Annotated in this window: 56 protein-coding genes and 1 tRNA gene (2 of these 57 running past the window's edge); 33 read left to right on the top strand and 24 right to left on the bottom strand. The window is 66.4% G+C overall.

What is annotated here, in order from left to right:
* Positions 1-562: the 3' portion of a TrmH family RNA methyltransferase gene (locus WFK36_RS17965; protein ID WP_336793328.1), read on the top strand. 353 nt of this gene lie to the left of the window's left edge; 562 of the gene's 915 nt are visible here — the last part of the coding sequence; its start codon lies off the left edge, out of view; it ends in the stop codon at positions 560-562.
* A gap of 1 nt (position 563) precedes the next feature.
* On the opposite strand, the gene WFK36_RS17960 is transcribed toward WFK36_RS17965, so the two are convergent.
* The 3 genes from WFK36_RS17960 to serC all read right to left on the bottom strand — a co-directional run bounded on the left by WFK36_RS17960 (position 564) and on the right by serC (position 3,567).
* On the bottom strand, positions 564-1,367 hold the full coding sequence (locus tag WFK36_RS17960) for a DUF6928 family protein (RefSeq protein ID WP_336793327.1): 804 nt from the start codon (positions 1,365-1,367) through the stop codon (positions 564-566).
* A 5-nt stretch (positions 1,368-1,372) separates the two neighbouring features.
* Positions 1,373-2,239 carry a septation protein SepH gene (gene sepH, locus WFK36_RS17955; RefSeq protein WP_008381210.1) on the bottom strand — a complete coding sequence of 289 codons (867 nt, stop codon included), beginning with the start codon at positions 2,237-2,239 and terminating at the stop codon, positions 1,373-1,375.
* A gap of 191 nt (positions 2,240-2,430) precedes the next feature.
* Entirely contained in the window at positions 2,431-3,567 is a 1,137-nt protein-coding gene (gene serC / locus WFK36_RS17950) for a phosphoserine transaminase (RefSeq protein ID WP_336793325.1), read from the bottom strand.
* A 106-nt stretch (positions 3,568-3,673) separates the two neighbouring features.
* On the opposite strand from serC, the gene WFK36_RS17945 reads away from it, so the two are divergent.
* The gene (locus tag WFK36_RS17945) at positions 3,674-4,594 is read left to right on the top strand and encodes an ABC transporter ATP-binding protein (protein WP_336793324.1); all 921 of its coding nucleotides are present in this window, start codon (positions 3,674-3,676) and stop codon (positions 4,592-4,594) included.
* A complete protein-coding gene (locus WFK36_RS17940) occupies positions 4,591-6,171 on the top strand; it encodes an ABC transporter permease (RefSeq protein ID WP_336793323.1) in 1,581 nt (526 codons plus the stop codon). The genes WFK36_RS17945 and WFK36_RS17940 overlap by 4 nt, the downstream gene beginning before the upstream one ends.
* A gap of 9 nt (positions 6,172-6,180) precedes the next feature.
* Here the strand turns inward: WFK36_RS17940 and yczE are convergent, their stop codons facing one another.
* A complete protein-coding gene (yczE, locus tag WFK36_RS17935) occupies positions 6,181-6,825 on the bottom strand; it encodes a membrane protein YczE (RefSeq protein WP_336793322.1) in 645 nt (214 codons plus the stop codon).
* Between the two features lie 61 nt (positions 6,826-6,886).
* Here yczE and yczR point away from each other — a divergent pair, with 61 nt between their 5' ends.
* From yczR to WFK36_RS17910, 5 genes are read left to right on the top strand one after another with little or no spacing between them, the layout of a single operon-like run.
* Complete coding sequence (yczR, locus tag WFK36_RS17930; RefSeq protein ID WP_336793321.1) at positions 6,887-8,347, top strand: MocR-like transcription factor YczR; 1,461 nt, start codon at positions 6,887-6,889, stop codon at positions 8,345-8,347.
* Between the two features lie 22 nt (positions 8,348-8,369).
* Positions 8,370-8,918: a hypothetical protein gene (locus tag WFK36_RS17925; protein WP_336793320.1), complete on the top strand. Its 549-nt coding sequence runs from the start codon at positions 8,370-8,372 to the stop codon at positions 8,916-8,918.
* A 46-nt stretch (positions 8,919-8,964) separates the two neighbouring features.
* Positions 8,965-9,633, top strand: a complete 669-nt coding sequence (pdxH, locus tag WFK36_RS17920) for a pyridoxamine 5'-phosphate oxidase (RefSeq protein ID WP_336793492.1) — start codon at positions 8,965-8,967, stop codon at positions 9,631-9,633.
* Positions 9,633-10,922, top strand: a complete 1,290-nt coding sequence (locus WFK36_RS17915; protein ID WP_336793319.1) for an MFS transporter — start codon at positions 9,633-9,635, stop codon at positions 10,920-10,922. Before pdxH ends, WFK36_RS17915 begins: the two co-directional genes overlap by 1 nt.
* 36 nt (positions 10,923-10,958) lie before the next feature.
* Positions 10,959-11,567: a YdeI/OmpD-associated family protein gene (locus tag WFK36_RS17910; RefSeq protein ID WP_336793317.1), complete on the top strand. Its 609-nt coding sequence runs from the start codon at positions 10,959-10,961 to the stop codon at positions 11,565-11,567.
* Between the two features lie 62 nt (positions 11,568-11,629).
* On the opposite strand, the gene WFK36_RS17905 is transcribed toward WFK36_RS17910, so the two are convergent.
* The gene (locus WFK36_RS17905) at positions 11,630-12,253 is read right to left on the bottom strand and encodes a Pr6Pr family membrane protein (RefSeq protein WP_336793316.1); all 624 of its coding nucleotides are present in this window, start codon (positions 12,251-12,253) and stop codon (positions 11,630-11,632) included.
* 240 nt (positions 12,254-12,493) lie between these two features.
* On the opposite strand from WFK36_RS17905, the gene WFK36_RS17900 reads away from it, so the two are divergent.
* Positions 12,494-12,781, top strand: a complete 288-nt coding sequence (locus WFK36_RS17900) for a hypothetical protein (RefSeq protein WP_336793315.1) — start codon at positions 12,494-12,496, stop codon at positions 12,779-12,781.
* A 49-nt stretch (positions 12,782-12,830) separates the two neighbouring features.
* Here the strand turns inward: WFK36_RS17900 and WFK36_RS17895 are convergent, their stop codons facing one another.
* The 3 genes from WFK36_RS17895 to WFK36_RS17885 are packed head-to-tail and all read right to left on the bottom strand — an operon-like array spanning position 12,831 to position 15,436.
* Positions 12,831-13,829 carry an oxygenase MpaB family protein gene (locus WFK36_RS17895; protein WP_336793313.1) on the bottom strand — a complete coding sequence of 333 codons (999 nt, stop codon included), beginning with the start codon at positions 13,827-13,829 and terminating at the stop codon, positions 12,831-12,833.
* A gap of 42 nt (positions 13,830-13,871) precedes the next feature.
* On the bottom strand, positions 13,872-14,750 hold the full coding sequence (locus tag WFK36_RS17890) for a 5-oxoprolinase subunit C family protein (protein WP_336793311.1): 879 nt from the start codon (positions 14,748-14,750) through the stop codon (positions 13,872-13,874).
* On the bottom strand, positions 14,747-15,436 hold the full coding sequence (locus tag WFK36_RS17885) for a 5-oxoprolinase subunit B family protein (protein WP_336793310.1): 690 nt from the start codon (positions 15,434-15,436) through the stop codon (positions 14,747-14,749). Before WFK36_RS17885 ends, WFK36_RS17890 begins: the two co-directional genes overlap by 4 nt.
* 191 nt (positions 15,437-15,627) lie before the next feature.
* On the opposite strand from WFK36_RS17885, the gene WFK36_RS17880 reads away from it, so the two are divergent.
* The 3 genes from WFK36_RS17880 (at position 15,628) to WFK36_RS17870 (ending at position 18,183) form a co-directional block, all read left to right on the top strand.
* Complete coding sequence (locus WFK36_RS17880) at positions 15,628-16,938, top strand: citrate synthase (protein WP_336793309.1); 1,311 nt, start codon at positions 15,628-15,630, stop codon at positions 16,936-16,938.
* Positions 16,939-16,941: 3 nt separating this feature from the next.
* Entirely contained in the window at positions 16,942-17,307 is a 366-nt protein-coding gene (locus tag WFK36_RS17875) for an FKBP-type peptidyl-prolyl cis-trans isomerase (RefSeq protein WP_008379127.1), read from the top strand.
* Positions 17,308-17,451: 144 nt separating this feature from the next.
* Positions 17,452-18,183: an enoyl-CoA hydratase gene (locus WFK36_RS17870; protein ID WP_336793307.1), complete on the top strand. Its 732-nt coding sequence runs from the start codon at positions 17,452-17,454 to the stop codon at positions 18,181-18,183.
* A 66-nt stretch (positions 18,184-18,249) separates the two neighbouring features.
* Here WFK36_RS17870 and WFK36_RS17865 read toward each other — a convergent pair whose 3' ends face one another.
* On the bottom strand, positions 18,250-19,572 hold the full coding sequence (locus tag WFK36_RS17865) for a D-arabinono-1,4-lactone oxidase (protein ID WP_336793306.1): 1,323 nt from the start codon (positions 19,570-19,572) through the stop codon (positions 18,250-18,252).
* On the bottom strand, positions 19,569-20,813 hold the full coding sequence (locus tag WFK36_RS17860) for an alanine racemase (protein WP_336793305.1): 1,245 nt from the start codon (positions 20,811-20,813) through the stop codon (positions 19,569-19,571). Before WFK36_RS17860 ends, WFK36_RS17865 begins: the two co-directional genes overlap by 4 nt.
* A gap of 124 nt (positions 20,814-20,937) precedes the next feature.
* Here WFK36_RS17860 and WFK36_RS17855 point away from each other — a divergent pair, with 124 nt between their 5' ends.
* Genes WFK36_RS17855 through WFK36_RS17845 form a run of 3 tightly spaced genes read left to right on the top strand, consistent with a single transcriptional unit; the run spans position 20,938 to position 24,735 of the window.
* On the top strand, positions 20,938-22,035 hold the full coding sequence (locus WFK36_RS17855; RefSeq protein WP_223291321.1) for an MBL fold metallo-hydrolase: 1,098 nt from the start codon (positions 20,938-20,940) through the stop codon (positions 22,033-22,035).
* Entirely contained in the window at positions 22,032-24,533 is a 2,502-nt protein-coding gene (locus tag WFK36_RS17850) for an HAD-IC family P-type ATPase (protein WP_336793304.1), read from the top strand. The genes WFK36_RS17855 and WFK36_RS17850 overlap by 4 nt, the downstream gene beginning before the upstream one ends.
* 19 nt (positions 24,534-24,552) lie before the next feature.
* Positions 24,553-24,735 (top strand): antitoxin, encoded by a 183-nt coding sequence (locus WFK36_RS17845; RefSeq protein WP_008379120.1) that lies wholly within the window; start codon positions 24,553-24,555, stop codon positions 24,733-24,735.
* Position 24,736: 1 nt separating this feature from the next.
* Here the strand turns inward: WFK36_RS17845 and WFK36_RS17840 are convergent, their stop codons facing one another.
* Entirely contained in the window at positions 24,737-25,330 is a 594-nt protein-coding gene (locus WFK36_RS17840; RefSeq protein ID WP_336793303.1) for a DNA-3-methyladenine glycosylase, read from the bottom strand.
* Here WFK36_RS17840 and WFK36_RS17835 point away from each other — a divergent pair.
* Entirely contained in the window at positions 25,308-25,745 is a 438-nt protein-coding gene (locus tag WFK36_RS17835; RefSeq protein ID WP_336793302.1) for a type II toxin-antitoxin system Rv0910 family toxin, read from the top strand. The genes WFK36_RS17840 and WFK36_RS17835 overlap by 23 nt on opposite strands.
* Before the next feature lie 117 nt (positions 25,746-25,862).
* Positions 25,863-26,816: a hypothetical protein gene (locus WFK36_RS17830; RefSeq protein WP_336793301.1), complete on the top strand. Its 954-nt coding sequence runs from the start codon at positions 25,863-25,865 to the stop codon at positions 26,814-26,816.
* A 36-nt stretch (positions 26,817-26,852) separates the two neighbouring features.
* On the opposite strand, the gene WFK36_RS17825 is transcribed toward WFK36_RS17830, so the two are convergent.
* Positions 26,853-30,065 (bottom strand): hypothetical protein, encoded by a 3,213-nt coding sequence (locus tag WFK36_RS17825; RefSeq protein WP_336793300.1) that lies wholly within the window; start codon positions 30,063-30,065, stop codon positions 26,853-26,855.
* On the bottom strand, positions 30,058-31,404 hold the full coding sequence (locus WFK36_RS17820; RefSeq protein ID WP_336793298.1) for an SWIM zinc finger family protein: 1,347 nt from the start codon (positions 31,402-31,404) through the stop codon (positions 30,058-30,060). The genes WFK36_RS17825 and WFK36_RS17820 overlap by 8 nt, the downstream gene beginning before the upstream one ends.
* A gap of 114 nt (positions 31,405-31,518) precedes the next feature.
* Here WFK36_RS17820 and WFK36_RS17815 point away from each other — a divergent pair, with 114 nt between their 5' ends.
* Positions 31,519-32,991 (top strand): NAD-dependent succinate-semialdehyde dehydrogenase, encoded by a 1,473-nt coding sequence (locus WFK36_RS17815; protein ID WP_336793297.1) that lies wholly within the window; start codon positions 31,519-31,521, stop codon positions 32,989-32,991.
* A 31-nt stretch (positions 32,992-33,022) separates the two neighbouring features.
* On the opposite strand, the gene WFK36_RS17810 is transcribed toward WFK36_RS17815, so the two are convergent.
* From WFK36_RS17810 to WFK36_RS17800, 3 genes are all read right to left on the bottom strand, one after another.
* A complete protein-coding gene (locus WFK36_RS17810) occupies positions 33,023-33,712 on the bottom strand; it encodes a hypothetical protein (RefSeq protein ID WP_336793296.1) in 690 nt (229 codons plus the stop codon).
* Entirely contained in the window at positions 33,709-34,725 is a 1,017-nt protein-coding gene (locus WFK36_RS17805) for a COG1361 family protein (protein WP_336793295.1), read from the bottom strand. Before WFK36_RS17805 ends, WFK36_RS17810 begins: the two co-directional genes overlap by 4 nt.
* 76 nt (positions 34,726-34,801) lie before the next feature.
* A complete protein-coding gene (locus WFK36_RS17800; protein ID WP_336793293.1) occupies positions 34,802-35,329 on the bottom strand; it encodes a hypothetical protein in 528 nt (175 codons plus the stop codon).
* Positions 35,330-35,922: 593 nt separating this feature from the next.
* Between WFK36_RS17800 and WFK36_RS17795 the strand changes: the two genes are divergently transcribed.
* Together WFK36_RS17795 and WFK36_RS17790 are read left to right on the top strand one after the other, a co-directional pair.
* Entirely contained in the window at positions 35,923-36,423 is a 501-nt protein-coding gene (locus WFK36_RS17795) for a hypothetical protein (RefSeq protein ID WP_336793292.1), read from the top strand.
* Between the two features lie 138 nt (positions 36,424-36,561).
* Positions 36,562-37,311: a TIGR02391 family protein gene (locus WFK36_RS17790; protein WP_336793291.1), complete on the top strand. Its 750-nt coding sequence runs from the start codon at positions 36,562-36,564 to the stop codon at positions 37,309-37,311.
* Here WFK36_RS17790 and WFK36_RS17785 read toward each other — a convergent pair.
* Positions 37,258-38,490, bottom strand: coding sequence for a helix-turn-helix domain-containing protein (locus tag WFK36_RS17785; RefSeq protein ID WP_336793290.1), 1,233 nt, complete (start codon positions 38,488-38,490; stop codon positions 37,258-37,260). The genes WFK36_RS17790 and WFK36_RS17785 overlap by 54 nt on opposite strands.
* A complete protein-coding gene (locus WFK36_RS17780) occupies positions 38,487-38,813 on the bottom strand; it encodes a hypothetical protein (protein ID WP_336793289.1) in 327 nt (108 codons plus the stop codon). Before WFK36_RS17780 ends, WFK36_RS17785 begins: the two co-directional genes overlap by 4 nt.
* 227 nt (positions 38,814-39,040) lie before the next feature.
* Here WFK36_RS17780 and WFK36_RS17775 point away from each other — a divergent pair, with 227 nt between their 5' ends.
* From WFK36_RS17775 to WFK36_RS17760, 4 genes are all read left to right on the top strand, one after another.
* Positions 39,041-39,724, top strand: a complete 684-nt coding sequence (locus WFK36_RS17775) for an MspA family porin (protein ID WP_336793288.1) — start codon at positions 39,041-39,043, stop codon at positions 39,722-39,724.
* 1,004 nt (positions 39,725-40,728) lie between these two features.
* Positions 40,729-41,205 carry an Rv0361 family membrane protein gene (locus tag WFK36_RS17770; RefSeq protein ID WP_336793286.1) on the top strand — a complete coding sequence of 159 codons (477 nt, stop codon included), beginning with the start codon at positions 40,729-40,731 and terminating at the stop codon, positions 41,203-41,205.
* Positions 41,202-41,588 carry a hypothetical protein gene (locus WFK36_RS17765; RefSeq protein WP_336793284.1) on the top strand — a complete coding sequence of 129 codons (387 nt, stop codon included), beginning with the start codon at positions 41,202-41,204 and terminating at the stop codon, positions 41,586-41,588. Before WFK36_RS17770 ends, WFK36_RS17765 begins: the two co-directional genes overlap by 4 nt.
* 154 nt (positions 41,589-41,742) lie before the next feature.
* The gene (locus WFK36_RS17760) at positions 41,743-42,024 is read left to right on the top strand and encodes a transposase (RefSeq protein ID WP_336793282.1); all 282 of its coding nucleotides are present in this window, start codon (positions 41,743-41,745) and stop codon (positions 42,022-42,024) included.
* 187 nt (positions 42,025-42,211) lie between these two features.
* Here the strand turns inward: WFK36_RS17760 and WFK36_RS17755 are convergent, their stop codons facing one another.
* Together WFK36_RS17755 and WFK36_RS17750 are read right to left on the bottom strand one after the other, a co-directional pair.
* Positions 42,212-42,646, bottom strand: coding sequence for a hypothetical protein (locus WFK36_RS17755; RefSeq protein WP_336793280.1), 435 nt, complete (start codon positions 42,644-42,646; stop codon positions 42,212-42,214).
* 317 nt (positions 42,647-42,963) lie between these two features.
* Entirely contained in the window at positions 42,964-43,401 is a 438-nt protein-coding gene (locus tag WFK36_RS17750; RefSeq protein ID WP_336793278.1) for a hypothetical protein, read from the bottom strand.
* A gap of 191 nt (positions 43,402-43,592) precedes the next feature.
* On the opposite strand from WFK36_RS17750, the gene WFK36_RS17745 reads away from it, so the two are divergent.
* From WFK36_RS17745 to cobF, 7 genes are all read left to right on the top strand, one after another.
* Entirely contained in the window at positions 43,593-44,903 is a 1,311-nt protein-coding gene (locus tag WFK36_RS17745) for a hypothetical protein (RefSeq protein WP_336793277.1), read from the top strand.
* 203 nt (positions 44,904-45,106) lie between these two features.
* A tRNA-Arg gene (locus WFK36_RS17740) sits at positions 45,107-45,179 on the top strand.
* Between the two features lie 253 nt (positions 45,180-45,432).
* On the top strand, positions 45,433-46,206 hold the full coding sequence (locus WFK36_RS17735; protein ID WP_336793275.1) for an MTB12 C-terminal domain-containing protein: 774 nt from the start codon (positions 45,433-45,435) through the stop codon (positions 46,204-46,206).
* A gap of 37 nt (positions 46,207-46,243) precedes the next feature.
* Positions 46,244-47,215 (top strand): ABC transporter substrate-binding protein, encoded by a 972-nt coding sequence (locus WFK36_RS17730; RefSeq protein WP_336793273.1) that lies wholly within the window; start codon positions 46,244-46,246, stop codon positions 47,213-47,215.
* 32 nt (positions 47,216-47,247) lie between these two features.
* Positions 47,248-48,255, top strand: coding sequence for a FecCD family ABC transporter permease (locus tag WFK36_RS17725; protein ID WP_336793271.1), 1,008 nt, complete (start codon positions 47,248-47,250; stop codon positions 48,253-48,255).
* Positions 48,252-49,340 carry a FecCD family ABC transporter permease gene (locus WFK36_RS17720; protein ID WP_336793269.1) on the top strand — a complete coding sequence of 363 codons (1,089 nt, stop codon included), beginning with the start codon at positions 48,252-48,254 and terminating at the stop codon, positions 49,338-49,340. Before WFK36_RS17725 ends, WFK36_RS17720 begins: the two co-directional genes overlap by 4 nt.
* 33 nt (positions 49,341-49,373) lie before the next feature.
* A complete protein-coding gene (gene cobF / locus WFK36_RS17715; RefSeq protein WP_336793267.1) occupies positions 49,374-50,132 on the top strand; it encodes a precorrin-6A synthase (deacetylating) in 759 nt (252 codons plus the stop codon).
* Positions 50,133-50,134: 2 nt separating this feature from the next.
* On the opposite strand, the gene WFK36_RS17710 is transcribed toward cobF, so the two are convergent.
* Together WFK36_RS17710 and WFK36_RS17705 are read right to left on the bottom strand one after the other, a co-directional pair.
* On the bottom strand, positions 50,135-51,037 hold the full coding sequence (locus WFK36_RS17710; RefSeq protein WP_336793266.1) for a DUF4189 domain-containing protein: 903 nt from the start codon (positions 51,035-51,037) through the stop codon (positions 50,135-50,137).
* 91 nt (positions 51,038-51,128) lie between these two features.
* The gene (locus WFK36_RS17705; RefSeq protein ID WP_336793264.1) at positions 51,129-51,869 is read right to left on the bottom strand and encodes a 3'(2'),5'-bisphosphate nucleotidase CysQ; all 741 of its coding nucleotides are present in this window, start codon (positions 51,867-51,869) and stop codon (positions 51,129-51,131) included.
* Positions 51,870-51,908: 39 nt separating this feature from the next.
* Between WFK36_RS17705 and WFK36_RS17700 the strand changes: the two genes are divergently transcribed.
* Positions 51,909-52,781, top strand: a complete 873-nt coding sequence (locus tag WFK36_RS17700) for an Fpg/Nei family DNA glycosylase (protein WP_336793490.1) — start codon at positions 51,909-51,911, stop codon at positions 52,779-52,781.
* Positions 52,782-52,796: 15 nt separating this feature from the next.
* Here the strand turns inward: WFK36_RS17700 and WFK36_RS17695 are convergent, their stop codons facing one another.
* A complete protein-coding gene (locus tag WFK36_RS17695) occupies positions 52,797-53,981 on the bottom strand; it encodes a DUF4185 domain-containing protein (protein WP_008379098.1) in 1,185 nt (394 codons plus the stop codon).
* An 89-nt stretch (positions 53,982-54,070) separates the two neighbouring features.
* Positions 54,071-55,339: a DUF4185 domain-containing protein gene (locus tag WFK36_RS17690; protein ID WP_336793261.1), complete on the bottom strand. Its 1,269-nt coding sequence runs from the start codon at positions 55,337-55,339 to the stop codon at positions 54,071-54,073.
* A 120-nt stretch (positions 55,340-55,459) separates the two neighbouring features.
* On the opposite strand from WFK36_RS17690, the gene WFK36_RS17685 reads away from it, so the two are divergent.
* Positions 55,460-56,174, top strand: partial view of an SDR family oxidoreductase gene (locus WFK36_RS17685; protein WP_336793260.1) — the 5' portion only. The gene runs 29 nt beyond the window's last position; the window shows 715 of its 744 coding nt (coding positions 1-715); the start codon lies at positions 55,460-55,462; its stop codon lies beyond the right edge, outside the window.

Below are 56,174 nucleotides of genomic sequence, written 5' to 3'. Positions count from 1 at the left end.
GCTCGCGGCGGCACGCAGGCCGGAGGCGCTCTCGGTGTCCGAGGTGATCGAATCGGCGCGCACGATAGCCGTCCTCGAAGGCGTCAACGATCACGAGAACATCGGCAGCATCTTCCGGAACGCCGCGGGACTGGAGGTGGACGCCGTGATCTTCGGTGCGGGATGCGCGGATCCGCTGTACCGACGCTGCGTGCGTGTCTCGATGGGTCACGCGCTGCTGGTGCCGTTCGCGAAGTCGGACAACTGGCCGGGCGACCTGGAACTCCTGCGCGAGAACGGCTTCCGCACCATCGCGCTGACGCCGGGGGAGGGGAGCGTGCCGCTTCGTGACGCCGTGACCGGCCCGAGCGATCCCTCGAGCGTCTCGAGCGACTCCTCCTGCTCCTCGAGCGACGTCGAGAGGAAACTCGCCTTCCTCGTGGGCGCAGAGGGTCCAGGTCTGAAGGAGCACACGATGCGTTCGTGCGATGTGCGAGCCCATATCCCGATGAGTCGGGGAACCGATTCGCTGAACGTCGCGACGGCGGCCGCAGTCGCCTTCTACGAGGCTCTCAGCCAGTAGCTCACAGCCGACCGCGGAAGCCGAAGTACCGGGAGATCGGACCGGGTGTGGGTGAGGCCGGCGCGGTGTCGTCCACTCGCTTGATCGGCATCGTCACCTCCACGTCAGCCGGACTCTCGACGACGGCGGGCTCACGCGCGGGGGTTTGCGAGGCAGGCGACCAGTCGGCCCCGGACGGCCGGATGGTGTACGCGTAGACCGAGATCCGATCGAGCGCGGTGTCGTCGACACCGGACGGCGGTGTGAACCGGAATCCGAGCCACCGCCGGTTCGCCTCCTCGGCGAGCTCTGCGGGATGGAACGGCAGATCCAGCGGGTCGGGTTCGGCGTCGGGGAGGTACTGGAGGGGTCGATCACCCGCCCAGAACTCGCTCTCGAACGGGTAGGGCAGGCCCTGATCGTCGTGGATGGTCGCCGGGGACGCCGCGAACGAGCGGACCAGGCGACCGTTCTCCCACCGGGCGAACGTCCCGGAGGACGTCTCCGGGTTGAGCGACAGAAGCAGGACGGTGCGGTTCGGGGCGAGTCCGGCGACGAACTCGGTCAGTTCAGCCGGCGACGTCGTCGACAGCGATCGTCCGGCCAACACGGCCAGGTCACCGAAGTGGCCGGCGAACACCTCGTCGTCGCCTGCGGTCGCCAACGCGGACAGGTCCGTCAACGCCACCGCGGAGGGCGAACTGTCGACGAATGCGCGTCGAATGAACTCATCGGTCCGATCGGGGTCGGCGACAACGCCGCGCCGCAACTGTTCTGCGGGATCGGGACATGCGACCAACCACAAGGTGGTGGTGTGAACGAACACCTGCTCTACTCTCCGGGATGACTGCGGACGCCGAGGAGGACATCCTCCCACGCCGGCACTGTCGGAGTCGCGCGCTTGGAGCTGCGGTGCTTCGGAAGCGACTCTCCCGCAACCGAATGCGGCACGGAATCGTCGAACTCGAGTTCCAGCGGTGCGGCCGACTCGGCGCGATCGGCGCGGCTCTGTCGTTCGATGAGCCGGTCTGCGTCGACGGTCACCTCTTCGTGCCCGTCGGGCATCACCTCGCGCTGCGGGCGCGGAGCGGGAGCCGGTACCGCGGCCATCACAGATCGTCGTGCTGCACGGGCCAATTCGGGTTCGGTGAGTTCGACGGCGAGGTCGTCCAACGGTTCGGTGACACCGCCGTGTGAGCCGGGAGTGAATCGCCAGTGAGCGAACTCGACGTCCCCGGTTCCCGGCCAGCCCACCTGGACCACCCAGCGGCCGTCGTCGGGTCGCCATGCGTCCCACTCGGCATCCGACGACGCACTGCCGCGCAGGGCGAGACATTCCGCGACGAGCTCGCCGAGCGTCGACGAACTGGTGCCGTCGATCCCCGACGGGTGCGAGGCCCGGGCGAGTTCGGCGGCGCGCATGCGCTCGAGAAGGACCGGGTGCGCGAATCGATGGATCTTGTCTTCGGCCACCCCGGTGGCGGTGGAGAGTTCGGCGACAGTCGCACCGGCCCGGATGCGGGCCTGGATCTCGCGTGGACTCACTTCGACAGCCGGAACGGTCGGCGTCGCCGATGCAGGCAGGACCGCTGCACGGAGAGTGTCGTCGACGGCCAGGGTGAACTCTTCTCCCGATTCGGGATCGACGCAGATCACCGAACCGTCGGGTTCGACGCGATCTGCTTTGAGCTTCCGCACGCGACCCTCCTCCGGTCCCCTCGTACACGGATGTTCTCCCCAGCGTAAGTCACCGTGCTGATAGAAGACTGATGGACACGCGGCGAACATCTCGACTGCGCTCGATGAACGAGGGCGCGGCGCTCGGTGAACGAGGGCATACGTCGGATCTGCGGCGTGTCCATCAGTCGGACTACGGGTGGAGCCTGGGATCAGAGGCGCTCGACGATGTAGTCGATGGCCTGGGTCAGCTTCTGCACGTCCGACGGGTCGATGGCCGGGAACATGCCGATGCGCAGCTGGTTGCGGCCCAGCTTGCGGTACGGCTCGGTGTCGACGACGCCGTTGGCGCGGAGGGTCTTCGCAACGGCCGCGGCGTCGACCGAGTCGGCGAAGTCGATGGTGCCGACGACCTGGCTGCGGTGCGCTGCATCGGCGAACGGCGATGCGTACTCACTGGCCTCTGCCCACGAGTAGAGGATGTTGCTCGACTCCGCGGTGCGGCCGGTGCAGAAGTCCAGGCCGCCGTTCGAGTTCATCCACTCGATCTGGTTCTTGAACAGCAGCAGCGAGCCGAGAGCCGGGGTGTTGTACGTCTGGTTCTTCGAGCTGTTGTCGACCGCAGTCGGAAGCGACAGGAACTCAGGGCACCAGCGACCCGACGCGTTGATCTCCTCGACGCGGGCGAGCGCGGCCGGGCTCATGATCGCGACCCAGAGGCCGCCGTCCGACGCGAAGGACTTCTGAGGCGCGAAGTAGTAGACGTCAGTCGCGCTGATGTCGACGGGCAGACCGCCCGCACCCGACGTCGCGTCGATCGCGATGAGTGCGTCGCCTGCAGCCTCGGGGCGCAGGACGGGAACTGCGACGCCGGTCGAGGTCTCGTTCTGTGCCCAGCCGATGAGGTCCACGCCTTCGACGTCGGCCGCGGTGATGGCGGCAGGGTCGGGAGCGGTGCCCGGATCGGTGGAGATCACCTTGGGGTCGGCGAGGAACGGCGCCTTCTTGGTGACCGTGGCGAACTTCGACGAGAACTCGCCGTAGGTGAGGTTCAGGGCGCGCTCGCGGACGAGGCCGAATGCGGCGGCGTCCCAGAACGCGGTGGTGCCGCCGTTGGACAGGACCACCTCGTAGCCCTCGGGGAGGGAGAAGAGGTCGGACAGGCCTTCGCGGATCGCGCCGACGACGTTCTTGACGGGCGCCTGGCGGTGGCTGGTGCCGAACACCGATGCGCCGGTGTCGACCAGCGACTGCAACTGCTCGGGACGGACCTTCGACGGACCGCAGCCGAAACGGCCGTCGGCGGGCAGAAGGTCGGCGGGGATGGTGATCGCAGCGTTCTCGGTCATACCGAGGAGTGTAAAGCGTGTGCAAGCCGTCGGCCGATTCGGAACGATTCGCATCGTAAGCGCGCACTATGAAGAGAACAGATAGTTCGCCGGCGGGAGGCGCGGGATGGACAGACTCGGATCGGACTCGGTGATCGACGCGCGCGGTCTGCGCAAGAGATTCGGATCGTTCACCGCTCTCGACGGCCTCGATCTGACGGTGCGGGCCGGCGAGGTCGCAGGCTTTCTGGGGCCGAACGGTGCGGGCAAATCGACGACGATCAGAGTGCTGCTCGGCCTGCTCCGGAGGGACAGCGGCGACGTCACGGTGTTCGGCGCGGATCCCTTCACCGACGCTGTCGACATCCACAGACGTCTCGCCTACGTCCCGGGTGACGTGACGTTGTGGCCGCATATGACGGGCGGCGAGTGCATCGACATGCTGCTGGCGATGCGCGGAATCCGCGGATCGCAGACACCGGGCCGCGCCGAACTCATCGACCGTTTCGAACTGGACCCGACGAAGAAGTCGGACGCCTACTCGAAAGGCAACAGGCAGAAGGTGGCGTTGATCGCCGCCCTCTGCACCGATACCGAACTGCTGGTACTCGACGAGCCGACGTCAGGTCTGGATCCGTTGATGACCCGGGAGTTCGAGCGGGCCGTCGCCGACCGCGCGGCACATGGCACGGCGGTCCTCATGTCGTCGCACCTGCTCTCGGAGGTGGAGGAGATGTGCTCGACGGTCACCATCGTGCGCGACGGCCGGACAGTTCTCGCTGGTGAACTGTCGCGACTGCGGAACCTGCGCCGGTCGCGGGTGTCGGCGACTATTCCGGGAGGATCGGCAGCGCTCTCCGACGTAGACGGCGTCGACGATATGACCGTCGTGGGTGATCACATCGAGTTCAGCGTCGATCCGTCACTCCTGTCTGCGGTGCTCGCCCGACTCGGGACGCTCGACGTGCGCGGACTGACAGTCGCCCCGCCCAGTCTCGAGGACCTGTTCCTGCAGGCCTTCGACGTGACGCCCGGGGCGACGCCGTGAGAGGACTGCCGCTGCTCCTGCGCGCAGGAATCCGCCGTGACCGGGTGATCGCGCCGGTCGCCGTGGTGTTGTTCCTGCTCATCAATGTCTCGACTGCGGTGTCGATTCGTTCTATGTACTCCTCCCCGGAGCAGATCGCGGTTCTGCGCGCGGGTGCGGGGACGAACACCGCGTTCGTGTTCCTTCTCGGCCCGCTACCCGCTGACACGTCGCAGGCCGCCCTTACCTCGTGGCGCGCCGGTCTGTTCATGATCGCTGCGCTCGGCGTGTTCGCGGCGATGACAGTCGTCCGACAGACGCGCCGGGAAGAGGAGGCGGGGCGGACTGAACTCGTGCTGGCCGGGGGTGTCGGCAGGCTTGTCCCGCTCATCACAGGCTGCCTCGTCGCCGCGGCGACGGTACTCGCGACGTCGGTCGGGATGGCCGCGGTGATCGGGGCGTCCGGCGGCGATGCCGCATCCACTGCCATCGTCTTCGCGCAGTACGTGTGCACCGGGTTGGCGGCGATCGGGGTGGCCGCGATCTGCGCGGAAGTGGCGGCAGGCGCCCGCAGTGCGAACATCGCGGCGTCGTCGATCGTGGCCGGCGGTTATCTCCTCCGCGGGATCGGCGACGCGGCTCCGGACCTCGCGTGGCTGCGGTGGACCAATCCGATCGGTTGGGCCGAGCGAATGACGCCCTTCGACGGCAATTCGCTGCTCCCGGTCGCCGCCAGCCTCGCGGTCGCGGCCGGCGGTGTCGCCGCAGCCTGCGGGGTCCGTTCGCGGCGTGACCTGGGCGCCGGACTGTTCGTGCGTAGACCGGGCCCCGCGAACGGGCCCGCTCGCTGGTCGGCGACGGGGATCGTGTGGCGACTCGTTCGGACTCACACAATGTCGTGGGCGGTCGGTACCGCCGTGTACGCGTTCGTCGTCGGCTACCTGTCGTCGCAGGTCGCCGACTTCGCTGCGGGGAACTCCTACGTGGAGAAGATCATCGCCGCTACTGGCGCGGCCGGCATCACCGATGGATTCGTCGTCGCCATGACTGGCTTCCTCGCGGTGGCGGCGGCCGGTGGCGGGGTTGCGATCGTCGTGTCGATGAGAGGCGAGGAGCGTGCGGGACGTGCCGAAGCGATGCTCGCGGCACCGGTCGCACGACTGCGGCTGTACGGCACGTACGCAGGGTGGACCGCGGTGACGACGCTCGCTGTCCTGGGATCTGCGGCCGCCGGTGTCGCAGCCGGATCGTGGGCGTCCAGCGGCGACGCAGCACACGTCGCGGGGCTCGCTTTCACCACGGCTGCGGCGTCGGCCCCCGCAGTGCTCCTGGTGGTGGCCGTCGTCGCCGCGCTGTACGGGATGCGGTCGACACTCGCCGTCGTCGGCTGGCCGATCGTGCTCGGGTCTTTCGCTCTCGGTCCGCTCGGCGATATGTTCGGCGTGCCGTCGTGGCTGCGCCAGCTGTCTCCTTTCACGCACGTCCCTGCCGTCCCCGTGACCGCGTCGGCCTGGCTTCCCCTACTTCTTCTGACGTTCTTCGCGCTCGTCATCGCGACGGCGGGCGCTTTGGCCTACCGCCGCCGCGACATCGGCTGACTGTGCGCTCTATGCGTTCACCGCGGGCCGCTGATCGGCGGGCTCGGAGTGGCCCGAGACGGCGTCTCCGACCTTCAACAGGCGGGCGAAGAGCTGGATCAGCGGCCCGACGCCGAGTGCGTACAGGACGGTGCCCACACCGAGTGTGCCGCCCAGCGCGAAGCCGACGGCCACGACCGCCACTTCCAGTCCGGTTCGGACGAGGCGGACCGACCAGCCGGTGCGATTCACGAGACCGGTCATCATGCCGTCCCTCGGACCGGGCCCGAATCGCGCCCCGATGTACATCACCGTCGCGAACGCGTTGAGGACGATGCCGCCGAGCATCATCGGGATCGCGACGACGAGTGCCGGGCTGTCAGGAAGATGTGGTGCGACGAGGTCGAAGACGAGGCCGAGCACGAGAACGTTCGAGACGGTGCCGAGTCCAGGGCGTTGGCGCAGCGGAATCCACATCAGCAGGACGACGGCGCCCACGATGATCGACACCGTGCCGATCGAGAGGTGCACGTGTTCGGCGATGCCCTGATGCAGCACGTCCCAGGGGATGTTGCCCAAGCCCGCGCGCAGGATCATCGCCATCGACGCGCCGTAGAGGGCGAGTCCTGCATAGAGGAGGACGAGGCGGCGAGTCCACGAGAGTGTGTTGGTCATGTCCACCATCCTCCGGCGTACTGGACTGGTAATCCATAGCCAGTTGGGGGACACTGGCCCTATGATCACGGCCACTGGCTCCATCAGCGCGCACACCCTCGCCAAGCGACTCGGAGCGTGGCGGCCGGACGGTCCGCGGCCCGCCTACCTCGCGCTGGCCGACGCGGTGCGAGTCCTCCTCCTCGACGGACGTGTCGCCGTGGGGACGGCAGTGCCGAGCGAGCGGACGTTGGCGCAAGCGCTCGACGTCTCTCGGACGACAGTCGCCGGCGCGTACTCGACGCTGCGCGAGTCCGGTCATCTCAACTCTCGTCAAGGGGCGCGGAGTGTGTTGAGCCTGCCGGTGGCGGTGCCGGCAGAGCCGTTCGAGATCGGCGCCGAGGCCGACATGTGCAAGCTCAACATCGCGGCGCCTGCGGCTCCCGATCAGGTCGTCCACGAAGGCTATCGGCACGCGCTCGAGTGCGCGCCCACGTATCTGACAGGCACCGGGTTGTATCCGAACGGACTGCGCGCGCTCACCGAGACGATCGCCCGGCGCTACTGCGAACGTGGACTGCCGACGACTCCAGAGCAGATCCTCGTGACCTCAGGCGCCCAGCACGCGTTGCGCCTGGTCCTGGACATCCACGTGTCGCCGGGAGATCGAGTGGTGGTGGAACAGCCGACCCACCACGGGACCATCCTGGCGCTGGCCAGACACCGAGCACGACCGGTCGCACTTCCGTTGGACTCGGAGTCGGGGTGGGACCTCGACCACCTCGAATCGATCGTCCGACTGCAGCGGCCGAGTCTGATCTTCATGATTCCCGACTTCCACAATCCGACAGGTCTCCTGCTCGATGTCGAGGGACGTCGTCGGCTCGCCGAGATCGCGGCGCGACACCGCGTGCCGTTGGTGATCGACGAGACGATGGTCGAGATCGGACTCGACGAGGATGCCCCACCGCCGGTCGCCGCGTTCGCGCCGCGCGGCGCGCAGGTCATCACCCTCGGGTCGGCCAGCAAGACTGTGTGGGCCGGACTGCGCGTCGGTTGGATCCGCACTGAGACGCCACCGGATCCGTACGTCCTGGCCCGATACGAGCTCGACCTCGGCGGGGCGGTGATGGAACAGTTCGCGGCGCAGTACGCGCTCGATCACCTCGACGACTTCCTTCCCGCGCGCCTCGACGGACTGCGCCTCGCCCGTGCCGCGGCACTCGCATCGATCGACGAGTACCTTCCGGGCGCGACGACGGTCCGCGGCGTCGGAGGACTCACGCTGTGGGTTCACCTGCCCAGGCCCGTCGCGACGGTCACCGCCGCGGCGGCGGCCGGACTCGGAGTCCGGCTGACGCCTGGGAGCTCCTTCGGTCCCGACGGAGGTCTCGAGAGTCACATCCGCATTCCGTACACGCTGCCCATCGACCATCTCGTGACCGGGATCCGAACAGTCGGGCTGGCGTACCGTCGGTCGGTAGGCTTCGACGCTGTCGCGGCTTCGGCGGACGTCGACTTGGCGGGTCGGCTCGTCGTGTAAATCGGTTGCTCCACCGCGTCGGATGGGTGACGATCAACGACTCATGGAGATCACGTTCACCAAACTCGCCGGACGCTACGACATCGCGGTTCACCGCGATGTCGGGCACGCACTCGCCCCGCGCAACGGACCGGGGTTTCACGACGCGGTGCCGCACGACGTCGCGCACCTGATCGTCGAGACCGAATGGGGAATCCGCGGAGGCGTGTACGGGCGGCTGGCCGCGGCCGACGGCGACGACGGGATGTTCTGGGCAGCCGACCCCGCCGTGAAGCGGAAGGCCACGAAGAATCGTCGTACTCCGACGGAGTCGGAGTCGGCCGACATGGCGAAGTCGGAGCGGCTGGCGTCGCTGACCGTCGCCCTGTGGGAAGTCGCGCGCGGACGTCGGCGCCCCGATCCTGCGTGGCCGGGCACGGAGGCCGCGTCCGGTGAGAGCCCCGAGCTCCTGCAGAAGGTCTACGACCGATACGACGACTTCTCCCGCACCTGGTCGTCACTGCCGGCCGGGAGATCGGTGACCATGCCGTGGCCCTTCCCCGAAGGCGTCGGCACGAGGGCCCGTCGCTGAGGCGAATAGCATCGCAGGCGTGAACGACGAAGTGGATCTGCCGAGCATGCGCGTCGGATACGGCGCCGTCGACCCGACGGGGAAGGACGGCGTCGCAGCGAATCTCGATCCGTCCTGGCTGGTGGGCGATCCGCCGTGGCGCTCCCTGTTCGACGCGTGGCTGGCGGACGCGATCACCGCGGGTGTGGTCGAACCGAACGCGATGATCGTCGGAACAGTCGACGCCGGCGGCCGCCCGGCCACCCGCACGGTTCTGTGCAAGGGCGTCTCCGACGCCGGGATCGTGTTCTTCACCGGCTACGACTCCGACAAGGGCCGGGCCATCGCCGCTCATCCGTACGCCTCGGCGACGTTCCCGTGGATCGCGATGGAACGGCAGATCCACGTCCGCGGACGCGTGGTGAAGGTGGATCCGGCGGAGACGCAGGCGTACTGGAACTCTCGCCCGCGTGGGTCCCAGCTGTCGGCGACGACGTCTGACCAGTCGCGTCCGATCGCCTCCCGCGACGCGCTCGAAGCGGCCGCGGCCGCGGTGTCCGACGAATTCGGCGGACCGTTGTCGTCGACGCCCGTCCCTGTGCCCGAGCAGTGGGGCGGTTACCGGATCGAGCCCGACGTCGTCGAATTCTGGCAGGGCCGTGCAGATCGCCTTCACAACCGGGCTCGCGCGATTCGCGACGGCGACGGTTGGCGCGTGGAACGCCTGCAGCCCTGATGGGGAGGCTTCTCGCCGACACGACGCCCCTGGCGAACACACACTTCCGGCGGCTGTGGTGGGCCAACATCATCACGGTCATCGGCGCGCAGCTGACCGTCGTCGCAGTTCCAGCGCAGATCTATGCGATGACGGGAAGTTCGGCGTATGTCGGGCTGACCGGCGTGTTCGGCCTGGTACCGCTCGTCGTGTTCGGCCTGTGGGGCGGTGCGCTCGCCGACGTCTTCGACCGTCGGCGGATCCTTCTCGTTACCACGGTCGGCCTGATCGCGACCAGCATCCTGTTCTGGGTGCAGTCGGCGGCGGGATGGGGCAACGTGTGGATTCTGCTCGGGGTGTTCGCACTCCAGCAGGCGTTCTTCGCGGTCAATCAGCCGACGCGGTCGGCAGTTCTGCCGCGCATCCTGCCGACCGAGGAACTGCCCGCCGCGAACTCCCTCAACATGACGGTGATGCAGGCGGGCGCGATCGCCGGTCCGCTCGTCGGCGGCGCGCTGATCCCCGTTCTCGGCTTCTCGCTGCTGTATCTGGTCGACGCGATCTGTCTGCTCGCCACACTCTGGGCCGTGATCGGTCTGCCGTCTTTGGTCCCGGAACTCTCCGGCGACCAGCGGCCAAAGACACCCGGCCTCAAATCGGTGATCGACGGACTCGGATACCTCCGCGGACATCCTGTGCTGCTGATGTCGTTCGTCGTCGACTTGATCGCGATGATCTTCGGCATGCCGCGGGCGCTGTTCCCGCAGATGGCGCACGAGAGCTTCGGCGGACCGTCGGACGGTGGCATCGCCTTCGCCTTGTTGTTCATCGCGATCCCGTTGGGCGCCGTTGTCGGAGGCGTCCTGTCCGGGTGGGTGTCCCGGGTGCAGCGACAAGGTCGGGCAGTTGTCGTCTGCATCATCGTGTGGGGTCTGTCAGTCGCGGTGTCCGGCGGTCTCCTTTTCTTCGCCCACGGGTCGGCTCTGCCGATCCTCCCGCTCGTCGTCGTCGCGTTGATGGTCGGCGGAGCCGCCGACATGGCGTCGGCCGCCTTCCGTCAGACGATGCTGCAGTCCGCCGCCACCGACGACGTCCGCGGACGTCTGCAGGGTGTGTTCATCGTGATCGTCGCGGGCGGACCGCGCATCGCCGACGTCGCGCACGGCGCGACCGCTGCCGTAGCCGGGACCGCGGTGACGATCGCCGGCGGCGGCATCGCAGTGGTCATCGGAACCGTTCTCGCCGCGCTCGCCGTCCCCGCCTTCTGGCGCTACCGCGCGTCCCTCCGGTCGGGTTCAGATGTGGCGTAGGCGCAGTGCTTCTTAGGCGCTGTGCACAATGAGCGCATGGACTCCGCAGACATCACGGACTCGTCTGACGACCTATTCTTCCGCGACGCCGAGGCTTTCAGCGAGTGGCTCGAGTCGAATCACGACACGTCGTCGCAAGCGTGGGTGCTGTTCCACAAGAAGGGTTCCGGGCTGGCGAGCCAGACATGGTCCGAAGCCGTCGACGTCGCACTGTGCTTCGGGTGGATCGACGGCCTCCGTAAACGCGTCGACGGCGACAGCTACCGGGTGCGCTTCACGCCGCGGAAGAAGGGCAGCGTGTGGAGCGCAGTCAACGTCCGGAAGGTCGAGGAACTGACGCGGACGGGCAGGATGAGGCCCAAGGGGGTGGAACTGTACAACAGTCGAAAGGACTCCGACGGCTACTCGTCTGAGACGCGACGGGTTCCTCTCGACGCTGAGTACGAACAGCAGTTCAAGGACAATCCCGCTGCGTGGGAGAGGTTCGCGACGTTAGCGCCCTCGTACAGGCGAGACGCCGTCTGGTGGGTGATGAGCGCGAAGAAGGTCGAAACGAGGCTGAAACGTCTGGATGTTCTGATCGCCTCATCGGCGCAGGGTGAGCGCGTCCCCGTCTTCAGAGCGAAGGGCGCCGCGACCTCCTGACCGCCGGGGTCTGGCTGGCATCGGTCACGTTCGCCGACGATCGGTCGATAGATCGACCGATCTCAGAGAGCCTGCGCTGTAGTCCGTTTCGCGATCCGGTCTCCGGCGCGGTCGACGAGAAAGGCGAACAGCGCCATCGCCGCGAACACTCCAATGAGGATCGCCGACATCGCGGCGTACCCGTGCTCGCGCGGGTCGATGAACGGGTACGGGTACCAGTCGACGATCGGTCCTCGGACCAGTGTGTACCCGCCGTATATGAGCGGCGCGATCAGCCACTGCGCCCACCTCGACCTGCCGCCGGGGGTGCCGGGGACCAGCAGCCAATCGAGGGTGAGCACGATCGGGAGCACCAGGTGCATCACCCGATTGATCCACATGACGTTCAGTTGCACGTCGATCCCAGAGAGCAGCGCTGCGTAGACGACGCCGGTGATGACCATGCACGTGGTCGCCAGACCTCTGATCCACGTGAAACACCGTGATTCCGGCGCTGAGGCGACAGCGCAAGTCACCAAGGTCCCGACCGCCAGCACATTGCTGAGCACGGTGAAGTAGCTGAAGTAATTCCCGAGCCCGAATCCGGGGTTGTCCCAGCTCAGGATCGGAAGAACGATGAGTGCAACGCCGCCCAGGATCCCGGCGGCGAGTCGGAGCGCTCGGACGACGAGCGAGTCACCTGTCATCAGTGCAGTCTGACTGGTCTGCCCTCGTGATGGCGGCGAATGCCGCGGGAGGTTTACGCATCAGGCGTCCGTTCCCGCTAATGGTCTGACTATTAGCGGGAGTCGACTTCTGTAGCGGGAAGGCTGACGATGGTGTTGTTGCTCTGCCAGACGAGCGGGTTCAGTCCATCGACGAGTCGCTTCGTCTGATTTGATGGTCGTTGGTCGCATCTTCGGCGACCACATCGTGGGGGAGTAGACATGACAACGGACGACGCAGCGCGGACCGATCGAACGCGCCGCGCGAACGCCACTTTGTACCGGCATCCGTTGTGGATCGTCGGTCGGATCGTCGACGTCCTCTTCAGCCTGGTCGTCTTGGGTGCGATCGCCGGTGCCATCGTGTGGCTGAACAACGACACGAACGCGCTCTGGCCTGCACTGGTGTGGCCGATCGCAATCGCAGTGCTCCTGCGCTGGTGGGGCAACAAGTTCAACAAGTTGGCCCGTGAGGGCGTTCTCACGGAGCGGACCGTCGGCGACAGGTGATCGCTCGAAGCGCTCACTCAGGCGTCCATTCCCGCTAATGGTCTGACTATTAGCGGGAATCGATTCGTGTAGCGGGAGTCGGGGCTGCGGTGGTGTTGCTCTGCCAGGGGAGGTTGGCGCGGCGGGCGGCGGTGACGGGGCAGTAGTGGATCGGGCTGTCGCGCTCGGCGCCGGTGGGCAGATTGCGGACGGGGGTCTCCAAGAGTGGAGCGTCTGCGGCGACGCGGCCGGTCAGACGGTCGTCGGCGTCACGAGCTCTCGGGTGGCGGCGGTACCGAGCCGGAAGCAGCTTCATCCCCGCGTTGACGGCCTTACCGAACAGGCGAAAGCGCCGTTGATCGGCATCGGTCCAGGTCAGTCCCATCATCTCGCGGACCGGTTCGTCGTACAGGCCGGTGGTGATCCACAGGAATATCCGCTGGACGACGGCGACCTGCCGCTTCCACAGCCAGGCGGGCATCCACGCCGCGGCCCACGGCGGTGGCGGCAGGACGGTGATGTCCAGGACGGTCCGAACGGCCTCGTGGTCGCGGAGCACTCGGCGGCACATATGGTCCCAGTACTCGAGGAACTCCTCGTACGTGTCAGGGCACGGCCGCATGCTGACGCCGTACATCGAGTACCAGGCACGCGACTCGTCGAACAGACGACGTTTGTCGGCCTCGGAGATCGGCGGACCGAACGCTTCGGCGCAGCGGATGTTGCCGTACCAGAACGTGGCGTGCGCCCAGTAGAAGACGTCGGGGTCGAGCGCGTGATAGCGCTCGCCGTCGTTCATCGTGCCCTTGATGGTCCGGTGGTAGTCGCGGACCTGCGCGCCGGTGTCCGGCGTCTGGTCGAAGACGACGCCGCTGATCGGATACAGCGACCGCATCAGGCGCTCCCAACGCTCGCCGAAGAAGTCTGAGTGGTCCCAGACGCCTGCGGCCAACTTCGGGTGCATGTTCTGCATCGACCCCGACCACAGGCCCATGAGCATCCCGCGCCAGTCGCCGAAGTAACGCCACGTCACGGAGTCGGGCCCCAGCGGGGGCAGCACCTCAGTCATGAGACGGAACTCTATCTTCGTCTCAAACTGGTGGCAAGGGCGTCAGCCGACCACAAATCTCACCGAGTCGCCTGACACCAGCTGCGCCGCGCGGATCAGTGACGCGGGGGTGAGCACGGCGACCGTCGGGTAGCCGCCGGTCACCGGGTGATCGGCGAGGAAGATGACGGGCTGGCCGCTCGGTGGAACCTGAACGCCTCCGAGCGGAACACCCTCGGATCGCAGTTCGGGCAGATCACGGTGGACAAGCGGTGGTTCGGTCGATTTGGACGGCCGGTCGAGGCGGACGCCGATCCTGTTGGACGCGGGATTCACCTGCCACCGGCCGATCACCAGTTGACCGGGGTCGACGAGCCGGTCGGCGCGCGGGCCCGGCCGGACCGACAGGAGCACCGCGGGCTCGGTGCCGACAGCTGGCGGCGGTGCGAGCATCACCGCAGGCCAGTCGCCCGACAGGTCGCCGACTGTGAGACGGTCCTTCACGCTCAGCGGCGGCGGGCCGAGTCCGGACAGGGTGTCCGTCGACCGCGACCCCAGTTCGGGGGTGACGTCGAACCCGCCGCGGACGGCGATGTAGTTGCGACACCCGTGGCGCGGTGCGGTCACCGACACCGACTGACCGTTGCGCAGCGGGATCGCGGAGTGGCTGCCGACGTCGTGTCCGTCGACCCGCACCCGCGTGGGCGGGCCGGTCACGGCGATCAGCGCGGTGCCGTGGACCCGGGCGGAGAATCCGCCGAGCGTCACCTCGACGCATGCGGCGTCGGGAAGGTTTCCGACGAGCCGGTTCGCCAACCCGAACGACTCGCGATCGGCGGCGCCCGACCGCGGCACACCGAGGTGAGCGTGGCCGGGCCGTCCGAGATCCTGGATCGTCGCGAGGGGCCCGGTGGAGCACACCGTGAACTCGGCGGGTGTCACCCGATCACCTCCTCGGCGCGCACGAATCGGACTCGTGCTCCCGCCGACAGCACGGATGGGGGAGCGGCGGTCGAATCCCACAGCACGGTGTCCGTCACGCCGAGCAGGTGCCAGCCCCCGGGGCTCACCCTCGGGTACACCGCGCTGTAACCGGCCGCGACCGCTACCGAACCGGCGGGCACGCGGGGGCGTGACTCCTCGCGTCGAGGGAGGTCGTTGAAGACGGCGGTCAACGAGGGGTCGCTGCCGTCCTCGGGCACCAGATATCCGAAGCCGGGAGCAAAGCCCATGAACTGCACCGTCCATGTGAGGTGAGTGTGCGCCTGAACCAAACGATCCGTCGAGCACCCGGCGGCATCCGCTGCGGATGACAGGTCGGCACCGTCGTAGCGGACCGGGATCACGATCGCCGACCGCACGGAACCGATGCCTTCATCGTTGTCCGGAACCGTCGAGGCGAGCAGATCGTGGACGACGCGGCGTACCCCGAGCTCGTTCAGGCCGGTGCCCGGAAGTGCTTCGACGAGAACGGTTTCCGCGCAGGCCACGACGTCGGACAAGGACACTCGGCCGTCCGCGGCGGCACCGCGGAGCGCGTCGGCGACTCGTGCGGCAGTCCACGCGGGACGATCCGCGGAACCGAAGTCGAGGAGGAGTCCGTCATCTCCCGCAGGGCGCTCGCGCATGCGCTCAACGCTACTGGGCGCGCAAGCGGCTGCGGGCCGTATGAGTAAGCTGAGCGGGCGACGAGAGAGTCGTCGGCCGCGCGCATGAGGAACCTGTGGAGATCCCCAAGGACCCTCGTTGGGCGGCTGAGTCGAAAGACGACTAGGTTGTTACCCAACAACTGCTCACCCGCGATTGCTAAGGGGTTTGTGTGTCCGTGGAGAATGGCGCCACCGAACAGCAGAACGGTACTTTCACCTACCCCGGTGGAAAGATCGACCTGCCGATTCTGAAGGCTTCGGAAGGCAGTGACTCGGTCGCACTGGGCTCGTTCCTGTCGCAGACCGGTATGACGACCTTCGACGGAGGCTTCGTCAACACCGCGTCGACCAAGTCTGCGATCACCTACATCGACGGCGACGCGGGCATCCTGCGTTACCGTGGCTACCCGATCGATCAGCTGGCTGGAAAGTCGACGTTCATCGAGGTCAGCTACCTCCTCATCTACGGCGAGCTGCCGACGCAGGCGCAGCTCGATGAGTTCACGAACAAGATCCAGCGCCACACGCTGCTTCACGAGGACCTCAAGCGGTTCTTCGACGGCTTCCCGCGCAACGCGCACCCGATGCCCGTCGTCTCCAGCGCCGTCAACGCGCTGAGCGCCTACTACCAGGACTCGCTCGATCCAAAGGATCCCGAGCAGGTCGAGCTGGCCACCATCCGCCTCCTCGCGAAGCTGCCGACCATCGCGGCGTACGCGTACAAGAAGTCGCAGGGCCAGCCGTTCCTCTACCCGGACAACTCGCTGAGCCTGGTCGAGAACTTCCTCCGCATGACCTTCGGCTTCCCGGCCGAGCCCTACGAGGTGAACCCGGACGTCGCCAAGGCGCTCGACATGCTGTTCATCCTCCACGCCGACCACGAGCAGAACTGCTCGACGTCGACCGTCCGCCTGGTCGGCTCGTCGCAGGCGAACCTGTTCACGTCCATCTCGGGCGGCATCAACGCACTCTGGGGCCCGCTGCACGGCGGCGCCAACCAGGCCGTGCTCGAGATGCTCGACGAGATCCGCGCTTCCGGTGGCGACACCAAGGCCTTCATGAACAAGGTCAAGAACAAGGAAGACGGCGTGAAGCTCATGGGCTTCGGTCACCGCGTCTACAAGAACTACGATCCGCGCGCCGCGATCGTCAAGGAGACCGCCGACCAGATCCTCGCGACCCTCGGCGTCCAGGACGATCTCCTCGACATCGCGAAGGGCCTCGAAGAGGTCGCTCTCAACGACGAGTACTTCATCGAGCGCCGCCTGTACCCGAACGTCGACTTCTACACCGGCGTCATCTACCGCGCGATGGGCTTCCCGACGCGCATGTTCACCGTGCTGTTCGCCCTGGGCCGCCTCCCCGGCTGGATCGCCCACTGGCGCGAGATGCACAACGACCCGACCACCAAGATCGGTCGCCCGCGGCAGCTGTACACCGGCTACACCGAGCGCGACTACCAGTCGATGGGAGATCGCTGAACCATGGCCGACAACACCAAGCCCGAGGTCGAATTCCCGGAAGGTCCCGCCCCGGCGGAGCTTCAGATCACCGACATCATCGTCGGTGACGGCGCCGAAGCTCAGCGCGGCGGCATGGTCGACGTGCACTACGTCGGCGTCGAGTTCGAGACCGGCGAAGAGTTCGACTCGTCGTGGGACCGCGGCCAGTCTGCGAACTTCCCGCTCGACGCGCTGATCCCCGGCTGGCAGGAGGGCATCCCCGGCATGAAGGTCGGTGGACGTCGTCGCCTCGTCGTCCCGCCGCTGCTCGCGTACGGACCCGAAGGTGCGGGACACCGCCTCTCCGGCAAGACGCTGATCTTCGTGATCGATCTGCTCGGCGCTTAATGCATCTCGACTCCGCTCGATGACCGGGCGGGGACTCCGCTCGATGAGCGGAGAAGAAACCCCTCGACTGCTCCCCGAGCGCAGTCGAGGGGTTTTCTCGTATCCGGTCACAAAACCCTCGGCGGATGTCGGTACTCTGCCGTCATGATCGTGAGCACCGCAGACGGATATGTGACGACCATCGAGTTGGCCCGTGAGGCCAAGCGCAACGCGCTCGACTACGACATGCTGCGCGACTTGTCGCAGGCGTTCACTGTTGCAGTCGAGTCGGGAGCGCGCGCCATCGTGCTGACCGGACGTGGAAGCGTGTTCAGCGCAGGAGCCGACCTGTCCGGGCCCGTCTACGATCCGGAGTTCCCAGAGAAGCTCGTCGCCGTCATCGCGCAGATCGAGTCGACGCCCGTCCCGGTGATCGCCGCAGTCAACGGCCCCGCGCTCGGCGGCGGGCTGCAGTTGGCGATGGCCGCAGACCTCCGCGTGATGGCGCCGGGATCGATCGCGGGCATCCCTGCCGCCAAGATCGGTGTTGCGCTCGACGAGTGGACCATCAAGCGTCTCGTCTCACTCGTCGGCGGTGGGCAGGCTCGCGGCATGCTGCTCGGGTGCGACCCTCTGACGGCCGATCGCGCGTACAGCCTCGGCTTCGCCAACCGAATCGGCGATCTCGAGGACGCCAAGCACTGGGCCGACACGATCGCCGGGTTCGCTCCGCTCACCCTTCGCCACTACAAGATGGTCCTCACGGGAGACGGCGCCCGCGACGAGGCGCCCGCAGACCGTCACGAAGCGATGCTCGCCGCATGGATGAGCGAAGACGTGAAAGAGGCGCGCGCCGCTCGCGAGGAGAAGCGCGCACCGAACTTCCAGGGGCGCTGACCAACGCTGGAGACGATTTCCGGTCCTGGTGCGGAAATCGTCTCCAACGTGGTGGACAGTCTGGGATCAGCTGCCGAGAGCGGTTTGCAAGTACGGGTTCGTGAAGACGCGCTGCGGGTCGAACCGGTTGCGGACTTCGAGGAACTCGTCGAAGCGTGGGTACACGCTCCGCAGGTAGTCGGCGTCGCGCGTGTGCATCTTGCCCCAGTGCGGACGACCGGCGTGCGACATCATGATGTCCTCGACATCGCGGAAGTAGGCTTCCGACGCCGCGACGTCGTCCCCGGAGAAGCGGTGGACGGCGATGTAACCGGACGCGCGGTCGGATGCGGTCGACAGCATGAGGTCGTCGGCGGCGGCCGCGCGGACCTCGATCGGGAAGCTCACCTTGTGGCCGCGGCGGTCGATCATCGCGCGGATCTCGCGCAGCGTGTCGGGCACGGCTTCGAGTGGGACGGCGTACTCCATCTCGCGGAAACGGACGTCGCGGTCGGAGATGAAGATCCGGTCGGAGCGGTCGGTGTACGTGCGAGCCGAGAGCGCGCGTCCGACGACCTGGTTGATCGACGGGACGGTGCGCGGCGAACGGGCGCCGACCTTGCACAGTGCCCCGAGCAGCTTGTTCGACAGCAGTTCGTCGTCGATGTAGCGCCGGAGGTCGCTTGGACCGGTGGCCGGGGTGTCGCGCGGAACGCGGGTGTTGGTCTTCACGAGTGTCTTCGTGGTGTGCGGGAACCAGTAGAACTCGTAGTGGTCGACGTTCTCGACACGCTCAAGGAACGTCGAGAAGGTCTCATCTGCTTCGCCGGGACCCTCCTCGGCTCGGATCGAGAACGCGTCGACGCACTGGATCGTGATCTGCGTGAGGACGCCGAGCGAACCGAGCCCGAGTGCAGCGGCCTTCAGGTCGGGGTCGTCTTCGCCGATCACCCGGACGGTGCCGGTGCCGTCGACGAGGGTGACACCGCGGATCTGGGTCGAGATCCCGCCGAACGCACCGCCGGTGCCGTGCGTTCCGGTGGACGTCGCGCCCGCGAGGGTCTGCTTGTCGATGTCACCGAGGTTGGCCATGCCGAGGCCGAGCGGTTCGAGGATCGCGGGGATCTCGTGAAGGTGAGTGCCCGCGCCGAGGGTGACGCGCTTGCGGTCGGCGTCGACACTGATGAGTCCGCGGAGTCCGGACAGCTTCACCTGGATGCCGGGTGCGACGGCGATCTGCGAGAAGCTGTGACCCGCGCCGGCGGGCTTGACCGTCTGACCGCTCGCGGCGGCGGTGCGCACCGCGTCGGCGAGTTCGTCCACGCTCTGCGGCGTGATCAACTCCGTCGGTGTGCACTGTGCGGTGCCACCCCAGTTGGTCCACGTCGCGGCTGCTGTCGTCTGGCTCACAGGAAGCACTTCCCTTCTCCGCGGTAGGTCGGGACCACGTCTACGACGTCGGCGACTCCACTGCTGTCACGTTTGATCAAAGCTACGCGAGCGGCACGTTCGGCCACCTCGCCCGATTTGGTGTGGCGGAACCACACTCGATCGCCCACCGAGAGGCCGCGAGCGGCCGCTCCGGTGAGCGGAGTCTGCACTTCACCGGCCGATTCGGTACTGATGTACTCGAGCCCTTCGGGCCATACCGGCTTGGGCAGGCGGTCCTGTGCGGGCGGCCCGGACGCGATCCATCCGCCGCCTGCACACGTCACGATTTCGTCGTCCGGACGGCGCAGAACGTCCAGTCCGAACGCCATCGCGGGTGCCGGACGGAAGTGGCGGTAATTGTCGAAGAGATGCCCGCCGAACAACCCCGAGCCCGCAGCGATGTCGGTGACCGACTTGTCTTTGGCGGTCTCCTCGAGGGATCCGGTGCCGCCTGCGTTGACGAACTCGAGGTCCGCGATCTCCCGGAGGGCGCTGATCACTTTGCCGCGACGATGGCGGATCTCCGTCATCGACACGGCCTGGATCGCCGAGACCGCCGTGTTCATCGCGAACTTGCCGTCGACGTCGTTGCCGAGTCCGGCCACCTGCGCCTCGTACGACATCACGCCCACGAGAGCGAAGCCGTCACGTCCGACGATGGTGCGAGCGAGCGCGGTCGCCTGGTCGACACTGTGGATGGGCGACCGGCGGACACCGAGGTGGACGCGCCCGCCGACGGCCCGAAGCGACGCGTCGAGGTCGATCGCGACGCGCACCACCGGCCGCTTGGCGGGCGGCAGCACGGCGTCGACCAGGTCGAGCTGAGCGACGTCGTCGACGAGGAGTGTGACCCGCCGACACGCGAATTCGTCGGCGAAGAGTGTTGCGAGCGCTTCTTTTTTGGCGGTCGGGTAGCCGAGAAGCACATCGGAGACGCCGGACTCGGTCGCGAGCCAGTGGGCTTCTGCGGCGTCGAAGGCGAGGACTCCCGCGTACCCGTCACGCGAGAGCACGTCGTCGATGATCGAGCGGACCCGAAGCGACTTCGACGCGACGCGGATCGGCACACCGGACGCGCGTCGTCGCAGGTCGGCGATATTGTGCTCGAGAAGATCGAGGTCGAGGGTCAGGACTGGGGAGTCGAGCCCGGCGCGTCGTACGGCGTCGTCGATCGCCGCCCAGTCGGGGCGCGGGGTGTCGACTGCGGGGTTGTCAGTCACGGGTGTTCTCGCCTTCGGTGAACCTGAGTGGATCAATCGATCAACTGTTGTCGAATACAGCATAGGGCATAGTCGGACGAAAGTGTGTCCCAGGCCACCCTCGCGAGACGATTACGCTGGTCGGGTGACCTTCACATCAACTGTCAGACGCCTGCCCGCACCGGCCCCGCTGCGCGCGATGGGCGCATCCGCGGACGCGATCGCCGAAGCGACATCCGGCTCGCCGAACCTCGTCGACGGAGTGTTCACCAACGTCGAACCGGTACCCGACACCGAAGGTCCCGGCGCCGGGACGTTTGTCGACATGATGCGTCGCCCGGGCAAGCCGAACGGGGTGCTTCCGGTTCTGCGACCGGTGTTCGCTGACGAGCCGTCTGGACTCACGATCACCTGGCTCGGGCATGCGACCGCTGTCGTCGACATCGACGGTGTCCGGGTGCTCCTCGACCCGGTGCTCAGCGATCGATGCTCACCGTCGCAGTTGATCGGTCCCAAGCGGATGCACCGGGTCCCGGTGACGGCGGCCGAGCTCCCGCAGGTCGACGTGGTGCTCCTCAGCCACGATCACTACGACCACCTCGACTATCCGACGATCCGCACGATCGCCGCCGCCCAGCCGCACGCTCGGTTCGTCGCGCCGATCGGAGTCGACGCTCACCTGCGGTCGTGGGGAGTGAGTGCCGACCGGATCAGCACGGCTGACTGGAAGGGCGACGTGACGCTCTCTGTTCGGGAAGTGGATGTGCGTTTCGGCTGCGAACGCGCCCGACACTTCTCGGGGCGTGGTCTCACCCGTAATCAGACGCTGTGGGCGAGTTGGGCGATCGTCGGGCCGTCGCACTCGGTCTTCTTCTCCGGCGACACCGGTTTCACTGATGCGTACCGCGAGGTGGGGGAGCGATACGACCCGTTCGACGCGACGCTCATCGCGGTCGGGGCGTACGACGTCCTCTGGCCCGACATCCACCTCAACCCCGAGGAAGGCGTCACTGTTCACGGTCTGGTCAACGGGGGTGATCGAGGCGGCCTCCTCATTCCCATCCACTGGGGTACGTTCAACCTGGCGCGGCATTCGTGGGGCGACCCGATCCAGCGACTGCTGCCCGCAGCGGAGTCGGCGGGGGTCGAACTGTGTGTGCCCCGGCCCGGCGCCGCGCTCGACGTCGACGCTCGCGTCGGCACGGCTTTCGACGATCCGACCTGGTGGGAGCGCTACCTATGACTTCGACGACCGACCGTCTGCCCGGACTGACAGCGGCGGAGGTCGCTGAGCGCGTCGCCGCCGGTCAGGCCAACACGATGCCCGACAAGTCGGGCCGCAGCGTCGCCGACATCATCAGGGCGAACGTCTTCACGAGGATCAACGCGATCCTCGGCGTGCTGTTCGCGATCGTCGCCTTCACCGGGTCGTTCATCAACGGTCTCTTCGGTCTCCTGATCATCGCCAACAGCGGCATCGGCATCATTCAGGAGATTCGCGCCAAGAAGACGCTCGACCGTCTGGCGATCGTCGGCCAGACCAGGCCGGTCGTCCGTCGTGACGGTGTCGCCACCGAAGTTGCGCCCGATCAGGTGGTGCAGGGCGACATCATCGAGCTCGGTCCCGGCGACCAGATCGTGGTCGACGGCGAGACCGTCGAATCGGAATCCCTGGACGTCGACGAGTCCCTGCTGACCGGTGAGGCCGATGCTGTCGACAAGTCGCTCGGCGACCCGATCATGTCGGGAAGCTTCGTGGTGTCCGGGTCGGGTGCATACCGGGCGACAAAGGTCGGCGCGGACGCGTACGCCGCGCAACTCGCGGCGGAGGCCAGCAAATTCACGCTCGTGTCGTCCGAACTGCGCTCCGGCATCGATCAGATCCTCAAGGTGATCACCTGGCTGTTGATCCCGGCCGGCATCCTGACGATCATCAATCAGCTGTTCATCAGCCAGAACGGCCTGCGAACCGCACTGCTCGGCATGGTCGCCGCGCTCGTCCCGATGGTCCCCGAAGGCCTCGTCTTGATGACGTCCATCGCCTTCGCCGTCGGTGTCGTCCGGCTCGGACGCCGTCAATGCCTCGTCAACGAGCTTCCGGCGATCGAGGGCCTGGCCCGCGTCGACGTGGTGTGCACCGACAAGACCGGAACGCTCACCGAGAACGGCATGCGGCTCTCGGAGATCCGCGTCGTCGACGATTCGGTGACTCCGGAGTCAGTGCAGACGGCGATGGCGGCGCTCGCGGCAGCGGATCCGCGTCCCAACGCGTCGATTCAGGCGGTCGCCGAGGCGTACCCGGACGCACCCGGATGGTCGACGTCGGCGATCCTGCCGTTCAGCTCGGCAAACAAGTTCAGTGGCATCTCCTTCGTGGACGGCGACGGGACCGATCGCGGCAACTGGTTGATCGGTGCGCCCGACGTGCTGCTCGACCCGGAGTCGGAGATCGCGCAACTCGCATCCGACCTCGGCTCGACGGGCCTGCGCATCCTGCTCGTCGCCACCTGCGACGCACTCGTCGACACCGTGCCGGCCACGGGCAGCAACCTGCCCGGCGTGATCACACCCGTCGGACTGATCGTGTTGGAGCAGCGGGTGCGCCCGGACGCCAAGGACACGATCGAGTACTTCGAATCGCAGAACGTCGCGGTGAAGGTGATCTCCGGCGACAACGCACTGTCCGTCGGAGCGGTCGCCGCGTCGCTCGGACTCGGCGAGCCCGAGCAGGCGGTCGACGCCCGGAAGCTGCCGACCGACTCTGTCGAGTTGGGGAAGGTGGTGGGCGACGCCGACGCGTTCGGTCGCGTCCGCCCCGACCAGAAGCGTGCGATGGTGCAGTCCCTTCAGGGGAACGGGCACACCGTCGCGATGACGGGCGACGGCGTCAACGACGTCCTGGCGCTCAAAGACTCCGACATCGGCGTCGCGATGGGCTCGGGTTCGTCCGCCGCCCGGTCGGTCGCTCAGATCGTCTTGTTGGACAACAAGTTCGCCACGCTCCCGTACGTCGTCGGCGAGGGCCGACGCGTCATCGGCAACATCGAACGCGTCTCCAACCTGTTCTTGACCAAGACCGTTTACGCCGTTCTGCTCGCGCTGCTGATCGGCATCGGCGGTCTTGTCGCGAAGGGATTCGGCTGGGCGCCGATCAGCTACCCGTTCCAGCCGATCCACGTGACGATCTCCGCGTGGTTCACCATCGGCATCCCGGCGTTCGTCCTGTCGCTTGCGCCGAACAACGAGCGCGCTCGTACCGGGTTCGTGCGCCGAGTGCTCACGCAGGCGGTTCCGAACGGCATCATCATCGGCCTGTCGACGTTCGTCTGCTTCCTACTGGTCAACCGCGACTACACCGGTGCGCTCGCGAGCTACACCGGCAACGTGTTGCTCTCGCCCGCAGACACTGCTGCCGCGATCGCCGGGGCATCGCAGACCATCGGTGCGCAGCAGACCCAGGCCGCTACGGCGGCGCTCGCGACGATGATCGCGATCGCCGTGTACGTGCTGGCGGTCGTAGCGCGCCCGTACACGTGGTGGAAGGCGGTGCTCATCGGCGTCTCGGTGGTCGCCTACGTGCTGATCTTCACGGTGCCGTTCAGCCAGCGGATGTTCCACCTCGACTCGTCGAACGCAGGCATGATGGCCGTCGCCGCCGTGTGCGCGGTAGTGGGCTGTGCCGCAGTGGAGATCAGCACACGACTGTTGAAAGCAGCTCTCGACCGACGCGCCGCGGCCTGACCGGTACTAAGATGTCGGCATGGATCTCTCAGGACTGGTCAACAAGGCCAAGGACGCACTCCGCTCGAACCCCGACCTGATCGAGAAGGGCGGTGACATGGTCGACAAGGCGACCGGAAACAAGTACGCCTCGCAGGTCGACAAGGCTCAGGACGCAGCCCGCAAGGCGGTCGGCGCTCCGGAGAAGGACGCCGACAAGTAGCTCAGAGGCGAGGAGCTTTCGGGTGACGGCGATACGCCGACACCGAGGGCTCGCCGTCCACCCAGAAGCGCCATGGTCGGTCAGCGGCCAGGCGCACACCGACACGCGGCCCGGCGACGACATCGCCGGGCCGTTCGTCGTCCTCGGGCAGTAAGTGCACGCCGTCCGGTGCGGTCACGTCGGCGCCGAGATCGGCCTTGGTGATGCCGAGGGCTCGGGTGAGGTTGCCGGGGCCGCGGGCCAACAGGTCGTCGGCGACCCCGCCTCGTCGTTGTCGTGCCAGGTCGAGACCGTCGACGACCCTGCCCGCGCGGATCAGCACGGCTGAGCCGTGACCTTCGGGACTGGTGACGATGTTCGCGCAGTGGTGGCCGTGCATCTGGTAGACGTACAGCCGCATCGGCGGGCCGTACATGATCTCCGACCGCGGTGTCCGCGTGTAGGCGTGCGATGCGGGATCGTTCGGGCCGTCGTACGCCTCCACCTCGGTGATCAGCACGGACACGCCGTGGCCGACCAGTATGCGGTACAGCAGGTTACAGGCGTCGGCGCAGACGCTAGGCTCTGGGACCATGGCCAAGACCAGTGACTCCATCCATGTCGACCTCTCGCCCGAGGATACCTTCGCGGCTGCCGCCGACCTGTCCCGCTACGACGACTGGCTCGTGATGCACGACGGCTGGCGCAGCGAACTGCCGTCCGCCGATCAGCTCGGCAAAGGCACCAAGGTGTCGTCGGTGATCAGCGTGAAGGGCGCCCGCGTGCGTTTCGCCTGGGAGATCGAGAAGTTCGACCGGCCCCGCGAAGTGGTCCTCAAGGGCAGCGGAAAGGGCGGCGTCAAAGCGAAGATCAATCTGACGGTCGCGCCGGACGGCGACGGATCGACCATCACCTTCCTCATCGACCTCGGCGGCCTCCCGCTCATCGGACCCGCGGGTAAAGCCGCTGCGATGGCCGTCAAGGGCGACATCGGCAAGTCCCTAGAGAAGTTCACTGCGCTCTACGCCTGACTGAAATCCTGCGTGTAGATCGTTACCCGAATCGGGTAACGATCTACACGCATCTGTCCACAGGGCCTGTGGACAACGGGGTTGGCGGTTTCGGCTCCTGCGCGCACACTCTGCCCCATGGGGGACGAACATGCATTGAGGGTTCTGATCGGACTGCAAGGCGGCGTCATCGCCCGGACGCAGGTTCTCGAATGTGGTTTCGGGTCGGCGTACGTCAGGCAACTGCTTCGATGTCGGGCATGGGTCGCCGTCTACCCGGGTGTGTATGTGACGCATACCGGTGCGCTCTCGTGGCATCAGCGGGTGTGGGCCGCGATCCTCGATGCGTGCCCTGCCGCCGCGAGCCACGACTCCGCGCTTTCAGCCGCAGGCGTCGGCCGTGAGCCGCGCCGGGACGACCCGATTCATATCGCGGTCGAGGCAGGCAGGAAGGTCACCCGACGCCCCGGTGTGATCGTTCATCACCGGTCACTGTTCAACCAGGACGTCCTGGATCACACGACTCCTCCACGAGTTCGCCTCGAAGAAGCGCTCATCGATGTCGCGAGCGAGACGCTGAACGAGATGAAAACCATTGCGACGTTGTCCGACGCGGTGGGGTCGCGTCGCACCACTCCAGATCGGTTGTTGAGCGCGGTCGTCAGACGAACTCGCCTTCGGCATCGAATGCTGATCGAAGGCTTACTCGCGGATCTGCGAGACGGCGCGTGTTCGGCGCTGGAGCACAGCTATCTCACCCGTGTGGAGCGCCCGCACGGACTGCCGTCGCCGGTGAGGCAGGCACCGACAGGAGCTGGGCGACCCGGTTTCCGAGACCTCGACTATCCGGACTGGGGCCTGGTCATCGAACTGGACGGGCGAGCTCACCACGACAACGCGCGCGATCGCGATCGCGACTTGGAACGCGATCTGGACGCCGCCGTCGTCCTCGATCGCCATACGATTCGGCTCGGTTGGGGACAGGCGCATGTCCGATCGTGTTCGACCGCGGTGAAGGTAGGGCGATACCTGTCGTTGCTCGGCTGGCCGGACAGCCCGCATCCGTGCACGTCCCCGAACTGTGTGGTCTAAGACGTGTGTAGATCGTTACCCGAATCGGGTAACGATCTACACACGTGATCGGTCGCGGAGGGCGCGAGCCTTGGTGACGGCGGCCGACTTGCCGGGGGAGTCGGCGAGGGCGTCGAGGCCGGGCCAGAGTGACGCGTCGGCTGGAGCGAGGCCCCGGGAGGCTGCCTGGTCCAGTTGCGGTGCGACGGTCTGCGCCAGGTCGAGGACACGGTTCGCCCACTTGGGGATCGTGCCGCCGGCTCGGACGACGTCGCCTGCGTGACGGATCGATTCGGTCAGGATCGGCCAGAGGGCGGGCAGTGAGCGAGGCTCGTGCTCGATGGCGCGGACCATTCGCGCCGGACTGATCACCGGATGTGGCAGCAGGAGCCGCATCGCAAGGCCGACAGCCTCGGCATGCAGCACTCCGTCGAGCGCACACGACGCCACCGTCCACCGGGCGTCCTGTGTCTCGTTGATGAGCGTCGCCAGCAGGACTGCGGTCATCAACACCGTGACCGGGGGTTTTGCACCTGACCCAGCCTGATCTCGGCTGTCTCCGACAGCGATACCGGTACCGTCCCATTGCAGCCAGACGTCGAGGCCGCCGTCGGACGCCCGGCACTGGCCCTCCTGCTCGATGTCGTATGTCCAGCCCTTGCGGATCGTGAACGCACGATCCGGCAAGTGCGCGAACGTCGCCGTGATGACGAGTTGACGACTCTTCGCGTCGGGGTCGAACCAGTCGATCGCCACTGCCGCGCGATCGTCGACGGCGGGTGCACCGCCCGCTCCTTCGGTCCACACGTCCGACAGGTCGAAGCGCGGCGCCACGGCAGCAGGCTGCTCCGGTGCGCGCGACGGCGCGGGCAGGCCTGCCGCCAGAGCGCGGGCTCCCTTCACCGCCACCGATGATCCGGTTCGATCGGCAAGAGCACGAAGGCCGGGGACATCCAACACCGACGAGTCGGAGAGACCCTCTGCGGCCGCCGCCTGCACAACGGGCAACACAGTCGCCATGACGTCGACGACAGTCTCGGTACCCGACAAGAGACGCTTCTCGGCTGCGGAAGCGGCGAGCAGATCGTCGAGGACCGGCCAGACGACGGCCGTCAACCCGCCCTCGGCGAGGTCGGACAACGTTCGGGCGAACGCCGCGATCGACGACGGCGTGTCGGCCCAGTCGAGATACCGCACATCGGCTGCTCCGGGACGGAGAAGGCCGCGGTCGAACGCCTCGTACACCGCAGCCTGGCCGTCAGCGGCGTCCCGCGGGTGAAAGCGACGCTGAGCGGCAAGCAAGTTGACAGCCGCACCCGGCGACAACGGGTCCCGGCGCCGCGCCGCTTGCCGGAGCGTGGGCCCGTTGCCGTGATACTCGTCGAGAACTGCGACGGGCGTCATCGCGGTGTCGCCTCGCCAACCGGGGAAGACCCAGAACTCGGCCGTCTCGCCGTACTCGGAGGCGATCGGTTCGAACTGCTTGAGCCACGAGGGCGCCACGATGTCGCCCGGCGTCCACCGCCGCCATCCGCGGCCCGAGACCAACCCGGGGTCGGCGACTGGCTCGGCGAGCGCTGCAGCCGCCAGTCGTCCCGCAGTCTGGTCGAGAACGGTCCCGTCGTACGCGACCACCTTGATGTCGATCTCCGAGAAGTCGACGTCCGGCGAGGAATCGACGTCCATCCGCAGCAGTGCAAGAGCAAGGTCGGAGGCGGCCGCTGCGACGCCGGATCCGACATACTCGCGTAGCCGGGCGAGGAGATCGGCCGGGTCCACACGCAGGTCGTCCCACGACGGCTGCGAGAGCACGCAGGGCAGTTCACCGTTGCGGAGCAGCAACTCGGCATCACGCCGGCGGACGATCGGCGCCCACGACTGCGGGTACTTCGCCATGATGTCGGCGAGGTCGCCGTCCAACCACGACCGGACCACCGACAGACCGGTGGCGGCGGCGTTGGGGACCCCGGCGAGGGCGGTGCGCACGGCGTCAGGGGACTGCACACCGAGGGCCGCCGCGCACGCGTGGAACTGCTCCACGACCACGTCGGCCGCGGTCGCTTCACCCCGTTCGAGGAGCGTGCGCGCGAGGTCGGTGAGGGCCTCGGGCGACACCGGGCCGGGTTCGAATCGCGGCACGTCCCAGACGTCGGGCACCGACCGCCAGACGGCGAACGATGAGGCGGCCTCTTGCGCCGGAGGCTCCACTTCCCATGCCGTGGCGAGCGCTGCGAGAGGTTTGACGAGTTGGCGGGCACCGGAGAGTGCATCGAGTTCGGCGAGCACGTCGTCGGAGTTGGACGGCACAGGCCGGGCCGCGAGTGCGTCGACGACGATCCGCCTGGTCTTCGCGGGCTTAGCAGTGAGAGCTGCGGACACGACATCGGGGAGGAGTTCGTCGTCGACGGCTCCGATGAGGACGGGCGCCACGCGGTCGGTGACGGCGGGAACCCCGGCGGTCAAGAGCGGGATCAGCTCCTCGGCACGGTCCGCGAGGCCCGACGACGGCACATTCAGGTCGTCGAGCAGGAACCCGAGCCAGCCCGCGAGGTCGCCGGGGCGGACCGCGGACTCGAGGCCGCCGAACGCCAACGACTGCGCGACGTCGGAGTCGAGGAGACCACGTTCGACAGCGGCGGCCAGAGCCGGGCGCATCGGCCCGGTCATCGGGACGTTCATGGCCGTCGCCGCGCGTGCGTACTCGTCGAACCGCGGTGCGAGGACGCCCACGTCGAGTCCAGCCTGCGACCAGAAGTCGGTGCGATCGCCGGTGAGCGCGGCGTTCGAATGGACTGCCCAATCCTTCAAGAACTCGATGTTCATCGGCACCTCGGCCGAGGTGAGCTCGACAGCGGTGATCGCGCCGGCACCGAACCCGGACGGGCCGTGAGTGAGTCCGCGGCGTGAGCTGACGCATGCTCGTTGGACGAAATCGGCGGCGTACGCGGCACCACGGTCGGCGACGAACTGGCCGAGCACCTCGGGCGGCACGTTGTACTCGAGCACACTGACCGCCCGTCGGGCATCCACCCCGACGGTGATCGCGAACAGCGCGAGCTTCGACGCCGACCTGCCGCCTATCAGCGACACCCGTCCGTAGGAGCCGCTCGAGGTCTCGGCGAAGTCGATCCAGACACCCTTGCGAAGGCCGCGCAGTGCGGTCGCGCGGTGCTCGGTCGGGCAGCGTTCGGCGATGTGCAGATCGGCGAAGTCCAACCGCTCCCAGCCGACCGTGTCGTAGACGGCGAGAGCGTCGTCGAGCTCAGTCATTGTTCTCCTCGATGGATCCGCCGCAGGTCAAGTACGCCGCTAGGACATGCTTGCACGGTCCCCGGGCGGTGCCGTGGCTCATGTACCAGGTGCACGTGCACCGGCTGCCGTCGACGCCGCCGGTCGGGCCGAGCGATGCCCGGTACACACCGCCGGACGGATTCGCGACGGTCCAGGCGCCGTCTGACGCCGACACCGCGCTCGCGTCGACCAGAGCACGAGCGGCGACGAGGCGCGGGTTGTCCTTCCGGACACGAGCGGGGTCGTCGGGTAGTTCGCGGTGGAACCACGATTCGTCGTGAGCGTCCCAGCCGACGCGGCCGGACGATGCGAGCACCGCGAGAGCACCCTCGGTTCGCGCGGGGGCCAGCGCGGCGTCTCGACTCAGTCGGGCGACGTCGATGATCGGTTCGAATGCGAGAAGAGCGGATACGAGGTCGGCGTCGTCGAGCACAGTCGGCGACGCCAGTGCCTCGAGCAGGCTGCCTTCGCCGGAGAAGCCTCGCCACGGTTCCTCGGTGAGACCGAATGACAGTCGTGCGCCGGGCAGGTCGATCTCGACGACGCTCGGGGACTCGCCTACGCCGAGTGCGTAGGCGGTCAGCCCGGTCGCGTGCACCAGCATGCGCTTCGCGGCGGCCAGCCGATGGAGCCCGTTGACATAGACGCCTCCAGGAACGGGTCGTGGTGACAGTCGCGCTCCAGTTCGATCGGGGACAAGCCACCCGCGCTGAGCTGCTGCGGTCGCGTGCGGCAACGAACCGAGAAAGGCCCGAGTCTGCCGCCGGTCGAGAGAGAAGGCCGACACTGCCGGCCGGTGCATCTGTGCGACGTTCCCCAGCGCCCGGATCCACCGATCGGGCATCTCGACCGGCCGCTCATGCGCGTGAGAATCCGGGGTCGCCACACGCAGACCGTCGTCGCCGATGTCGACGTGAAGCAGTTCGGCGCGTCTGACCTTCGCGAGTGCACTGCGCATCGTGGGGTTCACGTCGACGTTTGTGGTGCCGTGGCCGATGTCGCCGCCGTCGAAGCCGGAACCGAGCAGGTCGAGGCGGGCGTACACGCCGTTGCACGCGGAGAAGCACTCGGCGCGCAGCCGATCGCCGTGCGCCGTGAGAACCGGATCTCGCAGGTTCGACGGTGTGTACTGGAAGTATCGCGTCGCGGTCACGTCCGCGAGTGTCAACAAGCCCTGCGCGAAGACCGCCGGATGCGTCGCGAACCCGTGGAAGAAACTCGGCCGATCAGCGACCCCGTCGGGAGTCAGCGCCGGCGCGAGTGCCAACCCGACACCGGTCTTAGCGACAGCGGACGCACCGCTGAACGTACGACTCATGCACTCACCTTAGTGTCGCCCTTCGACGATCGGCGGAACGAGCTCGGTCGTGACTACCCTGGCGAAAGTCCATGCGATGCGGACTGAGACCTCGGCTACTGAACGGAGACCTTGATGACTGTCAGCAGCGCCGACGAGCGGAAGCTCATCGACTCCATTCCCGTGAACCTGCACATCGGCGGAGCGTGGCGGCCTGCGTCGGGCGGCAAGACCTTCTCCGTCGACGATCCGTCGACCGGCGAGCGCCTGGTGAACGTCGCCGACGCGGACGCCGCCGACGCTGCGGCAGCGATGGACGCCGCAGTGGCTGCGCAGGACTCGTGGGCCGCCACACCACCGCGGGAGCGCAGTGACATCCTGCGCCGAGCGTTCGACACAGTGACCGCACGCGCCGACGAGTTCGCGCTGCTGATGACCTTGGAGATGGGCAAGTCGCTGGTCGAGTCGCGCGGGGAAGTGGCCTACGGCGCCGAGTTCCTTCGCTGGTTCTCCGAGCAGGCGGTCCGGATCGACGGGAGGTACACGACTGCGCCGGACGGCAAGTCACGCCTCTTTACCGTGAAGAAACCGGTCGGGCCGTGTCTGCTCATCACACCGTGGAACTTCCCGCTCGCCATGGCGACGCGAAAGATCGGTCCAGCGCTCGCGGCCGGCTGCACCATGGTGGTCAAGCCCGCATCGGCCACCCCGTTGACGACCCTCCTGTTCGCACAGGTTCTTCAAGAAGCAGGCGTCCCGGACGGTGTGGTCAACGTGATTCCCACGTCGAGCGCCGGCTCGACCACCGGGCCGCTGATCGCCGATTCCCGGCTGCGGAAACTGTCGTTCACCGGCTCCACGCCCGTCGGGCAGACTCTCCTCGCCCAGGCGTCCGACAACGTCCTGCGCACATCGATGGAACTCGGCGGCAACGCCCCGTTCCTCGTGTTCGCCGACGCCGACGTCGACGCTGCCGTCCAAGGGGCTGTCGCTGCGAAACTTCGGAACATCGGCGAAGCGTGCACGTCGGCGAACCGCTTCTACGTGCACGAGGACGTCGCCGACGAGTTCTCTCGGAAACTGGGCGAGGCGTTTGCAGCCAAGCGAGTCGGCAGGGGAACTGAGGCGGGCGTCGACCTGGGACCGTTGATCGACGACGACGCCAGACATCGGGTGGCCGCCCTCGTCGACGACGCAGTCGCCAGAGGTGCGACCGTCGTTGTCGGAGGCTCGGTGATCGACGGCCCCGGATACTTCTTCGAGCCCACCGTCGTCACCGATGTGCCGGCCGATGCTCTGGTGATGTCGGAGGAGATCTTCGGTCCAGTGGCGCCGATCGCGCGTTTCTCGACGGAGGGTGAGGCGATCGAACTCGCGAACTCAACTCCGTTCGGGCTGATCGCGTACGCCTACACAACCGATCACGACCGGATTCTCCGGCTCCCGAACCGTCTGGAGACAGGAATGCTCGGCATCAACTCGGGAGTCATCTCCAACCCCGCGGCGCCCTTCGGCGGGGTCAAACAATCTGGCCTCGGGCGCGAAGGCGGGTACGAGGGCATCGAGGAATACCTCGAGACCGTGTACGTGAACATCGCTCTGACCTGACACTCGCGGCAGACTGCGGCGACACGATCGATCAGGCGACAGAGATCGTGATCGTTCCGCTGAACGTGCAGATCGCCGCGCCGCCGGGGTAGGCGACGGACAGCAGAGGCGTCCAGGTCACCAGTTCAGCCAGCCCGGAGGTGCTGGTCATGACCACCTGAGGCGAACCGAGGTTCTGGTTCGATCTGGCGTTCATGTACAGACCTCCCGCGGGTGCGGTTGCCGAGTAGGTGACCGCGCTGCTCGGGATCGTCATTGCAGGGCATCCGAATCCGTTCGACGATGCCGTCGCCGTCCACGATCCGCCACCGCCTGACGCCACGGTCACCAGCGGCAGGCTTCCATTGGCACTGGTGGCGCCGGGAACGATCGTTCCGTATCCCCCGGTGCTCACGGAGAGTCCGCTCGCCGCGAGTGGACTCACGCCTGCCCTGGCACGGGGAGGAGTCGAGGAGGTCGACGGCGCAAGCGTCGACGACGACGACGGCGTGCTTGATGAGGGCACCGGTTCGTCGGAGGTTGTGGTCGTCGGAGGCTCGAGTTCATCCGTCGTCGACGGAACTGGTGCGGTCGGCTCATCAGTCTCCTCAGTAGATGTCGTCGGTGTGACAGACGTGCTTGTCACAGGCTCTGCGTACGCTGTCGGCGCGAGTGCGCTCACTGCGACGAACACACTGGCGGCCGCTGCGGCGCACGCGAGGGCGGGCCTACGGGCGGTCATGCCGACTCGTCCTCGCCCGTTGCTGTCGCTGCGCGGCGACGTCGGTACAGAAAGTAGCCGAGTGCGGCTGCAGCGAGAACAACAAGGATTGTGACGGTCAGTGGCAGTGCGATCGATCGGGAAGCGGGACCGGAATCGGCGGCTGCCGTGAACGTGACCGTCTGATCGCTGGTGTGCTTGTGAACACCACTTTGCAGCGCAACTGATGCCTTCCATGGGCCGTCCGGCAGGCTCGCGCTGTTGGGGACGGTGAAGACGACATCGGATGAGGCGCCCGGAGGGATCGTGACGCCGGTGGAGCCGACGGTGCCTGCACTCAGATCCCCCGGACCCTTCGTCAGCTTCAGCGTTCCGCTCACGTCGACAGCGCGTCCGCCGGTGTTGGTCACCTTTGCGATCACCGTCGCGCCGTTGTCATCGCCGCGACTACCGGTAACGCTGTCGATCGAGAAATCGGAAGGGGGCCCGTTCCCGGCGCCCACCGAGAGGTAGACGCGGACTCCGACTCTCGATTCCGCGCCGATTCCGCCGTCCTTCCCGGGAGTCGTCAGGGACGCCCACACCACGCCGTACTGCTCCATCTCGGGAGCATCGGCCGGAACCTTGATAGTGACCGCGACTTTGGCGGTCTCGCCGTTGTCGAGCGTGACGCTCGGCTGGTCGACCTTGATCCACGACGTGAGTGCATTCGTCGCCCCGGGCTCGTCCGGGACGAAGGTGTTCCCCACGATCTGCGCCGGTCCGGCGTACATCCGCACAATTGCCTTGGCGCCCGTGTTGTTCGTGACCTGGACTCGCCGCGTGATAGTCGCTCCAGGTTTCACGTTGTCGACGATGTACAGCTTGGCGCGAGGATCGTCCTTCGCCTTCGCCGGTACGTCGAGCAGTCGGATGCCAATCGATCCCTCCGGGGTCGACGGTTCGGCATTCGCCGCGGGAGCGAGACCTGCGGCGATGGCGAGGACTGCGACGAATGCGGCGAGAAGGGCGCGGGCGAGGCTCAGGGGGCGCATGCGGGATCTTTCTGGTGGGGTAGCCGGGGTGCGGGGTGCGCACCCCGGCTGTCAGAGCTGGCGCTCTGACGACTGATCAGGCGACGGAGACGGTGATCGTTCCGCTGTAGGTGCCGATCGACGCGCCGCCGGGGTAGGCGACGTTCAGCGAGGGTGACCAGGTCGCGACTTCGAGCGGCCAGGTGAGACCCGAACGGTTCACGACGGCCTTCGGGCCGTCGAGGGTCTGGGCGCCGGTCGAGGCGAGTGTTCCACCGCCGACCTTTCCGACGACCGCATTCGCCGTGTATGTGACTGCCGACTTCGGGATCGTCTGGTCGTCGCTCACGAAGTCGGTCGACGATGCGGTGGTGGTCCACGCACGAGGCGAGCCGTTGCGATTGTCGCTGACCGAGACGGGAGGCAGCGCGCCGGTCGCGGCGGTGCCCGCCACGTTGGGGACGATGGTGCCGAGCGGGCCTGCGGTGATCGACAGATCGCCGCCCTGTCCGGCGACGATGAAGGTGACGTCGGTGTTGGCCGACGGCGCGGCGTGCGCGACGGCCGGAACGGCGAGGCCGGCTGCGGCCGCGACGATCGTCGCGGCCAGGATGGGTTTACGCATGAGGGGTACCTCTTCTCAGGCTCAATGTGTTGTCAGAACACGGGAGGGACCTCGGATGCAGACCCCTGTACCCGACAGCCGAGGTGAGACGAGTCTGAGTGCTGTCGCGCAGGGAGTCCATGTACCCAATCGGGGGACATCGGGATCGTCCGTGCGGATCGCTGTCGGACATCAGTTGCGACGAATTTCCGCTGACCAGGTTGTTTGACCAGTGGGGAGGCTGTCGGACGCAAGTCGCGAGTGGCTGGTCGATGACATCGGTGCGCCGGTGCCCGGCACGGATCACTCGCCGCTTCGCTCGCTTTCGACAGAAACTCGGACAAGTGGACTCCCCGGGACGCTTGGATCGGCTTCCCTCTTCGGGGCCGACACGGGCGACGCCAGGGACCGGAACAGTCTCACGTAGACTTCTCGCGTCGGGCCGTGCATCCCCATCGCAGCCCGTGCGCTCTCGTGGGACTGGCGGGAGTTCGGGCCGGCGCTGGTAGGGGAATCGGCCGATGGGGTTGGGAAACGCGTAGATGCGCGATCAGTAACGCGCTCAGCATCAAACCGGCTGGTCACAATCAGTCGAGGTTCGGGGGAGGAACGCGATGGGTAACGCGACGAGGTCACTGTGGGTGAGCGCGGCTGCCGCTGCGATCGCGCTGACCGCTGCTGGATGTGCGAACGATGCTAACCCTGAATCGGCCGCGACTCAGTCAGCGATGACCACGGGGACGTCGGCCGCGAGCGCCACGACAACCACTGCGACTGTCACGACCGTGACCTCGACGATCACGGAACCTGCGCCGACATCGACGAAGAAGCTGACGCCCGTCGACATCATGTGCGATCTGGTCCCTAACCCGAACAACAACATGAGCGAACCGGTCGTCGTGCTCCAAGGAGAAGTCGACTGCGCCGAGGCGCTGTCCGTCGCGCGCGGCTACCTGGCCGGTATCAAGGCAGGCAAGCCCGAAGGCCAAGGCCAGTTCCTCACCGTGCAGGGCTGGGACTGCAACTGGCCCTACGTCGACGGCCGCAGTCACGCCGACTCGTACCTGAAGTGCGTCGACCCGACGGGCGCGAACGCAATCCGTATCGGCAACTGAGCGAACTCCTGGCAGCTCCTTCGGAATCGGAGACGGGCGTGCGACGCCGGGGCCATGTCAGCCGTTGTCGTAGCTCATCGTCAGAATGGGCAGGTGGCGATTGCAATTCCTTCCTTCCGGCCCGGAACCATCGAAGCTGTGGCCCGCGCGATTGGCGACCTGTACTCCGGCACGGAGATCAGCCAGATGCTCGCGGACTTTCGCTTGCCCGACCCGTTCGGTGAAGGCACGAAATGGAGGAGACTCGATGCCTCACTCCGGCAGAGGCAGAACGAACTAGGCGACGGGCGCGGCGTGATCAGTCTGGTCCACGCAGCGATGAGCCCCGATCGGACGTTGTCGCGTCGTGCCCAAGCTGCAATTGCCCGCGACGAGTTGAGCCAGGCACTTTCCCTGTCCGGCTTCCGCGTCACCGATGAAGGGAGAGTTGTGAAGACCTCCCGAACTAAGACGGACAGCGAAGCCGCTGCACGGTCCACGCGACTGCGCACATTCCTCTCCGAGCGCGGTGCCCACGACGAAGTTCTTCTGCACTGCCGCGCTGAACTGCCTCGAAACGACTATTACGAGGCGGTGTTCGAGGCGATCAAGGGTCTCGGTGAGCGACTGCGCAGGCTCAGTGGACTCGACCTCGACGGCAGCAGGCTGGTGCAGCAAGCACTTGGCGGGAAGGCTCCGATGGTCCGCCTCAACGCACTTGCTACCGAAACGCAGCGGAACGAGCAGCGTGGGATCGCACTCCTCGCCGAAGGACTGTTCGCGGCTTTCCGGAACCCTACTGCGCACGAGCCGAGGATCAAATGGGAGGTCTCGGAACAGGACGCGCTCGACGTCCTAGGCACTGCGTCGATGGTGCACCGGCGACTCGACGCTGCGACACGCAGCTGACTCCTGGAGCAGGAGCGTGGATCGAAGGGGATTGAAGTGTGTTGACCCAACCGGTAACAACGCAGCGCAATTGGGAACCAGCAGGACCACCTGCACGTCGTGTGCGGGCGTATGCGGGCTAGAGCCTGCCGGGCCGCACGAACCCATTGAGATCGCGCGAAACTCTGTTGACCTGAACGTAGCGTTATCCCTTGCCGAGGTGTACCCGACGATCGCGGCAATTTCACTATCGCTATGACCCTGCGATTCGAGGGTGACACGTAAATGCTCTCGAAGTCGAGGAACTTCGGGCGGGATCCGGTCGGAACCGGGCTCCTCGATTCGATAGCCCTTTGCGCTTAGCATTTTGAACAGTCGCGTTTGCTCAGTGCTATTGATTGTTCCCAGCGAGCGGGCGCGTTGGATGAGGGACGCGATCGACACGCCCCACTCCGGCTTCAAGTCAATGAGCCGTCCCAGTGTTGGTTTGGTGAGGCTCGTGCGGATCATCTCGGACGGCATGAGAAATGCGGCGGCAAATGTATCTGCGTCAGCTTTGACGTCTCCGTCGATGTACTCGTTGTGCAGTACGAGATGGCCGAGTTCGTGGGCCAACGTCCATCGTTGACGATCAGTCGGTGCAGCTGAGTTGACCATCATGACAGGATGGTCAACGATCCATTGGGAAAGTCCGTCAAGGCGAGGTGTCCCGAAGTCCTCGGTGATGACCAGGCATCCAGCAGCTTCGATCCACGCGACAAGAGCTCGAACCGGCCCAACCGGCATGCGCCACTGCATACGCAGCATCCGGGCTGCCGCTTCAGGGTCCTCGCCATCGAAATGCGGGACGATCTGGTCTGCTTGCAGAGACACTTCTTGGAAGAGCCTGCTGGCGTGGAGCCGGTACTCATTGAGGCGTGCCTCGTACTGACGCCAAACGCCCACCTTCGCGGTCGCACGACGCCGCATGTGCACGTCCACGGCGAGCGCAGCCTTACGGCGTTGGCCGTGTTCAAGAAATCCGGTGGTTACTTGGAAGGCCTCTGCGAGCGAGTGAAGGGCGGCATCGTCAGGCTCGCGCAGGCCGTTCTCGTAGCGCGAGATCGTTACTTGTCGGACGCCGGACCTATCGGCCAACTCGGCCTGCGTCCATCCCCGCGCGATCCGGAGGGTTTCGATAAGGCCGCCGAGGCGACTCATTGTTGGCCAGAGGCCTCGCCGGTGCCACGGTCGTCCTCGTTGGTGATGACGTTGGGCAGGGAAGGTGAGGTCGGATCGATCGGCGTAAGCGGTGTTGCCGTGACACCGTCTGTTGGATCGAGGAGGGTCTCTAGCCAAATCACGTTGTCGCGCGAGTCCCGGAGGGTGATCACAGGTCGGAGAATCTCTCGCTCTTCCCGGTCCCAGGTATTGCTGCGTACTGCTTGCAGGAGCGAATCCAGCGGCCAGGATTCCTTGAACTCTGGTGGCCCCTCTGTGTCGATCGGATACCACCCAAGCATCTGGTAGCGGACAGCCTCCATACATCCGGACCGTGGTCCGTGTCCGGACCGGACAAATGGATTCGCGTCCTGAGCTGGGTCTTTTCTCAGCGCTTCCGGACATTGTTTGCCAAACTGTTGCTTGGCGGGTGGAATTACCTGTGGGAGCACAGCGCTTCCACCGCATACCGGATCTGTAGTGAGTATCGCCGATTCGGGAGCAGTTGTTACACAGGCTAATTGGCCTGTTCTGACTTTGGGGGTCACCTATGTTGCGTCGTATCGCGACACCACTCGTCCTTGCCGTCATCGCTGTGTTCGCATTGGCTTCGAGTTTGCTCGCCGGGCCCGCCGATGCCCGGACACATCACACGCGTGAAGGTGTCGACATCACCCTCACCGCATCCAAGCTCCGAGCGAAGAAGATCCCCGCCCTGGACTCCTCACCGTTCTCCGGCGAAGCACTGCTCTCCTCGGACGTGCACGCCGCCGTCCGCAACATCGACGACAAGACCGTTCGGGCGACAGTGGAGGTCGGCTACCAGATCGGCTACCCCGTCTCCGTCGCGCCCAACGGTGTGAAGGTCACCGCCCACACCCCCGAACTGAAGTTGACCGGTGGACTGAACGCCAAACTCGCCCCGAATGTCACCATCTCCGGCGGCGGCGGCGGAGGCTCCATCGGCGAGATCGGCGCCGAGCTCGGTGCTGAGGCGACTGTGATCCCGTCCGCGGATCTCGAGTTCGAAGTCGGCGCAGGCAAGATCACCACCGTCACCCTCGCTGAGATCGCCCTAACTCAGCCGACTGCCGACATCGTCCTGTCCGGCATCGAACTCAACACCACCAACGCCCTCGGACCCATCAGCGTCCGCCCCTACGCCAAAATCAGCGTCACCACCGACACCGGCGTCTACGTCTACTACGACCACGGCCCCACCAGCCGCATCTAGGGGCCCGGGTCAAGGACGCATAGACTGATGAAGAGAACACTGGAACGAGCCGTACTGGCCTTCTTTGCAATGACGGCCGTAGTGGGACTACTTATTGGTGTCGGCGTCGCCAATGCGGAGACTCCGGCTGAACGGTGCAAACGCGAAACGGCCGCCTACAACAACGCCTGGAAGAACACCTGGGCCCAGGCCAATCCCGGTAAGAGTCCATCCGATGCGCCCAAGCCGCCGGTGCCGTACAAGTGTGGCGGCAGTGATGGTGGAGCACCGCCGACCCTGACACCAACGACGAGCTCCCCGACACCGACTCTGAGTGAGCCCGCAAAGCCGTCTGAAGCACCGACAGGATCGGACGGTCCGTCATTGAATGGGCCGACCGAGCGCCGCGACATTGAGCATCCTGATACCGGCCAGCCGACCATCAGCGAGAGGACTCCGTCGCCGACGCGGCATGACAGTGGACCGATGCCGTCCCAACGAGCGGGAGCATCGGCTACCGATTCCACGTCGCCGTACTCGTCGTCGCGGCCCAGCGCGACCGTCGACTGGCCAACAAACTTCGGACGTCACGAGGTGGGGTTCTGTGCTATTGGGCACAACCCTGACGGAAGTTGTCGAGGCCATAGCGTGATCAATGGTAGTGGCGATCCGGTGAATGTCCCCTCCGACTACGTCTATGACCCTGACTGCCACCAGATGCCCCAGGGGCGTCACTGCGAGAACTGGCGCTATATGCACGACTATTGCTCCAAGTCGCCAGACGAACTCCCATCCCCAGGGGCGAATGCAGATTTTAGGGGCCCCTGCGCTCGCCATGACCAGTGCCTTGAGCGCGGCGGCACAAACAACTTCTGCAACAACCAGCTGTGGACCGACATGGGCCAGCAGTGCAAGTACACCTATGGATCAGCCGACCCTCGCATGCAATACTGCCTCACAAACGCGGACGTGTACTTCGTGGCAGTTACCGCAGTCCAGCCACCATTCCCAGGGAAGAACGGATCATGGACCAACTAAAGGTCAACTCAGGATTGGTCGGGAGCACGCTCATTGCAGTGGCCGTAATCGCTGGATGTGCGGGTCCCGACCAGCCCTCGAACGAGCTCCCACAGAGTGCATCTGGGTCGCCTGCCTCGGCCGCGGCTGACATCGAGGAGGTGTCCCGCGCTGCTATCAATGACTACAACACAGGAGACCTGGCGCATCTGAAGGCAATATCGTGCGGTCAGCTTCAATCTGAGCTGGCACCGGTCGACACTACATCGTTCGCCGCAGAAGCGGCATCAGACCGTAGCAAACGCGGGAACGGCCAGGTAGTAGCGGTCGATCACATCAAGGAACTTAAGGAGTTCGCCACCGCAAATCTGCAGCTCCAGTACGAAAAGCCAGCCGCCGGTCTCGACATGAATCGTCGAGTCTCCCTGTCGGCTACATTTCAACGGGTCAATGGGGCCTGGAAGATCTGCGGGATGCATGCATGAGCGGGGCTAGGCGCGCCTTCCTCGTCGCCGCAGCGACGTGCGCTGGCCTGGCTGTCAACATCGCATCGCGGTTGTGGAACTTTCCCGCGCGTGAGTCGCTGGTATTGCACAACGGGGCGATGATCTTGGCGATACTGTTCGCCGTTTGCGGTAGTGCAGTGTCGGCCTGGTCGCGGCGATGGGTCACCGCGACACTCCTCGTGGCCGTGATACCAGTACAAGTTCTCCAAATAGCTCTTGCGTATAGAGGGCATTCTGATGACTTCAATCACTACAACGTGGACTTGGCGATCGTCTACGCCGCAAACATCGTGTTGATATGGATTCCAGCAACCACTGTGGCCATTGTCGGAACAGTTGCTCAGCGGAGGAAGAGGTTTTGATCCGTTGTTCACGGAGGAGCCAGTTGGCGCGTATGGGACTGGCGAAAGTTCGGGTCGGCGCTGGTAGGGGTGGCGTGTTCCCGGTAGATCGGTCCACCCGGTACTGAGTCCGTGATCGCCCCTGAAGGTGGGGCGGGATAGGACAATGATCGGTATGGCTGGACGGAAGAGGCATTCGGCGGAGGAGATCGTCCGCAAGCTGCGCAGGGCGGATGAGCTTGCGGCGGCGGGGTCGACGGGCGAGCAGATCGCTGCCGAGCTGGAGGTGTCGGCTGCGACGCTGTACAACTGGCGCCGTAGCTACGGTGGGATGGACCTGGACGCGGCGAAAGAGCTCAAGGACCTGCGGGATCAGAACAACCGCCTCAAGCGGCTGCTGGCGGAGGCGGAGCTGGAGAACGACGCCCTGCGGGAGGTGGCGAAGGGAGAATTCTGAGCCCGGACGCCAAACGCGCCGCCGTCGACATGCTCAAGCGGGTCAAGGGCATGTCGGAACGGTTGGCGTGCAAGACGGTCGGGCTTTCCCGTTCCACCTACCGCACCCCGAAAGTCGCTGACACACCGCAGGATCCGGACGCAGAGCTCCGAGGATGGCTGCGGGAGTACTCGACGAGGCATCCATGTCATGGGGTTCCGTCGGGCGTGGGCGGCGCTACGGCACGACGAGGGCCGGCAGGGTGGGCCTGGACTACATCCCACCTGGCACGCCGTGGAACAACGGCACCGCGGCGCACCTCAGCACGCCACATCGTGGGGACGATGAACCTATCGGGAGCGTTTCGGCACGCGTGAAGCAAGCCGAGGACCTCGTCGTCGGTGGCAGTGTCGACGGTCGGCGCTGGCTCGGAGAGCCGATGCCGTGGCCGGGCGTGCAGAGCGAATCGCGGTTCCTCTCGGAAGTCGGTGGGGAACGTGTAGTCCTCGGCCACATTTAACAAGGAGAGCATCGTGTCCTCGTCGATCTTTCCGACTCCGACTTCATGCCGGAAGAACTCGCGGACCGCAGCGAGGATCACGTTGATCCGGCGGGCGTTGCGAACTAGCCGGTTGCTGCGCAACCGTACACGACTCCTGATGCCCCCGACAGAAGTCGGAGTTCCTGCTGCTGAACTTGTCGAGCGCACTGCGGCTCGCGCTGGCCGCTATGCGTGAACCCTCGTAGATACGCCTTGCGCTGGCGACTCTGCATCTAGTTACTCGCCGAGGGGGGATGGCCCAGCGTGGGAGATGGAACCTGCCCGATCGCACTCGAAGGCTTGGGTGCTGGCTGTCGGCGTAGGCGTCGGGGTGGGATCAGTTCATTGAGGCTGCTGCAGTGGCTGCAGGCGAGTGGTCTGCCCTGGCACGTAGCGGTGTGGGTCTTGCGCGGCGCGGGTTAGAACAATCTCGGCATTCGGATTCGTTCGCCGACCTCGGTGGGCCAGACCACGCTCGGAGGCATGAGATCGGCTGCGGTGAAAGCGTTCTTGGTTGCCTCTTTCATCCAGCTGGCTGGATCGATCGTCCAACGTCGATGCGGGTCGAGTGTCGACATGGCGACAGCGATGTCCGTCGGCGACATTGGCAGGTATCCCTTTAGTAGGCGCGTCAACCTGTCCTCGGTCATGAGTACTTCGCCCGCGTACTTGGCCTGACTGATGCCGTGGTTGGTCAGCGATTGGCGAATCAGGATTGCGATCCGATGCTGGAACACCGCTCCTTGAAGGAGTAGGTCCTCAACGTCGCCCGGCTCGCCGGAGACGATGAACTGGGCGCTCGGGTAATCGCCGAATTCTGTCGGGTCACCGCACAGGTCGCGGAATCGCACAGCCACAAACGAGATGATATCGCGCAACTTTGCCGATTAGACCAGGTGGCTGGTTGTAGCAACCAGATGGCTGGTCGTACCAACTGGGCTGAGGGGTATTGCGGTTTCCCTCTCGGGCGCACGACGTCGAAAATGCAACACTCAATGCGCACTAGGCTGACCGATCGGGGCCAACCGAGATCGACTACGTCCACGCCGTGGCCACTGACCCGATCATCTACGCGCTCGCGCACGTGATTCCGGGCAAGGAGCAGGGGCGTCCGGGGCCAGAACGTGCCTACGGAGAGTTGCTTTTCGTCTTGTACATGGCGTTGACCGGAGCAGTCGGATCGCACCGCAGAGCCGCCCGCATCCTCGGCCACCCCGACCACTGGATAGCGACCAGGACGGCGGCCTCCCAGAGGGGTTTCGCTCTGCCCGCGCAGCCGCCACGGCGATGGAATTGCGAAGACGCACGACGACGCGTCCTCCGAGTCCAAGGACGGCAGACCCCCGACACGGGACTTACCGAGAAACTTCGCGCCCGCGCGGCGGCTCTGTGGTGCGAACGTGCGCATAAGCACGGTGCGCTGGCAGACGGGAACCGCTCTAACGTCGATCCGGCCCGAGGGAACACCGTCTACGGAGACGGCAAAGTCACATCCAGCATGTTCGGGCCGAAAGCTCGCCGGGCACGCCGCGCGGCGGGGCAGAAGGTCGACGGCAGTACACACGTCCAAGGCGGCGACAACGGGACCTCCACGCACGGACTGAAGTTCATGCACGTCGGAGTGCGGCCCAACGACCGACCGAACTCCCGCCTCATCCTCGACATGCGATACGTGCCGCACTCGGGCTACGGCGGCGAAGCCGGGATCGCCGTCGACGCACTCCTCGACCTCGCCGCGAGAGAACCCGGCGCGAACACACTCTGCTACGACGGCGCACTACGCGGCACACACCTACAAGCCCTCACCGACGCCGGATACCTGGTGTTCTCCCCGCCCCACAGGTCCACCGCCAAGCCGCACGCGCTCGAAACGATCACCGCATGCGCCTGCGGTGACACGCACCGCCTGATGACCGTCGACGGATACATCGCCGAACGCGCCATCACCGACACCGGCACGACCACCGACATCCGCTGCACGTTGCTGAAACTGTCGGCGAACCGGCGACAGAACTCGCATGCCTGGTACCTCGAAGTGGAGCTGTCCTGCGGCAACCTGCGGCGCTTCCGCGTGAACAAACCCTCAGCGGACGGCCCGCTCCGGATCGAACGACTCCGGCAAGCGGCCAAAGACGAGTCCGACGACAGCGCCGTCTACAACCGCATCTACGGCCGCCGCGAAGACGCCGAATCGGTCAACAACATCCTCGAACGGACCCTGCACGGCGGACGGTCCATCAGCCCCAGTGCTATCGGGCAATTCCTCGTCATGGTCGGACACGCACTGGCCCGCAACGCCTACACCGAACTGCTCTGGCAACGCGACCACGCGGAGAGCCCACCGCCCATAGCGGCGTAGACGCCCAGCAATTCACACACCTTCGGAGGCACCCAACCGGCCCACCGCCACCCCGACGTGCACTCGTGGCCTACGGGACGCGAGTCACTCAGTCCTGCCGCAAACACCTCACGTAGACTTCTCCCGTCGGGTGCCGCAATCCCCATCGTGGCCGCCCGTGTGACTGGTCAGGCGAACTTCCGCCACGATTTCCGCCAGTCCCCGCTCTCGTAGCTCAGGGGATAGAGCACCGCTCTCCTAAAGCGGGTGTCGCAGGTTCGAATCCTGCCGGGAGCACTGTGACATCCTCGCCGACCTCCGGTCGGTGCGTGCCCGCTGGGTTTGAAGCGACTTCACGTGGGCGCACCGCAACAGCATCGCCGGGCCTGAGGTCGGCGATGCTGGGTCTGCCTTTCATCTGACTTGTCATCTTTTCGTACGAATTCGACCCACCGTGAAGTCCCTCATTTGCTGAGCGAAAACTACAAAGGCTAGCCTTGCCTGAGTTGCTTGTCTCATGTGAGGCGGGTCTGTCCGAAGAGGTATTGATATGTCCGACGTGAATCCCTACGACGGTTCTGAGGTCTACACCGAACCGTCGGACCAGCCCACCGTGACTGAGCAGCGAGAACCGGGATCGAGACTCAACGTCGCCACCGTGCTGGCGTCGGCCGGCGTCGCTGCCGTCGTGTCCGCACTGATCGTCACCATCGGCGTGGTCGGCCTGGCGACGTCGGACAGGTTCGCCGGCGGAAGCCCGCAGGCCACCCCGACCGTCGTGAACCTCGGCGCAGCGCAGACTCCAGGCGTCCAGGGGCCTGCACCGGTGGCAGGCGCCCCGACAAGCTCGCCGGACGGTGCCGCACCCACCACGGAGAACGTGCCGGAGAGCGATGGGGGCACAGGAACGGTCGGGACGCAGACCACAACTCCCGCTGCGGGCACGACGACACGGCCCGCAGCAGCGGCAGCGCCGACCGCATTGACACCCGGGCAGCTGAACACCAAGGTCAAGCTGATCATGAACACGGGAGCGTCGCGTTCTGCACGAGCTGACGAACTCGAAGGCGGTGCTCAGGCTCTGTCCAGCGTGGATCAGGTCGCCGAGATGCTGCGGGTCAGCGGTGCCGGGTTCAGTTACAAGATGAACGGCCCCGTGCAGGTCAACGGCACCACGATGACCGCCACTCTGCAGATGTCCCTCGTCGGGAACGGGTCGCGGTACAAGCAGCTCAGCTGGGTGTGGACAGGTGGCAAGTGGAAGCTGTCCAACGCCAGCGTCTGCGTGATCGCGGCCTACGCGATGCTCAAGTGCTCTGTCTGAGCAGTCCGCTCACAAACGCTGAACTGAGAGAAGAGACATGTCGAGGTTGAGGGCAGTTATTGCACTGGTCGCTGTTGTGGTCGCGACGCTGTCCGTTGGCGCCTGCTCGGCGCCCGCAGAGGATGCAACGTCCGCACCGGTTCAGATCAACCTGCCGGACGGCAGGCAGATCACCGTGCCGGGTGCGCCGGAACGCATCGTCACGCTCGGCGGTCAATGGACCGACGTGGCGCTGTCGTTCGGAGTCACACCCGTCGGATACTACGATTCGCAGGAACTGACGACCGGCAGCAAGCCGAAATGGTACGGCGACAAGCTGAATGAATCGACGCTCATCGATCCGAACGACGACGTCGTCGGGTCCGTCGCGAAACTGGAACCCGACCTCATCCTGGCCCCGGGGTTCGCGTCCATGGCCGAGGGATTCGACGCGTTGTCCAAACTGGCACCGACGATCGACAAGATCAGCGGTGAGCAGATCGACCCGTGGCAAGACATGGTCCGGCTCCTCGGCACCATTCTGCATCAACCGGACAAGGCTGAGGAGATCATCACCGGCGTCACCGCGCACATCGATGCGATCCGCGCCGAGTTCCCCGGGTTGAAAGGCAAGACCTACTCGTTCGCCTACCTGTACGGAGCCGACCAGATCTCCGTGCTGGGAGACGAAGGCGACGGGGCGGCCAAGCTGTTCTCCTCACTCGGCCTGGTCCTCGCCCCCGCGGCCGTCAAGCAGTCCGCATCGTCGGGCCAGCCTCGATTCCAGGTCAGCACCGAGAACGTCAATCTGTTGAACTCGGACCTGCTCGTCGTCGCCAGCCAGACCCCTCAGCTGCAGCGGCGAGTCGAAGCGCTGCCCGGATACCGAAACCTCCGCTCGGTGAAGAACGAATCGGTCGCGATGATGACGACGCAGCAGATCACCGGACTCAACGAACCGTCTCCGAGTTCGATCCCGTACGCGTTCGAGCAGATGAAGCCCGCGCTCGCTGCCGCAGCCCGCGGCTGACACGTCGCCGATCGGGCCAGGAATCACGCGACGTGGGAACACGATCTGTCCGGACCATCGGTCTTGTCGTTCTGCTGATCGTGTTGGTCGCGGCGTGTGGCGCGTCGATCGCGATCGGATCGAGAGTGATTCCGTTCGGCGAAGTCTGGGACGCACTCTGGGCCGACCGCGTGTCGGACTCGTCGGAAGCGGCGGGCATCGTGCAGGGACTTCGCATCCCTCGCACCGTGCTGGGCGTCATCGTCGGTGCAGCCGTCGGAGCCGCAGGGGCGATCTCGCAAGGCCACACCCGCAATCCACTGGCCGACCCGGGCCTGCTGGGAGTCAACGCGGGCGCGGCGTGCGCAGTCGTGGTCGGCGTCTACCTGCTCGGCATCACCACGCCGATCCAGTACATGGGCTTCGGCCTGCTGGGGGCGATCGTCGCGGCCACCGTCGTCTTCCTGCTGGCCTCCGTGGGACGAGGAGCGAACCCGCTCACCCTGATACTCGCGGGCACCGGACTGACCGTGGTGCTGACCGCGATCACCTCGGCGATCGTCCTCGTCGACACGGCATCACTCGACGCCTGGCGCTTCTGGCAGGTCGGGTCGACGGCCGGTCGGGGATGGGACGTCATCTGGGCGGCAGCGCCGTTCCTCGTGGTGGGTGCCGTGCTGGCCGTCGCCAGCGGGTACTTCCTGAACATCCTCACCCTCGGAGACGACGTCGCGCGCTCACTTGGGACACACGTCGTCAAAGTCAGAGTGGTGGGCATAGTCGCCATCACACTGCTCGTCGGGGCGGCCACGGCGGCGTGCGGCCCGATCGTCTTCCTCGGGCTCATCGCACCGCACGTAGCCAGATTCGTCACCGGCACCGACTACCGGTGGGTGGTTCCCTACTCGGCGTTGATCGGCGCGGTCGTCCTCGTTTCGTGCGACGTCGTCGGCAGAGTGGTCGCGCGACCGGGTGAGGTCCAGGCGGGGATCGTAGTCGCGGCGCTCGGGTCCCCGTTCTTCATCGCCCTCGTCCAATCGAGAAGACTCGCCGCCGTATGACGGCCCGAACCCGCGATCAGACCACCCGCGCACGGACCGCGCTGCGTCCCGACGTCGTGCGCTTCGGCCGTGCGTCGTTCATCGTGAACCGGCGCGTGGCGGCATGTGCCGGCGTGCTCAGCATCGTCGCCGCACTGCTGTTCGCCATCCGGGTGGGGACGAGCGAGTTCCCGATGACACCTGTCGCGGTCGCCCGAATCCTGCTCGGGGGTGGTACCCGCATCGAGAACGTCGTGGTGTTCGAGAATCAACTGCCGGTCGCACTGGTCTGCGTGCTCGTCGGCTTCGCCCTCGGCATGTCCGGCGCGCTGACCCAAACCGTCGCACGCAACCCGCTCGCCACGCCCGACCTGCTCGGCATCACGTCCGGAGCCGGTGCGGCTGCCGTCCTCATGATCACCGCGGGCTCGACGTTGCCGACGTGGGCGTCCGCCGTCGGCGTGCCGGCCGCAGCGCTGATCGGAGGCCTGGCGACCGCGGTCGGCATGTACGCGTTGGCATGGCGCAAGGGCCTCGACCCGGTCCGGCTGGTCCTCGTCGGAGTCGCGCTGACTGCCGGTCTGCAGGCGTTCATCGCGTTCATGCTGACGCGCGGAGCGATCGACGATGTCCGCCGGGCACAGACTTGGATCGTGGGATCGGTCTCAGGTGTCGGGTGGGACGCAGTGTGGCCGCTGACCGCGGTGTTGATACCGGCGACGGCGATGATGGCGATCGTGTCGTCCAAGCTCGCAGCACTGAGCCTCGGGGAGGACATCGGTCGCGGCCTCGGACTCCGTGTCGGCCGCGATGCCGGCGTGATCCTGTTCGTCGCCGTGGTCGTGACGGCTGTCGCCGTGTCGGCGGCCGGGCCGATAGCGTTCGTGGCGCTGCTGGCGCCGCAGATCGCCATGAGGCTCTCGCGGACGTCGATTCCGGGCCCCGTCACATCCGGCATGGTCGGTGCGAGCCTGGTCGCGGGCGGCGACGTCCTGTGCCAGACAGTGCTCCCGGCAGGACTTCCGGTCGGTGTCGTGACCGCAGGGTTGGGCGGACCGGTACTGATCGCATTGATGATCCAGATCAATCGGAGAGCCTCGGCGTGAACCGCTGACGGCCCCTGCCGATACCGTGGTCGGATGAGCCATCAGACTCTCCGCGTCATCGGCATCGGCCCGGGCGGCCCCCGTCAGATCACCTTGCAGGCGGTCGACGCGATCGCGGCGACCGACGTGTTCCTTCTTCTCGACAAAGGGGACAGGACCGCGGAGCTGACGGCGGCCCGCACCCGGATGCTGGACGCGCACGCACGAGCTGACCACCGGGTGGTTGTTGTGCCCGACCCTCCGCGCGATCGGGATCCCGTCGACTACGAGGCAGAGGTTCGGCGCTGGCATTCGGCGAGAGTCGACGCGATCGGCGCGGCCCTCGACGAGAACCTGGCCGAGGGCGGAAGTGCGGCGGTCCTCGTGTGGGGCGACCCGGCACTCTACGACTCCACTCTTCGGATCACCGACCGCCTCGTCGAGCAGCGCGACGATCTCACGGTCGAGGTGATCCCCGGGGTGACCAGCGCGTCTGCCTTGACCGCCGCGCACGGGATCGTGGCGCACGGCGTCGGCGAACCGATCACCACCACCACCGGGCGCAGGCTCGCGACCACCCCGGCCGGCGCCGATCTCAATCAGATCGTCATGCTCGACTCCGCGCTCGCCTTCCGCGAGACGGCGTCACCGGACGACGTCGTCTATTGGGCGGCGTACGTCGGCACCGACGATCAGATCCTCGTGAGCGGACGAGTCGGCGACGTCACCGACGAGATAGTCGCCAAGCGTGCCGAGGCACGTGAACGGCTCGGCTGGATCATGGACATCTACCTGCTGCGCAAGCACGGCTGAGCTCAGGCGGAACCGCCGGCGCGCGAGTCGCCCGCATTGATCGTGCATTGTGTCGTCAGCACCTTCGGGTCGGCGCCGCGCACCTGCGAAGTGGCCTCATCGATGGCGCCTTGTCGCGTCGTCGACCAGCCCCAACCCCAGTACAGGTTGGCCTGCGACTGCGCGATCGAGCCGCACGCGTTCCAGAAGCGGAGCACCGTGGTGCACGACGACGCGCTGCATTGCGACAGCGCCGCACTGTCCGCCTCCGCCTGGGTTCGATTGTTGATCGAGTAGCCGACGTCGCCGGTCGACGTCGACATCGCGATCGCGCCGTAGTACGTGTACGACGAGGTCGACGTGGTGGGCGGGGTGTAGCTGGTCGACGGATCGTACGTGTACGACGGATACGAGTACGAGGGGTATGAGTACGACGGGTACCCGCTTGAACTCGGGGCGCCGCTCGACGACGACGCTGCGGTGACGTTCTTCGGTGAATCGTCACGCACGATCAACCACGTCACCAGTCCTCCGACGAGGAGGACGGCGCCGACCAGGGCGATCCAGATGATCGCCTTGTTCGATCCGCTCGGTGGCTGACCGCCCGGAGGGTACTGGCCGGGGAACTGCCCATACGGCTGTTGCCCGTACTGACCCTGCCCGTACTGACCCTGCTGCCCGTATTGGGGCTGGCCGAACTGTGCGCCGTACGGCTGCTGCGGCTGACCGAACGGCGGCTGCCCGCCGTACTGGGGTCCACTCGGGGGCTGCGCCGCTCCGTACTGCTGGGTCTTGTCGTACGGATTGCCGCTCGGCGGAGGCGTCTGACCATGCTGGGTCGGATCATACGGGTTGTAACCGCCCGGCTCCGGGCCCGGTTGCTGCGGATCGCCGTTCGGCCACTGCGGCCCGTTAGTGTCAGCCATGTCATTCAGAATGGCACCGGTCGGCCGGTACGACCAGTGCGAATATCGTCGTGGAGCGCGCCAACTCCGCAATTCCGGAGTAGAGCGTCGGTCACCAGGGAGTACTGACCGCGTCGAGGACGTCGTCGGCGATCTCGGTCCGACAGATGATGAAGTCAGGCATGTACGGCTGAGGGTTGTTGTAGATGATCGGGCGGCCGTCGAGACGGCTGCAGTGCAGCCCGGCCGCGAGCGCGACTCCGACCGGTGCGCAGTTGTCCCACTCGTACTGCCCTCCGGAATGGACGTATGCGTCAGCATCGCCGCGGACGACGGCCATCGCCTTCGCGCCTGCCGAACCGATCCGGATCGCGTCCATGCCGAGCCTGTCGGCCACGGCGGCGGAATGGTACGAGTGGCCGTACCGGGAGACGGCGAGCCTGCCCGTCAGCGGGCCGTCCGCGAGCGGTACGTCGTCACTGCGAAACAGTTCGCCGTGAGCGGGCAGAGACACCGCCGCCACCTCCGGTAGACCGTCCACCGCCAGTGCGACGTGCACCGCCCAATCGGCCGTGCCCATCGAGAACTCGCTGGTGCCGTCCAACGGGTCGATGATCCAGACGCGAGACGCCGTCGACCGGTCGCCGACGTCCGCCGCCTCCTCGGACAGCACCGCGTCGTGGGGGCGATGGGTCCGCAGAACCGTCGAGATCCACGCCTGCGCGAGAGCGTCGCCGACATCACCGAGGAGCCGTCCGCCGATCAGATCGCCGTGCCGGATCCCGCTCAGAACCTCACCGGCGCCCACTGCGATACGGGCGGCGAGCTCGGCGTCCGACAGGCGATCAGTCATCCACTTACCAAATCACATCCCGTGAAGGACACTGGTGACATGCCGGAACTCCCCGAAGTCTCCGCGATCGCGGCCTACCTCGACTCCCGCATGGCCGGGCTGCCGATCCGTCGGGTCGACGTCGCGTCACTGTCCGTGCTCAAAACCGCGGACCCGCCATACTCGGCCCTCGTCGGACGGGTTGTGACAGCCGTCGACCGCATCGCGAAGTACCTCGTGATCCGCACCGACGGGGACAACGGGGAGATCGATCTTGTCATCCACCTTTCCCGGGCCGGATGGGTGCGATGGAGCAGCGATCTCTCACCTCGGCCGCTCAAACCGGGCGGCAAGAGCCCCATCGCGCTGCGCGTCCACTGTGGACTGCCTGGAGAAGGCTTTGACGTCACCGAGGCCGGCACCCAGAAACGACTCGCCGCGTGGATCGTCCGCGACACGGCCGACGTGGAGCGGATCGCGACGCTCGGCCCCGATGTTCTGGAACTCTCACGAGGCGACTTCGCGACGATCCTCGCCTCGCGCACGTCTCGGATCAAGAACCTCCTCACCGACCAGCGGGTGATCAGCGGCGTCGGCAACGCCTACTCCGACGAGATCCTGCACACCGCGAGGCTGTCGCCGTTCGCCACCGCCAAGACGCTCTCGGAGGAACAGGTCGGCGCGCTGTACGACGCGATGCGGTCGGTTCTGCTCGATGCGACCCGCCGCCTCGAAGACAGCGAGGTCGCGACGATGAAGTCCGAGAAGCGGACCGGGCTTCGTGTCCACGCGCGTACCGGCATGCCATGCCCGGTGTGCGGCGACACCATCCGCGAAGTGTCATTCGCCGATCGATCGTTCCAGTACTGCCCGACATGCCAGACCGGCGGCAAAGTGCTCGCCGACCGCCGGATGTCGCGCCTGCTGAAGTAGCCGCTCGGGGTCGGATCAGCGGACGCGGGTCTCGATGAGGGCGACGTTGTAGTCGTCCCACCTCGAGGCGTTGAAGTACAGCTCCGAGCCCGTGCCGCGCAGTGCAGGCGACGACGGAAGCATCATCGGCGCATACAGCTCAAGGCTCGGCGGTGTGATTCGGCGTCCCGGGCTCCACGGGCCCTGCGGATGGCTCGCGGTCCGCAGTCGCACCCCGTGCGGACTGTCGAGCATCACGTACTTCCGCAGCACCGGGCTCCATTGCACCGACAGTTCGGTCACCGGACCCCGGACGATCGGAGCAGGGCGCGAACCGGCGCCGCCCCAGCGCGAGCCGGTCCAGTACTGGTAGCGACCCAGGTTCAGGATGTCCGACGGGCGGAAGCGGGCGATGTACGCGTTGCCGAACCGTCCGTTCGGGGTTCCGTACTGGTAGATCCACCCGGCGTCCGGACCCGCACCTTTCACGTAGGCGCTCTGCTGGAACACCGAGTCGATCGGGTTCCACGGCAGATTCGGCCGGACAGTCGATTGGGGCGTCACCCAGGAGCGGCCGTTGTTCGACGACACCGCCGTGCCCGAATAGTTGGTGTACCAGCGGCTCGGCGGACCCCACGCGCGAACTGACATGAAGTTCACGTACTGCTTGCCTCCGATGGACACGCCTGCGGTCGGGATCTTCGTCTTCTCGATGCCGGAGAACCCGAGGGCCCCGAACATCGGACCCGCATAACCCGAGCGCTGCAGGGTCAGGCCGTCGGACAGGTTCCGGTCCGTCGAGCGCAGGAGAGTGTTGTTCCGCCAACCGAGGCCTTGTCGGAGGCAGTTGCCGAACGTGTCGCCGAACGCCATCAACGTTTGACCGCGTCCGTTGTCCCACGCGACGCCGACATCGGTGCCCGAGATCCCGAACCGAGTGAAGGTCTTGTTCTTGCTGAGCGGGCCGGTGACCCACGAGACGGTTCTGGTCCGGCCGTTGTTGAAACCGGGGAGCGGCTTCTGCGGACCTTCGGCTGCGCCGCCGCGAGGCAGGCCGAGCGAACCGGTGTTGAACGGCAATCGTATTCCGGTGCCGGAGTTGCTGCACGCACCGGTGGCATCGGCGGTCGGGAGCGGAGACATCGGCGACAACAGGGTCAGGGTCGCAGCGACAGCGGTTCCGATTCCGGCGGCGGACAACAGTCGGGGCGTTCGGCGCATGAGAGGTACCTCGGTCGAATGGACGACATGGTCACCGCCATTCTTACCGGTCCTTCCCGGAGTTCGTGGCGATTCGCGACACTGGACGATCAGCGTCGGAGTCGACTGCGCAGGAGGAGGACGTTGTAGTCGTCCCACCGTGAGGCGTTCATGTACAACTCCGGTCCGGTGCCACGCAGGGCAGGCGACGACGGCAACATCATCGGCGCATACACGCTGATCAGCGATGGGAACAGGAACCTGGGCAGACTCCACGGCCCCTGCGGGCGGTCAGCTGTCCGCAGGTGGACGTTGAGCGGGCTGTCGACCATCACGTACTTGCCGAGGTACTCGCTCCAGGCGACGGACACCTCGGTCACCGGCGCGCCGACGACACGTCGCACGGAGTCGATGTTCGGGGACCATCCCGAGCCGGTCCAGTACTCGTATGCCGACAGGTCGAGGATGTCCGACGGACGGAAGCGTGCGACGTACGCTGCGCCGAAGCGACCGTTCGGAGTCCCGTACTGAAAGACCCAACCGGCGTCGGCGCCGTGGCCCGCGACGTATGCGCTCTGCTGGAACTTGGCGTCGTTCGGCCGGACGGACGGCCACCCGGTCGGCAACGGGACGGCGATCGGAGCATTGACGCGGATCGTCGACGGTTCCGTCGTCCAGGTCTGGCCGTTGTCGGCAGAGACGGCGATCGCCGAGAAGTTGGTGTCCCACATTCCGGCGGCGCCCCACTTCCGGACCGACATGTAGTTGACGTACTGCTTGCCTTCGATGGCGATGGCGGCCGTCGGGATCGTCGTGACCTCCACACCGGGCCAGCCGATCGCGCCGATCATCTGCCTCGCATACCGGGGAGCTGTAGCCGATACCGACGCGCCAGACGTGGTGTCGCCCGGAACGCCGTCGGCGATCGTGAGGCCGTCTGACAGGTCGGTGTCGTCAGTCCGCAGAAGGACGTTGTGTCGCCACTGCTTACCGCTGACGGTGCAGTTGCCGAACGTGTCGCCGAACGCCATCAACGTCTGGCCCGCGCCGTTGTCCCACGCGATGCCGAGATCGGTGCCGGAGATGCCGAATCGCGCGAACGTCGAGTTGGGGCTCCGCGGGCCGGTGACCCATGAGAGCACCGCTGATGTGCCGTCGTTGTACTTCGGCAGTGCGCCCTGCGGGCCTTCGGCGGTCGGTCCGGGGGCGTCGCCGCTGCCTGATCCGAGCGAGCCGGTCGGCAGGAACGGGAGAGAAGATCCATTGCCCGCGTTGGGGTTCCCGCACGGTGCGGCCGAAGCCGCGCCCGGGAAGGCGAACGACACGGTCGCCACGCAGCATGCTGCGGCGACTCCTGCTGCAAGACGGCGCGGTCGCATACCTGTCCTCCGATGAAACTATTGGGGCAAAAGTGATTGAAGTGACTAAAGTGATATCACGGTGCGGGGTGTAGTGCGCGTCACGATCCCGTCACGATCGCCGCAGGTAGATTCGCTGTCGTGACTCAGACTCGCGACAAGATCATCATCACCGGCGCCAGCTCCGGACTCGGCGAAGGAATGGCCCGTGAATTCGCCTCGCGGGGACGCAGCCTCGGACTGGCGGCACGACGTCTCGACCGCCTCGATGCGCTCGCCGCCGAACTGACGACTTCGCCGAAGGTCGCGGTGGCTCGTCTCGACGTGACCGACACCGACGCCGTTCGCACTACGTTCCGAGCCCTGTCGGCAGACCTCGGCGGCGTCGACCGCGTGATCGTCAACGCGGGCCTCGGCAAAGGCGCCCCGATCGGCACCGGCAAGGCCGCGGCCAACATCGAGACCGTCCAGACCAACCTGATCGGTGCACTCGCGCAGATCGAGGCCGCGCTCGAGATCTTCCGCGAACAGAACCACGGGCATCTCGTCCTCGTCAGCTCGATGAGCGCCGTCCGCGGACTTCCCAAGGCGCAGGCCGCGTACTCGGCGTCCAAGGCCGGGCTCGCGACACTCGGGCAGGGACTGCAAGCCGAACTCGCCGGCACGCCGATCGCCGTCACCGTCCTGCTGCCCGGCTATATCTCCACCGATATCAACCGCGGTGTGAAGACGTCGATGATGGCCGACCTGGACACAGGCGTCGCATCGATGGTCAAGGCGATCGAAGCTGAGCGCGCCCGCGCCGCCGTCCCCGGCCTGCCGTGGACGCCGATCTCATGGGCGCTGCGATACCTCC

Source organism: Gordonia malaquae, from assembly GCF_037148075.1.
Taxonomy (GTDB): domain Bacteria; phylum Actinomycetota; class Actinomycetes; order Mycobacteriales; family Mycobacteriaceae; genus Gordonia; species Gordonia malaquae.
The sequence above is the reverse complement of the archived record's forward strand: the minus strand, read 5'-3'. Positions and strand labels throughout refer to the sequence as shown.

Excerpts from the sequence above, each read along its gene's own strand:
- WFK36_RS17780 (WP_336793289.1), bottom strand. The coding sequence starts at position 38,813 with ATGGAGGCTGTCCGCTACCAGATGCTTGGGTGGTATCCGATCGACACA.
- WFK36_RS17820 (WP_336793298.1), bottom strand. The coding sequence starts at position 31,404 with ATGAGTCGTACGTTCAGCGGTGCGTCCGCTGTCGCTAAGACCGGTGTC.
- WFK36_RS17830 (WP_336793301.1), top strand. The coding sequence starts at position 25,863 with ATGGGGGACGAACATGCATTGAGGGTTCTGATCGGACTGCAAGGCGGC.
- WFK36_RS17895 (WP_336793313.1), bottom strand. The coding sequence starts at position 13,829 with ATGACTGAGGTGCTGCCCCCGCTGGGGCCCGACTCCGTGACGTGGCGT.
- WFK36_RS17760 (WP_336793282.1), top strand. The coding sequence starts at position 41,743 with ATGGCTGGACGGAAGAGGCATTCGGCGGAGGAGATCGTCCGCAAGCTG.
- WFK36_RS17915 (WP_336793319.1), top strand. The coding sequence starts at position 9,633 with ATGGGGAGGCTTCTCGCCGACACGACGCCCCTGGCGAACACACACTTC.
- WFK36_RS17700 (WP_336793490.1), top strand. The coding sequence starts at position 51,909 with ATGCCGGAACTCCCCGAAGTCTCCGCGATCGCGGCCTACCTCGACTCC.
- pdxH (WP_336793492.1), top strand. The coding sequence starts at position 8,965 with ATGCGCGTCGGATACGGCGCCGTCGACCCGACGGGGAAGGACGGCGTC.
- WFK36_RS17825 (WP_336793300.1), bottom strand. The coding sequence starts at position 30,065 with ATGACTGAGCTCGACGACGCTCTCGCCGTCTACGACACGGTCGGCTGG.
- WFK36_RS17730 (WP_336793273.1), top strand. The coding sequence starts at position 46,244 with ATGTCGAGGTTGAGGGCAGTTATTGCACTGGTCGCTGTTGTGGTCGCG.
- WFK36_RS17815 (WP_336793297.1), top strand. The coding sequence starts at position 31,519 with ATGACTGTCAGCAGCGCCGACGAGCGGAAGCTCATCGACTCCATTCCC.
- WFK36_RS17840 (WP_336793303.1), bottom strand. The coding sequence starts at position 25,330 with ATGGAGTCACTGGTCTTGGCCATGGTCCCAGAGCCTAGCGTCTGCGCC.
- WFK36_RS17785 (WP_336793290.1), bottom strand. The coding sequence starts at position 38,490 with ATGAGTCGCCTCGGCGGCCTTATCGAAACCCTCCGGATCGCGCGGGGA.
- WFK36_RS17690 (WP_336793261.1), bottom strand. The coding sequence starts at position 55,339 with ATGCGACCGCGCCGTCTTGCAGCAGGAGTCGCCGCAGCATGCTGCGTG.
- WFK36_RS17810 (WP_336793296.1), bottom strand. The coding sequence starts at position 33,712 with ATGACCGCCCGTAGGCCCGCCCTCGCGTGCGCCGCAGCGGCCGCCAGT.
- WFK36_RS17905 (WP_336793316.1), bottom strand. The coding sequence starts at position 12,253 with ATGACAGGTGACTCGCTCGTCGTCCGAGCGCTCCGACTCGCCGCCGGG.
- WFK36_RS17900 (WP_336793315.1), top strand. The coding sequence starts at position 12,494 with ATGACAACGGACGACGCAGCGCGGACCGATCGAACGCGCCGCGCGAAC.
- WFK36_RS17870 (WP_336793307.1), top strand. The coding sequence starts at position 17,452 with ATGATCGTGAGCACCGCAGACGGATATGTGACGACCATCGAGTTGGCC.
- WFK36_RS17735 (WP_336793275.1), top strand. The coding sequence starts at position 45,433 with ATGTCCGACGTGAATCCCTACGACGGTTCTGAGGTCTACACCGAACCG.
- serC (WP_336793325.1), bottom strand. The coding sequence starts at position 3,567 with ATGACCGAGAACGCTGCGATCACCATCCCCGCCGACCTTCTGCCCGCC.
- WFK36_RS17710 (WP_336793266.1), bottom strand. The coding sequence starts at position 51,037 with ATGGCTGACACTAACGGGCCGCAGTGGCCGAACGGCGATCCGCAGCAA.
- yczR (WP_336793321.1), top strand. The coding sequence starts at position 6,887 with ATGATCACGGCCACTGGCTCCATCAGCGCGCACACCCTCGCCAAGCGA.
- WFK36_RS17845 (WP_008379120.1), top strand. The coding sequence starts at position 24,553 with ATGGATCTCTCAGGACTGGTCAACAAGGCCAAGGACGCACTCCGCTCG.
- WFK36_RS17850 (WP_336793304.1), top strand. The coding sequence starts at position 22,032 with ATGACTTCGACGACCGACCGTCTGCCCGGACTGACAGCGGCGGAGGTC.
- WFK36_RS17775 (WP_336793288.1), top strand. The coding sequence starts at position 39,041 with ATGTTGCGTCGTATCGCGACACCACTCGTCCTTGCCGTCATCGCTGTG.
- cobF (WP_336793267.1), top strand. The coding sequence starts at position 49,374 with ATGAGCCATCAGACTCTCCGCGTCATCGGCATCGGCCCGGGCGGCCCC.
- WFK36_RS17910 (WP_336793317.1), top strand. The coding sequence starts at position 10,959 with ATGGACTCCGCAGACATCACGGACTCGTCTGACGACCTATTCTTCCGC.
- WFK36_RS17835 (WP_336793302.1), top strand. The coding sequence starts at position 25,308 with ATGGCCAAGACCAGTGACTCCATCCATGTCGACCTCTCGCCCGAGGAT.
- WFK36_RS17805 (WP_336793295.1), bottom strand. The coding sequence starts at position 34,725 with ATGCGCCCCCTGAGCCTCGCCCGCGCCCTTCTCGCCGCATTCGTCGCA.
- WFK36_RS17875 (WP_008379127.1), top strand. The coding sequence starts at position 16,942 with ATGGCCGACAACACCAAGCCCGAGGTCGAATTCCCGGAAGGTCCCGCC.
- WFK36_RS17925 (WP_336793320.1), top strand. The coding sequence starts at position 8,370 with ATGGGTGACGATCAACGACTCATGGAGATCACGTTCACCAAACTCGCC.
- WFK36_RS17945 (WP_336793324.1), top strand. The coding sequence starts at position 3,674 with ATGGACAGACTCGGATCGGACTCGGTGATCGACGCGCGCGGTCTGCGC.
- WFK36_RS17800 (WP_336793293.1), bottom strand. The coding sequence starts at position 35,329 with ATGCGTAAACCCATCCTGGCCGCGACGATCGTCGCGGCCGCAGCCGGC.
- WFK36_RS17770 (WP_336793286.1), top strand. The coding sequence starts at position 40,729 with ATGGACCAACTAAAGGTCAACTCAGGATTGGTCGGGAGCACGCTCATT.
- WFK36_RS17720 (WP_336793269.1), top strand. The coding sequence starts at position 48,252 with ATGACGGCCCGAACCCGCGATCAGACCACCCGCGCACGGACCGCGCTG.
- WFK36_RS17885 (WP_336793310.1), bottom strand. The coding sequence starts at position 15,436 with ATGCGCGAGCGCCCTGCGGGAGATGACGGACTCCTCCTCGACTTCGGT.
- WFK36_RS17705 (WP_336793264.1), bottom strand. The coding sequence starts at position 51,869 with ATGACTGATCGCCTGTCGGACGCCGAGCTCGCCGCCCGTATCGCAGTG.
- WFK36_RS17795 (WP_336793292.1), top strand. The coding sequence starts at position 35,923 with ATGGGTAACGCGACGAGGTCACTGTGGGTGAGCGCGGCTGCCGCTGCG.
- WFK36_RS17695 (WP_008379098.1), bottom strand. The coding sequence starts at position 53,981 with ATGCGCCGAACGCCCCGACTGTTGTCCGCCGCCGGAATCGGAACCGCT.
- yczE (WP_336793322.1), bottom strand. The coding sequence starts at position 6,825 with ATGACCAACACACTCTCGTGGACTCGCCGCCTCGTCCTCCTCTATGCA.
- WFK36_RS17765 (WP_336793284.1), top strand. The coding sequence starts at position 41,202 with ATGAGCGGGGCTAGGCGCGCCTTCCTCGTCGCCGCAGCGACGTGCGCT.